51 protein-coding genes (1 of these 51 running past the window's edge) are annotated in these 56,933 nt (G+C 73.4%); 16 read left to right on the forward strand and 35 right to left on the reverse strand.

What is annotated here, in order from left to right:
* The first annotated feature begins 607 nt into the window (after positions 1–607).
* Positions 608–1,921: a GAF domain-containing protein gene (locus ABD345_RS16295; RefSeq protein ID WP_344552851.1), complete on the forward strand. Its 1,314-nt coding sequence runs from the start codon at positions 608–610 to the stop codon at positions 1,919–1,921.
* Here the strand turns inward: ABD345_RS16295 and ABD345_RS16300 are convergent.
* Positions 1,840–2,340, reverse strand: coding sequence for an SsgA family sporulation/cell division regulator (locus ABD345_RS16300; RefSeq protein ID WP_344552852.1), 501 nt, complete (start codon positions 2,338–2,340; stop codon positions 1,840–1,842). The genes ABD345_RS16295 and ABD345_RS16300 overlap by 82 nt on opposite strands.
* Before the next feature lie 304 nt (positions 2,341–2,644).
* On the opposite strand from ABD345_RS16300, the gene ABD345_RS16305 reads away from it, so the two are divergent.
* Entirely contained in the window at positions 2,645–3,676 is a 1,032-nt protein-coding gene (locus tag ABD345_RS16305) for a hypothetical protein (protein WP_344552853.1), read from the forward strand.
* A gap of 262 nt (positions 3,677–3,938) precedes the next feature.
* Here the strand turns inward: ABD345_RS16305 and pepN are convergent, their stop codons facing one another.
* Positions 3,939–6,431, reverse strand: a complete 2,493-nt coding sequence (gene pepN, locus ABD345_RS16310; RefSeq protein WP_344552855.1) for an aminopeptidase N — start codon at positions 6,429–6,431, stop codon at positions 3,939–3,941.
* Positions 6,432–6,569: 138 nt separating this feature from the next.
* Between pepN and ABD345_RS16315 the strand changes: the two genes are divergently transcribed.
* A complete protein-coding gene (locus ABD345_RS16315; protein ID WP_344552965.1) occupies positions 6,570–7,796 on the forward strand; it encodes a TerD family protein in 1,227 nt (408 codons plus the stop codon).
* A 1-nt stretch (position 7,797) separates the two neighbouring features.
* Positions 7,798–8,709, forward strand: a complete 912-nt coding sequence (locus ABD345_RS16320) for a barstar family protein (protein WP_344552856.1) — start codon at positions 7,798–7,800, stop codon at positions 8,707–8,709.
* Positions 8,710–8,894: 185 nt separating this feature from the next.
* Here the strand turns inward: ABD345_RS16320 and ABD345_RS16325 are convergent, their stop codons facing one another.
* Positions 8,895–9,482 (reverse strand): TetR/AcrR family transcriptional regulator, encoded by a 588-nt coding sequence (locus ABD345_RS16325; protein WP_344552857.1) that lies wholly within the window; start codon positions 9,480–9,482, stop codon positions 8,895–8,897.
* 106 nt (positions 9,483–9,588) lie between these two features.
* Here ABD345_RS16325 and ABD345_RS16330 point away from each other — a divergent pair, with 106 nt between their 5' ends.
* Positions 9,589–10,512, forward strand: coding sequence for an NmrA family NAD(P)-binding protein (locus ABD345_RS16330; protein WP_344552858.1), 924 nt, complete (start codon positions 9,589–9,591; stop codon positions 10,510–10,512).
* A gap of 70 nt (positions 10,513–10,582) precedes the next feature.
* On the opposite strand, the gene ABD345_RS16335 is transcribed toward ABD345_RS16330, so the two are convergent.
* Together ABD345_RS16335 and pruA are read right to left on the reverse strand one after the other, a co-directional pair.
* Positions 10,583–11,512: a proline dehydrogenase family protein gene (locus tag ABD345_RS16335; RefSeq protein ID WP_344552859.1), complete on the reverse strand. Its 930-nt coding sequence runs from the start codon at positions 11,510–11,512 to the stop codon at positions 10,583–10,585.
* A gap of 88 nt (positions 11,513–11,600) precedes the next feature.
* Positions 11,601–13,229 (reverse strand): L-glutamate gamma-semialdehyde dehydrogenase, encoded by a 1,629-nt coding sequence (gene pruA / locus ABD345_RS16340; protein WP_344552860.1) that lies wholly within the window; start codon positions 13,227–13,229, stop codon positions 11,601–11,603.
* A 240-nt stretch (positions 13,230–13,469) separates the two neighbouring features.
* On the opposite strand from pruA, the gene ABD345_RS16345 reads away from it, so the two are divergent.
* Entirely contained in the window at positions 13,470–15,080 is a 1,611-nt protein-coding gene (locus tag ABD345_RS16345; RefSeq protein ID WP_344552861.1) for a PucR family transcriptional regulator, read from the forward strand.
* Between the two features lie 76 nt (positions 15,081–15,156).
* Here ABD345_RS16345 and ABD345_RS16350 read toward each other — a convergent pair whose 3' ends face one another.
* The 3 genes from ABD345_RS16350 to ABD345_RS16360 all read right to left on the reverse strand — a co-directional run bounded on the left by ABD345_RS16350 (position 15,157) and on the right by ABD345_RS16360 (position 19,748).
* A complete protein-coding gene (locus tag ABD345_RS16350) occupies positions 15,157–16,626 on the reverse strand; it encodes an alkaline phosphatase PhoX (RefSeq protein WP_344552863.1) in 1,470 nt (489 codons plus the stop codon).
* 225 nt (positions 16,627–16,851) lie between these two features.
* A complete protein-coding gene (locus tag ABD345_RS16355; RefSeq protein ID WP_344552864.1) occupies positions 16,852–17,964 on the reverse strand; it encodes a hypothetical protein in 1,113 nt (370 codons plus the stop codon).
* Positions 17,965–18,155: 191 nt separating this feature from the next.
* A complete protein-coding gene (locus ABD345_RS16360; RefSeq protein WP_344552865.1) occupies positions 18,156–19,748 on the reverse strand; it encodes a hypothetical protein in 1,593 nt (530 codons plus the stop codon).
* A gap of 374 nt (positions 19,749–20,122) precedes the next feature.
* Here ABD345_RS16360 and ABD345_RS16365 point away from each other — a divergent pair, with 374 nt between their 5' ends.
* Positions 20,123–21,448, forward strand: coding sequence for an MFS transporter (locus tag ABD345_RS16365; protein WP_344552867.1), 1,326 nt, complete (start codon positions 20,123–20,125; stop codon positions 21,446–21,448).
* A gap of 347 nt (positions 21,449–21,795) precedes the next feature.
* Here ABD345_RS16365 and ABD345_RS16370 read toward each other — a convergent pair whose 3' ends face one another.
* The 10 genes from ABD345_RS16370 to ABD345_RS16415 all read right to left on the reverse strand — a co-directional run bounded on the left by ABD345_RS16370 (position 21,796) and on the right by ABD345_RS16415 (position 30,495).
* Positions 21,796–22,431: a hypothetical protein gene (locus tag ABD345_RS16370; protein ID WP_344552869.1), complete on the reverse strand. Its 636-nt coding sequence runs from the start codon at positions 22,429–22,431 to the stop codon at positions 21,796–21,798.
* Between the two features lie 241 nt (positions 22,432–22,672).
* A complete protein-coding gene (locus ABD345_RS16375; RefSeq protein ID WP_344552870.1) occupies positions 22,673–23,530 on the reverse strand; it encodes an RICIN domain-containing protein in 858 nt (285 codons plus the stop codon).
* A gap of 92 nt (positions 23,531–23,622) precedes the next feature.
* Positions 23,623–23,910, reverse strand: a complete 288-nt coding sequence (locus tag ABD345_RS16380; protein WP_051055973.1) for a metal-sulfur cluster assembly factor — start codon at positions 23,908–23,910, stop codon at positions 23,623–23,625.
* Positions 23,911–24,091: 181 nt separating this feature from the next.
* Positions 24,092–24,553: a Fe-S cluster assembly sulfur transfer protein SufU gene (gene sufU, locus ABD345_RS16385; RefSeq protein ID WP_344552872.1), complete on the reverse strand. Its 462-nt coding sequence runs from the start codon at positions 24,551–24,553 to the stop codon at positions 24,092–24,094.
* Positions 24,554–24,563: 10 nt separating this feature from the next.
* Positions 24,564–25,826, reverse strand: coding sequence for a cysteine desulfurase (locus ABD345_RS16390; RefSeq protein WP_344552873.1), 1,263 nt, complete (start codon positions 25,824–25,826; stop codon positions 24,564–24,566).
* On the reverse strand, positions 25,823–26,617 hold the full coding sequence (gene sufC / locus ABD345_RS16395; RefSeq protein ID WP_344552875.1) for a Fe-S cluster assembly ATPase SufC: 795 nt from the start codon (positions 26,615–26,617) through the stop codon (positions 25,823–25,825). The genes ABD345_RS16390 and sufC overlap by 4 nt, the downstream gene beginning before the upstream one ends.
* 7 nt (positions 26,618–26,624) lie before the next feature.
* The gene (locus ABD345_RS16400) at positions 26,625–26,942 is read right to left on the reverse strand and encodes a non-heme iron oxygenase ferredoxin subunit (protein ID WP_033252501.1); all 318 of its coding nucleotides are present in this window, start codon (positions 26,940–26,942) and stop codon (positions 26,625–26,627) included.
* Positions 26,939–28,171: a Fe-S cluster assembly protein SufD gene (gene sufD / locus ABD345_RS16405; protein ID WP_344552877.1), complete on the reverse strand. Its 1,233-nt coding sequence runs from the start codon at positions 28,169–28,171 to the stop codon at positions 26,939–26,941. Before sufD ends, ABD345_RS16400 begins: the two co-directional genes overlap by 4 nt.
* 57 nt (positions 28,172–28,228) lie before the next feature.
* Complete coding sequence (gene sufB / locus ABD345_RS16410) at positions 28,229–29,641, reverse strand: Fe-S cluster assembly protein SufB (protein WP_344552878.1); 1,413 nt, start codon at positions 29,639–29,641, stop codon at positions 28,229–28,231.
* Positions 29,638–30,495: a helix-turn-helix transcriptional regulator gene (locus tag ABD345_RS16415; protein ID WP_380274854.1), complete on the reverse strand. Its 858-nt coding sequence runs from the start codon at positions 30,493–30,495 to the stop codon at positions 29,638–29,640. The genes sufB and ABD345_RS16415 overlap by 4 nt, the downstream gene beginning before the upstream one ends.
* Before the next feature lie 124 nt (positions 30,496–30,619).
* Here ABD345_RS16415 and ABD345_RS16420 point away from each other — a divergent pair, with 124 nt between their 5' ends.
* Both ABD345_RS16420 and ABD345_RS16425 read left to right on the forward strand, forming a co-directional pair.
* The gene (locus ABD345_RS16420; protein WP_344552879.1) at positions 30,620–31,537 is read left to right on the forward strand and encodes an ABC transporter ATP-binding protein; all 918 of its coding nucleotides are present in this window, start codon (positions 30,620–30,622) and stop codon (positions 31,535–31,537) included.
* Entirely contained in the window at positions 31,534–32,304 is a 771-nt protein-coding gene (locus ABD345_RS16425; RefSeq protein WP_344552880.1) for an ABC transporter permease, read from the forward strand. The genes ABD345_RS16420 and ABD345_RS16425 overlap by 4 nt, the downstream gene beginning before the upstream one ends.
* 64 nt (positions 32,305–32,368) lie before the next feature.
* Here the strand turns inward: ABD345_RS16425 and ABD345_RS16430 are convergent, their stop codons facing one another.
* Complete coding sequence (locus ABD345_RS16430) at positions 32,369–33,700, reverse strand: choice-of-anchor A family protein (protein WP_344552882.1); 1,332 nt, start codon at positions 33,698–33,700, stop codon at positions 32,369–32,371.
* A 129-nt stretch (positions 33,701–33,829) separates the two neighbouring features.
* Between ABD345_RS16430 and ABD345_RS16435 the strand changes: the two genes are divergently transcribed.
* Positions 33,830–34,918: a COX15/CtaA family protein gene (locus ABD345_RS16435; protein WP_425556835.1), complete on the forward strand. Its 1,089-nt coding sequence runs from the start codon at positions 33,830–33,832 to the stop codon at positions 34,916–34,918.
* 70 nt (positions 34,919–34,988) lie between these two features.
* On the opposite strand, the gene ABD345_RS16440 is transcribed toward ABD345_RS16435, so the two are convergent.
* Positions 34,989–35,321, reverse strand: a complete 333-nt coding sequence (locus ABD345_RS16440) for a hypothetical protein (protein ID WP_344552884.1) — start codon at positions 35,319–35,321, stop codon at positions 34,989–34,991.
* Positions 35,322–35,330: 9 nt separating this feature from the next.
* Positions 35,331–36,569, reverse strand: coding sequence for an FAD-dependent monooxygenase (locus ABD345_RS16445; RefSeq protein WP_344552885.1), 1,239 nt, complete (start codon positions 36,567–36,569; stop codon positions 35,331–35,333).
* 93 nt (positions 36,570–36,662) lie between these two features.
* Here ABD345_RS16445 and ABD345_RS16450 point away from each other — a divergent pair, with 93 nt between their 5' ends.
* Entirely contained in the window at positions 36,663–37,307 is a 645-nt protein-coding gene (locus tag ABD345_RS16450) for a DUF2461 domain-containing protein (RefSeq protein WP_344552886.1), read from the forward strand.
* 28 nt (positions 37,308–37,335) lie between these two features.
* On the opposite strand, the gene ABD345_RS16455 is transcribed toward ABD345_RS16450, so the two are convergent.
* Positions 37,336–38,280, reverse strand: a complete 945-nt coding sequence (locus tag ABD345_RS16455) for a heme o synthase (RefSeq protein WP_344552887.1) — start codon at positions 38,278–38,280, stop codon at positions 37,336–37,338.
* Between the two features lie 402 nt (positions 38,281–38,682).
* On the opposite strand from ABD345_RS16455, the gene tkt reads away from it, so the two are divergent.
* The 5 genes from tkt to pgl all read left to right on the forward strand — a co-directional run bounded on the left by tkt (position 38,683) and on the right by pgl (position 45,513).
* Positions 38,683–40,779 carry a transketolase gene (gene tkt / locus ABD345_RS16460; protein WP_344552888.1) on the forward strand — a complete coding sequence of 699 codons (2,097 nt, stop codon included), beginning with the start codon at positions 38,683–38,685 and terminating at the stop codon, positions 40,777–40,779.
* Between the two features lie 97 nt (positions 40,780–40,876).
* Entirely contained in the window at positions 40,877–42,016 is a 1,140-nt protein-coding gene (tal, locus tag ABD345_RS16465) for a transaldolase (protein WP_344552889.1), read from the forward strand.
* 73 nt (positions 42,017–42,089) lie between these two features.
* The gene (zwf, locus tag ABD345_RS16470) at positions 42,090–43,646 is read left to right on the forward strand and encodes a glucose-6-phosphate dehydrogenase (protein WP_344552967.1); all 1,557 of its coding nucleotides are present in this window, start codon (positions 42,090–42,092) and stop codon (positions 43,644–43,646) included.
* Positions 43,643–44,776 (forward strand): glucose-6-phosphate dehydrogenase assembly protein OpcA, encoded by a 1,134-nt coding sequence (gene opcA / locus ABD345_RS16475; protein WP_344552890.1) that lies wholly within the window; start codon positions 43,643–43,645, stop codon positions 44,774–44,776. The genes zwf and opcA overlap by 4 nt, the downstream gene beginning before the upstream one ends.
* Complete coding sequence (gene pgl, locus ABD345_RS16480) at positions 44,773–45,513, forward strand: 6-phosphogluconolactonase (protein WP_344552891.1); 741 nt, start codon at positions 44,773–44,775, stop codon at positions 45,511–45,513. Before opcA ends, pgl begins: the two co-directional genes overlap by 4 nt.
* A 70-nt stretch (positions 45,514–45,583) precedes the next feature.
* Here the strand turns inward: pgl and ABD345_RS16485 are convergent, their stop codons facing one another.
* The 13 genes from ABD345_RS16485 to uvrA all read right to left on the reverse strand — a co-directional run.
* On the reverse strand, positions 45,584–45,871 hold the full coding sequence (locus ABD345_RS16485; RefSeq protein ID WP_014138616.1) for an RNA polymerase-binding protein RbpA: 288 nt from the start codon (positions 45,869–45,871) through the stop codon (positions 45,584–45,586).
* A gap of 162 nt (positions 45,872–46,033) precedes the next feature.
* Entirely contained in the window at positions 46,034–46,261 is a 228-nt protein-coding gene (gene secG, locus ABD345_RS16490; RefSeq protein ID WP_344552969.1) for a preprotein translocase subunit SecG, read from the reverse strand.
* 94 nt (positions 46,262–46,355) lie between these two features.
* Complete coding sequence (gene tpiA / locus ABD345_RS16495; RefSeq protein ID WP_344552892.1) at positions 46,356–47,141, reverse strand: triose-phosphate isomerase; 786 nt, start codon at positions 47,139–47,141, stop codon at positions 46,356–46,358.
* Between the two features lie 7 nt (positions 47,142–47,148).
* Complete coding sequence (locus ABD345_RS16500; RefSeq protein WP_344552893.1) at positions 47,149–48,354, reverse strand: phosphoglycerate kinase; 1,206 nt, start codon at positions 48,352–48,354, stop codon at positions 47,149–47,151.
* Between the two features lie 160 nt (positions 48,355–48,514).
* The gene (gene gap / locus ABD345_RS16505; RefSeq protein ID WP_014138612.1) at positions 48,515–49,522 is read right to left on the reverse strand and encodes a type I glyceraldehyde-3-phosphate dehydrogenase; all 1,008 of its coding nucleotides are present in this window, start codon (positions 49,520–49,522) and stop codon (positions 48,515–48,517) included.
* A 227-nt stretch (positions 49,523–49,749) separates the two neighbouring features.
* Positions 49,750–50,730: a DNA-binding protein WhiA gene (gene whiA, locus ABD345_RS16510; RefSeq protein ID WP_014138611.1), complete on the reverse strand. Its 981-nt coding sequence runs from the start codon at positions 50,728–50,730 to the stop codon at positions 49,750–49,752.
* Positions 50,721–51,776 carry a gluconeogenesis factor YvcK family protein gene (locus ABD345_RS16515; protein WP_344552894.1) on the reverse strand — a complete coding sequence of 352 codons (1,056 nt, stop codon included), beginning with the start codon at positions 51,774–51,776 and terminating at the stop codon, positions 50,721–50,723. The genes whiA and ABD345_RS16515 overlap by 10 nt, the downstream gene beginning before the upstream one ends.
* A 61-nt stretch (positions 51,777–51,837) precedes the next feature.
* Positions 51,838–52,716, reverse strand: a complete 879-nt coding sequence (gene rapZ, locus ABD345_RS16520; protein WP_344552970.1) for an RNase adapter RapZ — start codon at positions 52,714–52,716, stop codon at positions 51,838–51,840.
* Positions 52,717–52,718: 2 nt separating this feature from the next.
* Positions 52,719–54,722 carry an excinuclease ABC subunit UvrC gene (gene uvrC / locus ABD345_RS16525; RefSeq protein WP_344552895.1) on the reverse strand — a complete coding sequence of 668 codons (2,004 nt, stop codon included), beginning with the start codon at positions 54,720–54,722 and terminating at the stop codon, positions 52,719–52,721.
* 45 nt (positions 54,723–54,767) lie between these two features.
* Positions 54,768–54,944: a hypothetical protein gene (locus ABD345_RS16530; protein ID WP_344552896.1), complete on the reverse strand. Its 177-nt coding sequence runs from the start codon at positions 54,942–54,944 to the stop codon at positions 54,768–54,770.
* Between the two features lie 16 nt (positions 54,945–54,960).
* On the reverse strand, positions 54,961–55,755 hold the full coding sequence (locus ABD345_RS16535) for a hyaluronoglucosaminidase (RefSeq protein ID WP_344552898.1): 795 nt from the start codon (positions 55,753–55,755) through the stop codon (positions 54,961–54,963).
* A gap of 45 nt (positions 55,756–55,800) precedes the next feature.
* Positions 55,801–56,226, reverse strand: coding sequence for a Rieske (2Fe-2S) protein (locus ABD345_RS16540; RefSeq protein WP_344552899.1), 426 nt, complete (start codon positions 56,224–56,226; stop codon positions 55,801–55,803).
* 103 nt (positions 56,227–56,329) lie between these two features.
* On the reverse strand, positions 56,330–56,933 hold the 3' portion of the coding sequence (gene uvrA / locus ABD345_RS16545) for an excinuclease ABC subunit UvrA (protein WP_344552900.1). 2,273 nt of this gene lie beyond the right edge of the window; 604 of the gene's 2,877 nt are visible here — the last part of the coding sequence; its start codon lies off the right edge, out of view; it ends in the stop codon at positions 56,330–56,332.

Genomic DNA, 56,933 nt, shown 5'->3' on the forward strand with positions numbered 1-56,933 from the left:
CCGCGCCCTGCTCACCGCCCCCGCCCCCACCCGCCCGCACCGCGCCCTGCGCCGCCTCGCCGCCCTCGCCCTGGCCGGCTGCCTCACCGCCACCACCTGCGCCACCGCCGAAGCCGGCCACGACCTCCACCAGGCCGTCGAAACCGCCCAGGGCGACCCCACCCACTGAGAAAGAGCCCTTCAGCAGACGAGCACGCATTCAGGGGACCGGGGAACTGTCGGCAGACGAGCATGCACCACCAGGGGCCCGGGGAACGGCGGGTCGATGCTGCTGACGGCCGGAGCCCATCGAAGTGTCCGTGCTGCTGCGTGTAGTAACAGAACCCGAAGCTGATGCGCGCCACGGCAGTGCACCGTCAGCAGCCACGGCCTCGCCGTTCCCCGAGCCCCTGGGTGCGCCCTCTCGGGAAACAGGAAACCGACCAGTCTGCATCACGCCCCGGAACCCGGACCACTCTTTTTGCCACCCCGGCGTGTTCGCGTCGAACCCCCGTACGCTGGCAGCCTGACCGTGAGACGGGGGGATGGCATGCGGCGGATCGGGGGCGGCGGCCCGCCTCTCGCCCGACCGGCCGGTCGGTATGCTCCGGTCCGGTCGGCCGAGCCGGTGGGGCCGACCGGGCTCCGGCCGGAGATCGGGGACTCCTGGGCGCGGCTGCGCCGTCTCGGGCTGGACCCGGAGCGCGGCGCGGAGAGCCCCCGGCTGTCCCCGGGGGAGCTGGTGGAGGTGCGCCGGGCCACCGGCCTGGAGCAGGTGCTGCCGGCGCTGCGCTCCACCCTGTTCCCGCCCGGCGACACCTCCCCGGTGGTGCTCGCGATGGCCGACCCGAAGGCCCGGATCCTCTGGCGGGACGGCGAGCCCCGGCTGGTGCAGAACGCCGACCGGCTCGGCTTCGAACCGGGCGCGGTCTGGTCGGAGGACGAGGTGGGCACCAACGGCATCGGCCTGGCCGCCCGCACCGCCCGCCCCAGCACGGTGCACTCCGTCGAGCACTACCTGCGCAGCCACCGCACCTGGACCTGCGTGGCCGTCCCGATCCGCGACCCGCGCACCGGGCGGCTGGCGGGCGTGGTCAACCTGAGCAGCCCGGCCACCGACAGCCACCCGTACCTGCGGCAGCTCACCCTGACCGCCGCCCGGCTCGCCGAGACCGAGCTGCGGGCCGGCCACCTGGAGGCGCTGCACCGGCTGCGAACGGTCGCGGTGCCGCTGCTGGCCCGGTTCGGCGGCCCGGCGCTGGTGGTGGACGGCGCGGGCTGGACGGCCGCCGCGACGGGCCTGCCGGGGCCGCCCCGGCTCGCGCTGCCGGACGGCTGGAGCGCCGGCGGCGTGCACTGGGTGCCGACGCTGGGCGAGTGCGCGGTGGAGCCGCTGGCCGACGGCTGGCTGGTGCGTCCGGCCTCGCTGCGCCCGGCCGAGATCGCCGAACGGGCCGAGTCGGCCGTCCTGGAACTGGACCTGCGCCGACCGGACCGGCCCGAACTGCGGGTGCGCGGCAGCGCGGGCGCCTGGTCGCACTCGCCGAGCCCCCGGCACGCCGAACTGCTCCTGCTGCTGGCCCTGCACCGGGACGGCCTGAGCGCCGCCCGGCTCGCCGAGGCGCTGTTCGCCGACCCGGCCCGCACCGTCACCGTCCGGGCCGAGCTCTCCCGGCTGCGCAGGCACCTGGGCGCCCTGCTGGAGGCCCGGCCGTACCGGCTGGCGGCCTGCGCCGAGGTCACCGTGCTCGGCCCGGACGACCCGTACGACCTGCTGCCCGGCGCGGACTCGCCGACCGTGCGGCTGCTGCGGGCGGACCTGGCGCGCGGCCTGCTGCGCCTGCCGGGCCGGCCGGACGGTCAGCCCCCGGCCAGGAGTTCGGCCAACTCCTCGTCGCTGGGCAGCAGTTCGGCGGCGCTGCCGTCCGGCACCAGGGCGTAGGTGCGTTCCAGCCAGGCTTTCACCTGCGGCCGGGAGGCTTCCAGCAGGGCGCTGCCGTGCGGGGAGCCGAGCGCCAGGTGCAGGGTCGCGCCGTGGCAGGGGCAGTGGGCGGGCCACAGCTTGACGTCGCCCTGGCCGCTGAGCGACTCCAGGCCGTCCCGCAGCAGGTCGCGGGAGAAGACCCAGTCCGCTTCGTCGGGACGCCCCAGGTGGAAGGTCAGGCGCACCTCGTGCGGCGCGGCGGCCGCGTACCGGAAACGGGTGCGCACCTCACCGACCAGGTCCTGGTCCAGGGCGATCCGCAACGCCAGCACCTCCTCCACCACCGAGGGGCGCGCGGTGGCTCCGCTCCGCTCGCCGCCCGTGGGGGTGGCGGCGAGCGGCTGGTCGGAAGGGGCGGGCAGCGGGTCGCACGGCATGACGATCTCTCCGGAGCGGCTGGGTACCGCCCCAGCGTGCTCCGGCGCGCGGCGGCACGCAACGGTTGCAGGGGGTTGCACGGGGGCGCGGGGCGGCCGGTGCGGGCCGCCCCGGCCGCCACCGGCGCGCTCCAACTCGCGGGTGCCGCACGGGACTCGATTCCGCCGGTGGGTTTCGTCCGGGATCTGGCGGTCCGTCAGACCGCTGGTAGTCTCGTCCCTCCCGCCCCGTTCGTCCGGGCCCGCCCGGGCCGCGCACGGGGTGCGGCGTCGCGTGCGGTCCTGTACCAGGAAGGGGAGCCCGGTGGCGCTCCGCGAGCACTCCAGGCCCGTACCCGCGGGCCGGTCGGGACGGCACGGCCGCCCCAGGCCCTTCGGCGGGCGGCTGCGGCTGCCCACCATCCGGTTCTCCGGTGCGGCGATGGCGATGTCCACGGTGGTCGGGATCAGCCTGGCCACCACCTGGCTGCTCAACGAGCAGCAACAGCAAGTCGGCCGCCGGGCCGGCGTGACCGTCGGCGGGCCGCCCGCGCCCGGCTCCGACGCCACGCCCGGCGAGGCCGCGCCCACCACCGGACCCGCCCCGGCCACCACCGTGCAGGCCGCCCCGGCGACGGCCGGCGGCACCGGCGCCGGCGCCGCACCCACCCCGTCCGGGAGCCCGCACGGCCCCGACGCGCCCGGCGACGAGGCGCATCCGGCCGCGAGCAGCCCGTCCGCGCCGCCCGTCCGGCCCGCGGCGGCCACCTCGCCCGCCCCCGCCCTGTCCCCGTCCACGTCCCCGGCCGCCGCCGCGACCGCCCCGACGCCCCCGCCCTCCGCGACCGCATCGGCCGCCGCGTCCGCGTCCGCATCGGCCGGGGCGTCGCCGACCGCCGACCCGCACACCCGGCCGATGTCGCTGGCCGCGGCCTCCCCGGCCCCCGGCACCGCCTCCGCCTCCGCCTTCGTCGGTGCCTCCCTCCCGCGCACCCTGCGCGGCGCCGCCCGGACCGACCCGCTCGGCCCCACCGGCACCCGGCACACCCTGCGGCTCGACCTCGACGAGACGATGACGGCCCTCCAGGTCGAGCTCCGGCTCAACCGCCCCACCACCCTCCCCGGCACCGCCCCCGCCACCGACCTCCCCGGCGCGGTCGTCACCATCGCCCTGGAGCGCGACACCCTGGTCTACCGCTTCACCGCCCCGGCCGATCTCCCGCTGCCCCCCGGCAGCTACACCGTCTCCGTCACCGGCGCCCTCCCCCCCCCCCCCCCCGCCCCTCCCGAGACCTGGACCGCCTCCGCCTTCGCCCTCCCCACCACCCGCGCCCTCGCCGCCCGCGGCACCTTCTAGCGGCGGGAAGAGCACCACCAGGGGCTCGGAAGAGCACCACCAGGGGCTCGGAAGAGCACCACCAGGGGCTCGGGGAACGGCGAGCCCCGGTCTGCTGACGGTGCACTGCCGGAGCGCGCATCGGCTTCCGGTTCGGTTACTACACGCAGCAGCACGAACCTTCGACGGGCTCCGGCCGTCAGCAGCATCGACCCGCCGTTCCCCGGGCCCCTGATTTCGCCTCTCGCCGTTCCCCGGGCCCCTGAACGCCCTACCGCCCTTCTCAGCCGAAGGTTCCCTGGATCGCCCGCGTCCGCCGCAGGTCGTCCGTGGAGTCGGCCAGGTTCCGCCGCAGCGCGGGCGTCAGCACCGGGTCGGCGAGGACGGCCTCCGCCGCGGCCACCACCTCGGGGGTGGCCTGGGCGACCGGGAAGAGGACCTGGCCGAGCAGTCGGGTGACGGTGTCGCTGCGGTCGGCGGCCTCGGTGATCCGCTCGAAGAAGCGCAGCGCGTACGCGTTCTGCCGGTCGGGGTCGCCGGAGGCCCAGAAGCCGCGGGCGGTGGCCTCCAGGATCCGGTTGGAGGTCGCGTCGGGGGTGAACAGGAGGTCCCAGGCGCGGGCCTTGGCCGCTTCCCCGGGGCGGGCGGCCAGCGCCCGGGCCGCGCCGAACTCGGCTTCGCTGCCCGGCTCCCGGGCCTCTTCGGCCGCGATCCGGTCCGCGTCGATCTCGCCGAGCGCGGCCAGCCGGGTCAGCCCGGCCCAGCGCAGTTCCGGTCCGACGGTCAGCCCGTCCGGCACTCCCTCGCCCGTCAACCAGCCGCGCAGTTCGGCGAGTTGGTCCTCCCCGCCGCTGCTCTCGACCGCGGCCCGCAGCGCGACCAGCCGGATGCCGTCGCCGCCACCGCCGGCCAGCAGGGCGCGTGCGGTGCGGCTGACGGCGGCCAGGCCCTCCGCGCGGCGGGCGGCGGGCAGGTAGCGGCCGGCCACGTGGAGGCGGGCGAAGGTGAGGACGGTCTCGACGATGCTGTCGGAGGTCTCGGCGGGCAGGTGGCGTTCCATCAGGCCGAGGTACCCGGCGGGGTCGAGTTCGGCGTCCCGGACCAGGTCGCGGGCGTGCTCCCACAGGACGGCCCGGGTGACGTCGTCCGCGAGGGTGGACAGCGACTCGTCGACGATCCGCCAGGAGTCCGCGTCCAGCCGGATCTTGGCCCAGGTGAGGTCGCCGTCGTTGGGGACGACCAGGGTCGCGCCGGCCTCGACCAGGGCGGGGACGGCGACCCGGCGGCCGGGGCCGAGCTCGACGGGGACCCGGCCGACCGGGACGAGCCGGCCGTCCTCGACCCGGTAGCCGCCGACCTCGATCAGGTGCGGGCGGCTGCCCTCGTTGACGACGGTCAGCGCGGTCAGGGTGCCGTCGGCGGCGCGCTCGGTCTCGGCGCGCAGCGTGTCGACGCCGCTGGTGCGCAGCCAGGCGTCCGCCCAGCCGGGCACGTCGCGGCCGCTGCTGGCGCTCAACGCGGCCAGGAAGTCCGGGAGTTCGGCGTTGCCGTAGAGGTGGTCGGCGAAGTAGGCGTTGAGTCCGGCGAAGAAGGCTTCGTCGCCGAGCCAGGCGACGAGCTGGCGCAGCGCGGAGGCGCCCTTGGCGTAGGAGATGCCGTCGAAGTTGACCATCGCCTCGGCGACCGAGCGGGTGCCGTTGCCCGCCACGGGGTGGGTGGAGCCGCGCTGGTCGGCGTCGTAGCCCCAGCCCTTGCGCTGGACGGAGAAGCCGGTCCAGGTGCCGGTGAAGCGGGTGGCCTCGGCGGCGATCCGGTAGCCGAGCATCTCGGCGAACGACTCGTTCAGCCACAGGTCGTCCCACCAGCGCATGGTGACCAGGTCGCCGAACCACATGTGGGCCATCTCGTGGCAGACCACCATGGCGCGGCGCTCCCGCTCGGCGTCGGTGGCCGGGGAGCGGAACAGCATCTCGTCGCGGAAGACCACGCAGCCGGGGTTCTCCATCGCGCCCCAGTTGAACTCGGGGACGAACGCCTGGTGGTACTCGCCGAACGGGTAGCGCTCGTCGAAGAGTTGGTGCAGCCGGTCCAGCGAGGCGGCCGTCACCTCGAACAACTCGGCCGCCTCGCGGTCGAGTTCGGCGGCCAGCGAGCGGCGGGCGTGCAGGCCGAGCGGGATGCCGTCGTGCTCGCCGTGCACCGAGTGCAGCGGGCCGCCGACCACCGTGAACAGGTAGGTGGAGATCGGCTTGGTCGGGGCGAACTCCCAACTCCCGTCCTCGCCACGGACCTTGGCGCCGTTGCCGACCACGGTCCAGTCCGCGGGGGCGGTGACGGCCAGCGTGATCGGCGCCTTCAGGTCGGGCTGGTCGAAGCAGGCGAACACCTTGGCCGCCAGGTCGGGCCCGCAGGTGGCGTAGACGTACACGCCGCCGTCGGCCGGGTCGGTGTAGCGGTGCAGGCCCTCGCCGGTGCGCGAGTAGCGCATCTCGGCCTCGACCAGCAGTTCGTTCTCCGCGCGCAGGCCGGGCAGCGCGAGCCGGTTGCCGTCCAGGGCGGCGGGGTCCAGCGGCTTCCCGTTCAGGACGGCGCGCCGCAGGACGGCGGGGTCGACGTCGACGAAGCTGTCGGCGCCGGGTTCGCCGCACCGGAACCGGATCACGGTGGTGCTGACGAACCGGTCCGGGCCGACGGTGAGGTCGAGGTCGAGGCGGTAGCCGTCGACCTCCAGCAGGCGGGCACGGACAGTTGCTTCGGAGCGTTGTAGTGCTGGCATGTCCGCATGCTCGCCGAGGCCGCCCCGGCCGGGCAAGCGGACGGGCGTCCGATTCGCTCGCGGCGTACCCCGGCGGGCGGGGCGGTTTGGTTAGGCTGGTGGAGGCGGCGATTCGAGGAGGAACACGTGACGGCTGTTCTGGCGCAGGGCGGCAACGCCCCCCTGGGGTCGGCCCGGGTCGTGATCGAGGTCACCGCACCCAAGCGGCTGGACGTGTCGGGGCTGCTGCTGACCGCCGCCGGCAAGGTCCGTTCGGATGCCGACTTCGTCTTCTTCAACGCCCCGCAGGGCCCCGGCGTCACGCACCGCCCGGCGGGCGGCGGCTCCCCCGACGCGATCGCGGTGGACACCGCGGCCGTGCCCGGCGAGATCACCCGGATCGTGGTGACCGCCTCGCTCGACGACCAGCGGGCCACCTTCGCCGGCACCGAGCCCACCGCGACGCTCCGGGACGCCGACACCGGCCGCGAACTGTTCACCTTCACCCCGCCCCGGCTGTCCCGCGAGACCGCCCTGGTCGTCGTCGAGGTCTACCGGCGCGGCACCGAGTGGAAGGTCCGCGCCGTGGGCCAGGGGTACGCCGACGGGCTGGCCGGCATCGCCACCGACTTCGGCGTCTCGGTCGAGGAGCGCACCCCGGCGGCCGCCGCGGCCACCGCCCCGGAGGCCCCGCCCGTCCCGCCCGCCGCCCCGCAGGCCCCCGGCACCGCACCGCGCGGTGCCGCGACGCCGCCGCCCCAGGCGCCCGGCACCCCGCCCCCCATGCCGTCCGGCTCGCCCGCCGTCGGGAAGATCACCCTCGACAAGGGCCGGGTCAACCTGGTCAAGGGCGGCTCGGTCTCGCTGGAGAAGGGCGGGAAGCCGTTCCTCTCCTCGGTCCGGATGGGCCTGGGCTGGGAGCCCGCCGGCCACGGCCGCAGCATCGACCTCGACGCGTCCGTGATCGCCTTCGACGCCCAGCGCGAGAAGATCGACACCGCCTGGTTCATGAAGCTCTCCATCTTCAACGGCGCGATCGCCCACTCCGGCGACAACCTCACCGGCAAGGGCGGCGGCGACGACGAGGCGATCACCGTCCACCTGGCCGGCCTGCCCCCCGAGGTCTGCGGCCTGGTCTTCGTGGTGAACTCCTTCTCCGGGCAGAAGTTCACCGACATCAAGAACGCCTACTGCCGCCTGGTCGACACCGCCACCGACCAGGAACTCGTCCGCTTCGACCTGGCCCAGTCCGAGCCGCACACCGGCGTCGCCATGTGCAAGCTCGTCCGCCAGTTCTCCGGCGAGTGGGTGATGACCGCCCTCGGCGAGTACGTCAACGCCAAGACCGCCCGCAGCATGGTCAAGCCCGCTGCCGCGATGCTCTGACGTGCCCCCGGACGACCGCCACCGCTTCCACGTCCGCCTCCGGCCGCCCACCGCCCCGGCCGCGCCGGAGGCACTCGACCCGCTCGACGAACCGCCGTACGACTACCCCACCCTCGCGCTGATCGGCTGCGCCGACCTCGCCGCCACCGACGCGACCGCCGAGGCGGGCGGCTTCGGCGCGCCCTGGCACTTCGACGTCTCCTACGACCTCTCCGCGTTCCTGGAAGAGCTCGACCAGTTGCTGACCGCCTTCCACGACCGCACCCCGCACACCCTGGACCTCTACCCCCAGGGCCTGGAACGCACCCTGGCCTTCGCCTTCCCCACCCCCGACCTGGTCACCGTCCACTGCGCCTCCCGCACCGACTGGACGCCCTCCCCCAGCACCGAACACCACCCGTACGACCAGCTGCACACCCAACTGACCACCCTCGCCCACCAGTTCGCCACCGCCCTGGAAACCTCGGGCTCCCGCACCGCCCCCCACTCCACCTTCCCCGCCTGGCGCGCCGGACGCTTCGCCCCCACCCCCGTCACCTACGCGCCCCCGGACGACCTCCCCCGCCTCCTCGCCGCCCGCGCCCCCACCCGCCACCACCACGTCGACACCACCGCCGTCAGCTCCCTCGACGACCTCTACGACGCCATCAGCCGCACCCTCCCCCTCGATCCGCCGCTGCACGGCCACGTCCGGAGCTGGGACGCCCTGGACGACTCCCTCTCCGGCGGCCTGCACGAGGCCCCCGACCGCACCCCCCTGATCACCTTCACCGACCTGACCACCCTCACCACCGGCGAACTCCGCTTCCTCCACGACGAGTTCACCTCACTCGCCGAAACCCTCGCCGACCCCGCCCTCACCCAGAACCGCCCCACCCACGTCCAGTTCCTCATCGGCCGCACCGACACCTGAACAAGCACCATCAGGGGCCCGGGGAACGGCGGGGCCGAGCCGCCGAGGGCCGGAGCCCATCGAAGGTCCGTCCTGCTGCGCGCTTTTCCACCACAGCACCCCCCCACTTCCCGCTAGCGTTCCCCGTGCCCGCCACTGCGCCCCCATCGAGCAGCGAGCCGATCCGGAACGTCGGCCGCGCGGGCTCAGGCGCCGGTGGGGACGTCGACGCCGAAGCCCGCGACGGCGAGCCGGAAGGCGCGGTCCGCCTGCGGCGCCGGGTCGCTGTAGTGCTCGGTGGCCAGGGCGATTCCGACGATCAGGACGAGCAGGTCGTCGACGGTGAGGTCCGGCCGGACGGTCCGGTCGTCGACGGCCTTGCGCAGCAGCAGGGCACCGGCCGCGCCGATGGCCGGCGCGCAGGAGTCCTGGTCGGCCTCGTCCTGGAGCGACTGCTCCTGGAGGGGCTGGTAGGAGAGGACGTCCGCCAGGCCGCGGGCGGCGAGTGAGTAGGCGAGCAGTTCGCGCAGCCATTCCACCAGCGCGGCGCGGCTGTCGAGCTCGTCGCGGAGCGCGTGCGCGCGCTCGCACAGGTCGTGGACGCGCTGCTTGAAGACGGCTTCGAGCAGGGCCCGGCGGGTGGGAAAGTGGCGCCTCACGGTGGCCGATCCGACGCCCGCGACGCGGGCGATCCGTTCCAGGGACGCCTGGGCCCCCTGGGCCGCCACCTCGGCCTCGGCCACGGCCAGGATGTGCGCGCGGTTGCGGCGGGCGTCCGAGCGCTGGCCGGTCATGGTCTCTCCAACGTTGATTAGTGGCGGGCCCCGCCGTATCGTAGCGAACGCAAAACGGCGGGCCCCGCCGTTTTCAGTGTGCACGACTGGCCCAGGAGATGGACACATGACCACCGCCGCCATGCCGGTTCTCGTCACCGGCGCCACCGGCCGCCAGGGCGGCGCCGTCGCCCGCGCCCTGCTCGCACGGGGGATACCGGTGCGCGCCCTGGTGCGCGACCCGGACGCGCCGCGCGCACGGGCCGTCGAAGGGCTCGGCGCCGTCCTGTCCGTGGGCGATCTCACCGAACCCGCGACCCTCACCGCCGCGGTGGACGGCGTGCGGGCGGTCTTCTCCGTGCAGATGCCCGCGTACACCGGGCAGGGGTTCGACTTCGCCGGCGAGGTCGACCAGGCCGACAACCTGATGACGGCCGCGCGGGCCGCCGGCGTGGAGCAGTTCGTCCAGTCCTCCACCAGCGGCGTCGGACAGCACGTCGAGGCCCCGGGCTGGAGCGAAGGACGGTGGGCGGCGCTGGAGGCCCCGCTCGGCACGAAGGCCGCGATCCAGGACCGGCTGCGCGAACTCGACTTCCCCTACTGGACGTTGCTCAAGCCGTCGTTCTTCATGGAGAACTTCGAGCCGTCCATGCGGTTCTACTTCCCCCGCGGCGTCGAGGGGGGCCTGGTCACCGTCGTCAAACCGGGCACGCACCTCGCGCTCGTGGCGGCGCAGGACGTGGGCCGGGCCGTGGCGGCCGCCGTGTCCGCCCCCGCCGAGTTCCACCGGGTGGAGCTGGAACTCGCCGGCGACTACCTGACCATGACCGAGATCGCCGAGGTCCTCTCCCGCGCCACGGGCGTCCCGCTGACGGCCCCGGACATGACCGAGGAGCAGGCCCGCGCCGCCGGGATGGGCGACATGGGCGCCACCCACGCGTTCATGGAGGCGTTCGGCCAGCCGGCCCGCCCGCGGTTCGCCCGCGCGCTGGGCATCGACCTGACCGGCTTCGAGCAGTGGGCGCGCGAACACCTGCGGCCCGCCGCCTGAGCCGCGCCACGGTACGGCCGGGGGCCCGCGGCGCGAAGCCACGGGCCCTCGGGCGACAGCGGACGGCGGCTCAGCCCCGGGTGGCCATCGCGCGCAGGAAGAAGGTCAGGTTGGCGGGGCGCTCCGCGAGGCGGCGCATGAAGTAGCCGTACCACTCCTGGCCGTAGGGGAGGTAGACCCGCATGGTGTTGCCGGCCTCGGCGAGGCGGAGCTGCTCCTCGGGGCGGATGCCGTAGAGCATCTGGTACTCGAAGGAGGTGGCGTCGCGCTTGTTCCACTCGGCGAGCTGGCCGGCGATCTTGATCATGTTGGGGTCGTGCGAGGCCACCATGGGGTAGCCCTCGCCGGCCATCAGGACCTTGAGCGCGCGGACGTACGCGAGGTCGACGTCCCGCTTGCCCTGGAAGGCGACCGACTCGGGCTCCTTGTAGGCGCCCTTGCAGATGCGCACCCGGGAGCCCTCGTGGGCGAGGTCGCGGCAGTCGGCCTCGGTGCGGCGCAGGTACGCCTGGAGGACGACGCCGAGCCAGGGGAAGTCGGCGCGCAGTTCGCGGGCGATGGCCAGGGTGGAGTCGGTGGTGGTGTGGTCCTCCATGTCGAGGGTCACCGTGGTGCCGGCGGCGGCGGCCGCTTCGCAGATCCGGCGGGCGTTCTCCAGGGCGATCTTCTCGCCGTCCACCGGGAGGAACTGGCCGACCGCGGAGAGCTTGACGGAGACCTCGGCGTCGGCGGCGAGGCCGGTCTCCTCGAGCGCGGTGAGCAGGTGCTCGTAGGCGAGGGCGGTGCCGGCGGCCTGCTCGGCGTCCTTGGTGTCCTCGCCGAGGTGGTCGAGGGTGACCTTGCGGCTGCTGGCGACCAGCTTCTCGGTGGCGGCCACGCCCTGGTCGAGCCGGTCGCCGGCGACGAAGCGCTCGACGATCGCGTGGGTGGGCGGGAACTTCTCGACCATGGTGCGCACCTGCGGGGAGCGCGAGGCGGCGAGGAGGGCGGAACGGAGCATCGTGGACTCCCGGCGAAGCGGATCAGCTGGTGGAGAAGAGCGGGGGACGGCCGGCCGGGGGTGGTGGCCGGCCGTCGAGGGGGCCTGGTCAGCCCATGTGCGGGTAGCGGTAGTCCGTCGGCGGGACGAACGTCTCCTTGATGGAGCGGGTGGACGTCCAGCGCGTCAGGTTCTGCTTGGCGCCGGCCTTGTCGTTGGTGCCGGAGGCCCGGCCGCCGCCGAAGGGCTGCTGGCCGACGACGGCGCCGGTCGGCTTGTCGTTGATGTAGAAGTTGCCGGCCGCGTTGCGCAGGACGCGCATCGCGTGCTCGACGGCCTCGCGGTCCTGGGCGATGATCGAGCCGGTCAGGCCGTACGCGGAGACCGACTCCATCTGGGCGAGCATCGCGTCGTAGTCCTCGTCGGCGTAGACGTGCACGGCGAGGATCGGGCCGAAGTACTCGTCGCGGAAGTACTCGGCGGCCGGGTCCTGGCAGACCAGCACGGTCGGGCGGACGAAGTAGCCGACCGAGTCGTCGTACGTGCCGCCGGCCAGCACCTCGACCTGCGGGTCGGCCTTGGCGCGGTCGATCGCGGCCTTGTTCTTGGCGAAGGAGCGCTCGTCGATGACGGCGCCCATGAAGTTGGCGAGGTCGCTGACGTCGCCCATGGTGAGCCACTCGACCTCGTCGCGGAAGTCGTCCTTGATCTCGGCCCAGAGCGAGGCCGGGACGTAGGCGCGGGACAGCGCCGAGCACTTCTGGCCCTGGAACTCGAAGGCGCCGCGGGTCATCGCGGTCTTCAGCACGGCCGGGTCGGCGGACGGGTGGGCGACCAGGAAGTCCTTGCCGCCGGTCTCGCCGACGATCCGCGGGTAGGTGCGGTAGCCGGCGATGTTCTCGCCGACGGTGCGCCACAGGTGCTGGAAGGTGGCGGTGGAGCCGGTGAAGTGGATGCCGGCCAGCGCGGGGTGCTTGAGCGCGACCTCGGAGACGGCCAGGCCGTCACCGGTGACCATGTTGATGACGCCCTTGGGCAGGCCGGCGGCCTCCAGCAGCTGCATCAGGTAGTGCGCGGCGAACTGCTGGGTGGGGGACGGCTTCCAGATCACCACGTTGCCCATCAGCGCGGGCGCGGTCGGCAGGTTGCCGGCGATCGCGGTGAAGTTGAACGGGGTGATCGCGTAGACGAAGCCCTCCAGCGGGCGGTGGTCGGTGCGGTTCCACACGCCGTCCGAGGAGACCGGCTGCTCGGCGAGGATCTGCCGGGCGAAGTGCACGTTGAAGCGCAGGAAGTCGACCAGCTCGCAGGGGGTGTCGATCTCCGCCTGCTGGGCGGTCTTCGACTGGCCGAGCATGGTGGCCGCGGCGAGGGTCTCCCGCCACGGCCCGGCCAGCAGGTCCGCGGCGCGCAGGAAGATCGCGGCGCGGGAGTCGAAGGAGAGCGCCTGCCAGGCCGGCGCGGCGGCCAGCGCGGTGTCGATGGCTTCGCGCGCGTCGTCCTGGGTCGCGTTGCGCAGCGTGCCGAGTCGGGCAGCGTGGTTGTGCGGCTGCACGACGTGGATCTCGGAGCCACCGCCGAGACGGTGCTCCCCGTTGATCGTCATGGTGAGCTGGATCGGCCCCTGGCCGCCCAGCTCCTTCAGCTTGTCCTCCAGCCGGGCCCGTTCGGGGCTGCCGGGGGCGTAGCTGTGGACCGGCTCGTTCACCGGCGCGGGGACCTGGGTCACAGCATCCATGGCGCGCACGCTCTCCTTCTCGTCATGGGGGCCGGTGGGGGTCGCACACCGGCCATGAAGAAACGCTATTCCCCGCTCCTGCCCACTTGTGTTGGCCGCACCGCCAAATTCCCCCGCTCGCCGTTGTCCGCCCGGACGAACAGCGTCACGCCCCGGTCACGGCGACCGTTTCCTGTCCGGCTGGCTAAACTCGGCTCCCAGATCTTGTCCGTCCGCACGAACGCCCCACGGAGGGCCCCGATGACCGGCCTCCCGCTGCGCCAACTGCTGATGTCGCTCGGCGAACCCCTGGTGGAGCTCCAGGCCGCGCCCGCCGGGCTGGACGTCCCGGTGCGGCACGTGTCGATCCTCGACCCGGAGGACCCGCCGACCGCCGCGCCGGGCGAACTCGTGCTGGCCATCGGCGCCCGCGGCCGGGCCGCGCTGCCCGCGCTGCGCGCCGCCGGACGGGCCCGGGCCGCCGCCGTCGCGGTGAAGCTGGACGGCCCGGGGCAGGCGGACGCGCTGCGCGAGGCCGCCACCGAGGCGGGCGTGGCGCTGCTGTCGGTGCGCCGGGAGACCCGCTGGGAACACCTCGACTCGCTGGCCCGCACCCTGCTGTCCGGCGCGGAGGACCCCGACGGCGCCGACGGCCCCGGGCCCGGCGGGCCCGCCAGCGGCGACCTGTTCTCGCTGGCCCAGACGGTGGCCGTGCTCACCGGCGGCATCGTCTCGATCGAGGACACCTCCAGCCGGGTGCTGGCCTACTCGCGCACCTCGGAGACCGACGAGGTGGACGACCTGCGCCGGCTGTCCATCCTGGGCCGGCAGGGCCCGGAGCCGTACCTGGCCAAGCTCCGCGAGTGGGGCGTCTTCTCGCACCTGCGCGGCTCGGAGGGGGCGATCGAGATCGCCGCCCACCCGGAGCTGGGGATCCGCCGCCGGCTGGCCATCGCTATCCGCTCCGGCGCGCAGCCGCTCGGGACGATCTGGGTGCAGGAGGGTTCGCGTCCGCTGGCCGGGACGGCCGAACAGGCGCTGGTCGGCGCCGCCCGGGTCGCGGCCGCTCAACTGGTGCGCCGGAGAAGGGAGTTGTCGGCCGACACCCGGCTCACCCAGACCCTGCTGACCGGCCTGCTGGAGGGCTCCACCGGCCCGCAGTCACTGGCCACCCACCTCGGCCTGGACCTGCGCCGCCCGGCCACCGTGCTGGCCTACGCCCCGGCCGCCACCGACGGCCGGGACGCCGAGCTCTCCCGGGACGAGGTGACCGGCCTGATCTCGGTGCACACCGCCGCCCGGCACCGCGGCGCCCTGCTCGCCCCGGTCGACTCCCGGGTCTACGTCCTGCTCCCCGAACTGCCGCCGAACCTGCCGCCCGGCACCCTGCGCGACTGGACGCAGGAGACCGTGGACGCGGCCCGCGACCACCTCTCCATCCCGCTGCGGGCCGCGATCGGCCCGACCGTCCCCGGCCTGGCGGACGTCCCCGCCTCCCGCGCCCAGGCCGACCGGATCCTCGACGCGATGGGCCGCGGCGGGGTCGTCCCGGACGTCGCCGCGCTCCAGGACGTGCAGGCCGAGGTGCTGGTCTCCGAGGTGCTCGCCCTGCTCCAGGACCGCCCCGAGCTCCGCGACCCCCGGCTCACCGCCCTCACCGCCTACGACGCCCGCCACCACACCCGCCTCGCCGAGTCCGTCCTGGCCTACCTGGACGCCCTCGGCGAGGTCCGCACCGCCGCGGACGCCCTGCACATCCACCCCAACACCCTGCGCTACCGCGTCCGGAGGGCGGAGCAACTCACCGGCCTCGACCTGGCCCAGCCCCGGCAACGCCTGCTGGCCATGCTCCAACTCAGGCTCCCCGACTGAGCCCCGCTCCCCGACGGCAAGGTCCGCCCACGGGGAGCAGGACCCTCCCCGGGCGGACCGTCCGTTCAACGCGGCGTCACATCCGGTGCCAGGGACCCGTGATCGCCAGCATGATGCCCGGCTCCTGGATGTTCGCGAACAGCGTCCGCCCGTCGTGCGAGAAGGTCACGCCGGTGAACTCGCTGTACTCCGGCGCCTCGGCGGTCCCGTTGTTGAGCTCGTTGCGCGCCAGCGCGTACGTCCGGCCGTCGGTGGTGGTGCCGAACAGGTGCTGCAGGCCGTTGCCGTCCTCGGCGATGATCAGGCCGCCGTGGGGCGAGACGGTGATGTTGTCGGGGCCGTCGAAGTTGCCCTGGTCGGCCCAGACGTCGTTGTTGACGCCGAGGATGACCTTCAGGGTCAGCGTGCGCCGGACGGGGTTGTAGAACCAGACCTGGCCGTCGTGCTGCAGCGGCGACTCCTCGCGGGCGAACGAGGAGACGAAGTAGATGCCGTTGTCGCCCCACCACATGCCTTCGAGCTTGCGGGCCCGGGTGATCTCGCCGTCCTTGAACTGCTTGCGGATCGAGGTGGTGCGGGCGTCGCGGTCCTGGACCTTGACCCAGTCGGCGCCGTACGTGGTGCCGGGCTTGGTGGCCCGGGACAGGTCGTCGACCAGCTTGCCCTGGGAGTCGAACGCCTTCAGCGCCTCGAAGCCGCCCGCGTCGGCGGCCAGGGTGCGCAGCCTGCCCTTGCCGTGCTTGAAGCCGGCCGGCGGGGTCCAGCGGTAGAGCAGGCCGTTGGGCTTGGACGCGTCCTCGGTCAGGTAGGCGTGGCCGCGCTTCTCGTCGATGACGACGGCCTCGTGCGCGAACCGGCCGAACGCCTTGATCGGCTGCGGGTTCCGGTTGGCGTCCTGGTCGTGCGGGTCGACCTCGAAGACGTAGCCGTGGTCCTTGGTGAAGCCGTTGGTGCCGGCCTTGTCCTCGGTCTCCTCGCAGGTCAGCCAGGTGCCCCACGGGGTGGCGCCACCGGCGCAGTTGGTGGCGGTGCCGGCGATGCCGACCCACTCGCGGACCTGGCGCCCGCCGTGCCCGTGGCCCTTGCCGTTGCCGTGGCCGGAGACCTCGACGACGGTGCAGCCGCCGGCCGCGGCCGGGTCGTAGACGTGGCCCTCCAGCAGCGGCACCGGGTGCGCCCAGTTGGCCCGCGGTCCGGCCAGCTCGTGGTTGTTGACCAGCAGGGTCGCGCCGTGGCGGCCCTCGAACGCGGCGGTGCCGTCGTGGTTGCTGGGGGTGGTCTCGCCGGTGACCAGGGTGGTCTTGCCGGAGTGCGTGACGACCTCGTACGAGAAGCCCTTCGGCAGTGCCAGCAGGCCCTTCGGGTCGGAGACCAGCTCGCCGTAGCCGACCGCGGTGTGGCCGCCCTTGGCGACGGCGGCGTCACCGCCCGCGGGGGCGGCGATCGCGCCCGGCGCGGTGGCCAGCACCTCGGCACTGCCGGCGATCAGGACACCCGCCCCGAGCACGGTCGAACGGTTCACGAAGTCCCGGCGGGACAGCGACATGGTGGTCACTCCTGGAGGAGAGGGTGAGCTTCGGTGACCGACAGATTCCGGGCCGCACGTGAACCGCGCGTGAATCCGATGCAGCGTCAGCGTGCCGATTTACCGACCATAGGAACTCCGATGACCGCACCTTTACCGAAACGCCGAGCCCACCGCCCCCGTCCCACCGCCCCGGCCCCGCCGGCGCGACCCCGCCGCCCGCCCTACCGGCGCGGCCGGTGCGCCCTACCGGCGCAGTCGGTGCTCGGTCCGCTCGACCCGCCACTGCTCCCAGGCGGTCAGCCAGGCGTCCTCGGTCCCCGAGGGCAGTTCGGGCGTGCCGCCCGCCCACAGCCGCTCCCACGCCCGCTGCGCGGGCAGGCTCGGCACCTCGCTGGCGAACGCCGTGAACCGGACGACCTCCTCCACCGCCGCCGCGCCCTCCGCGGTGCCGCTCACCCAGTCCGCGTGGTGGGCCAGCCGGCTCAGGTGGTTGACCATCGAGGTGACCGCCTCGTCCGCCTCCTCGCGGGTCTCCGAGGCCAGCCGCATCTGCTGCCGCACCACCGTCTCCCAGCGCACCTGCCGGTCCTCGCCGCGCAGGTGGCGCGGCAGCCGGGCCGAGCGCCCGGCCCGCAGCCGGGCGACCACCGCCACCGAGCGGGCGATGGCCTGCGCCACCAGTTCGTGGTGGGCGCGCAGGCCCAGTTCGGCGGGTTCCGGCTCCGGTTCGGCGCCCCGGCGGCCCGCCTGCAGCGCGGCGACCTGCCGCAGCATCGCGGTCCGGCCGACGACGTACCGCTCGAAGTCGGAGATCCGGCGCAGTTCCACCGACCCCGGCAGGACGCCGCGCCCGGTGACCGTCACCGTCGTCCCGGCCACCCGGAACCGGCCCGCCCACACCGTGCCGTGGCCGGTGCCCGCCCGCGAGTCCTCGTGGACCTGCACCGCGTGCGGCTCGCCGTCCACGGTGATCCACTCGCGCAGCGCCCGGACCCGGCCGGCGGCGTCGCCCTCGTCCACGCCCAGGTGCTCGTAGACCCGGTCGCGCTCCTCCTCCACCACGTCCTCCAGGTCGGGCAGCGGACCGGAGAACTCGGCCCCGGCCCGGTGCGTGCGCACCGTGACGTACGGGCCCTGCGACGAGCTCCAGTCACCCGACCGGGTCTCCACCGACTCCAGTTCGCCGTCGCGGACCTCGTACGAGGCGAGCACGTCCCACCCGGGCACCCCGCCCGCCGCGTGCACCCACCCGAAGACCGGGAACCCCGCGCCCGCCAGCACCTCCCGGCCGGACGCCTCCTGGTCCGAGTACACCGTTTCGAGGTCCCGGGCCCCGTCCGTGCGCTGCCACTTCATCCCTCGCCGCACCCCCGGCCGCTCGCCACTCCAACGCCGCCTTACCTTACGGCCCAACGAACCTGTCGAGCCATCAGGTGAACGGGGAGGGGTTGCGAAGACCCCGGGGTCCCGCCGGGGTCGCGCCCCCGCGGCGCACCGCCCGCCCGCCGCGCCCCGCGCGCCCGCACGGCCCGCGGGCCCACCGCCCGCTAGGCGCTCTGTGCGCGCAGCGACCGCGCCTTGACCGCCGCCCGGCGGGCCTCCTTGGCCACCTTGCGGTCCAGGTGCAGTTCGCCGACGGCCTCCAGCACCTCCACCGTCATGGGGTGCGGCACCCGCCAGACCTCGCCGAAGTAGCTGGCCGGGTTGTCGGTCACCGGCAGGTCGGCGACGAGCGCCTGCAGCCGGCCGCCCTCGCCCGCGGTGATCAGCATGACGGCGGCCATCGAGTCGATCACCCGCCAGAGCGCGACCTCCCGCTCGGCGGCCGCGACGTCCGCGCCGCGGGCCCGCAGCCACTCGCGGGCCAGCCCGCCCAGCTCGGGGTCGTCGACGACCTCGGTGACCGCCGGCGCGGCGTCCTGGCCGATCTCGCCGAGGCCGAGCGCGCAGTAGTAGCGGCGGACGGGCGACTGCACGTCCCGCCCGCGGGCGCCGGCCAGCAGTTCGCGGGCGGCGTCCAGCGGGGCGCGGGCGGCCACCCAGTTCTTGAGCTCGGGTTCGGCGAACAGCTGCCCGTTCTCGGCGAGGGCGCGCAGCAGCCCGGGCCCGTCCTGGTCGGCGAGGTCGCCGATCAGCGGGGCGTCGTAGCCGTCGGCGAGCAGCCACTCGCGCACCGCGTACTGGCCGAGCGGGGTGAGCCGGACGGTGCCGAAGCGGGCGGCGTCCTCCTCGGTGAGCGGCCGGTCGGTGTCCACCGGCTCGGCGGCCTCCCCGTCCTCGGTCCCCTCCTCGAACAGGTCGGGGTCGATCGGCCGGTGCTCGACCAGGCCGAGTTCGGCGAGGTCGCCGAGCATCGGGTCGAGGACGACCATCAGGTCGGTGATCTCGCCGAGCATCTCCTCGTCCGGCTCCTGCCCGTCCGGGACGACCAGCAGCGCGGCCAGCACGCCCAGCGGGACGGTCTCGGCGCCGGGCTCGGCGAACGCGGTGGTCTCGTACAGCACGTGCAGCGCCTCGTCGAGGATCTCGGCGGCCTGCTCACGGGCGTCCTCGACCTCCGCCAGGCCGTCGGAGTCGTCGCTCTCGCTGCCCTCGACCACCTCGGGGTCGACCGACTCGGCCTCGGCGGCCAGCTCGCGCACCAGCTCGGCGGCCTCGAACCACAGCCCCAGGACGGCGGCGGGCTCGCCCGCCTCGACGGCCGCCAGGTCGGGGCCGGGGATGGCGACGTGCGCCCCCTCGTCGGTGGTGCCGGTCTCGACCAGGTCGAGGTCGCAGGCCAGCGCCCAGGCCCGCATCGCCTCGACCACCTCGTCCTCGTCCGGGTCCTCGGCGCCGAGCATCCGGGCCGCCCGGACCCGGTCCTCCTCGCCGAGGTCGCCGTGCTCGTCGACGGGCCGGTGCGGGGCGACCCAGCGGGCCAGCGCGACCACCCGGGCGATCAGCGGGACGGCGAGCGCGGCGGCCGCCAGCTCGGCGTCCGACGGGAGGTCGATCGGCGGGATCAGGACGGCCGTGTCGTCGGGGTCCTCGTCGCCGCTCTGCGCGCCGTACAGGTCGGCGAGGTCGTAGTCGGCGGGCAGCAGACCTTCGGCCTCGGAGGGCTGCTGGTCAGGGGTGTTACGGCTACGTCCGGCCATCGCGCGCGCTCTCCCGGGTGGGTCGCAGGGCACCGCCGTCCGGTGGGCGGCCCGCCCGGGGGCGGCGGACGCGGGGAGCGGCGGAGCGGGCCGGTGCGTGTCGGCCCGTCAACCCAGCGTATCGGCCGCCCGGACCGAACGCCTGAGCTGCGGTGCCGTCCGCCCGAACGAGTGGGGCGGTGCGTCCGAACGAGTGCCCGCGGACCCGTATCCTTCGGTGGGCGACGCGCACCACCCCCGCGCGCACGCCCCCGGAACCGGAGCGACGGCGCTCCGGCTCCACGTACCACGTGCACACCCGCACCGTCCGGGCCGCGCCGCCACACCCTGGCCCGGCGATGCCCCGCGGCGCCTCGCCACAGGAGACCCCTGCCGTGACGGACCTCTCCTCCGCCGGCCCCGGCCTGAGCACCGCTCAGTACGCCGGCCGCCGACTGTCGGAGGCCCTGCTCCCACTGGAACTCGCGCCCCGCAAGCAGCTCCAGCTCGCCGCGATCAGCCGCTGGAACGCGCTGCGCGGCATCCGGGTCGGCCTGGTGGCCGCCGCCCTGCTGCTGATGCTGATCGGCGCGAACCTCGCCACCCCGCTCTACCCGGTGCTCCAGCAGCGCCTCGGCCTGAGCCCGCTGGACACCACGGTCCTGTTCACCGTCTACGTGTTCGCGCTCGTCCCGGTGCTCGCCGCGGTCGGCCACTGGTCCGACCACCTCGGGCGGCGCGCCCTGATCCTGCCCGCGGTCGCCCTGGCCGCCGCCGGGGACGCGGTGTTCGCCACCGCCGGGTCGTTCTGGCAGCTGGCCGCCGGCCGGGCCGTCCAGGGCGTCGCGGTCGGCCTCTCCACCGGCGCGGCCGGCGCCGCCCTCGGCGACCTGCTGCCGGACCGCCCCACCCTGGCCGCCAAACTCACCCTGGCCTGCTCGGCGGGCGGCGTCGCGCTCGGCCCGCTGGTCGGCGCCGCGCTCACCGACGACGCGAAGCCGCTGCTCGGCCCGTTCCTACCGCACGCCGTCGCCCTGCTCGCGCTCTGCGTGCCGCTCGCCCTGCTGCACCCCCGGATGCCCGGCCCGCACCGGCCCCCGGCCTCCCCGCCGCGCGTCACCACCCCCACCCACCTGCGGCCCAAGCGGCTGCGGCTGCCCCGCACCGGCCGCCGCGAGTTCCTGCTCGCCGCCGGCGCCGGCTTCCTCTCGTACGCGGTCTTCGGCGTCTACCTGGCGCTCGCCCCCGCGTTCTCCGCCACCCTGCTGCACACCCGCTCCCCGATGGCCGGCGCGGCCGTCGCCGCCCTGCTGCTCGGCTCCTCCGCCGCCGTCCAGCTCCTCGTCCCGCCGACCTCCGACCGGGTGGTGGTCGCCGCCGGCCTCACCGGCCTGGCCGCCGGCCTCGGCCTGCTCACCCTGGCCGCCGCCACCGGCACCCCCGCCCTGCTCTTCGTCGGCAGCGTGCTGGCCGGCGCCTGCCAGGGCATCGCCTTCCGCTCCCTGTTCACCACCGCCGTCGCCGCCCTCGACCCGGCCCGCCGCGGCAGCGAACTCTCCGCCCTCTGGGTGATCGTCTACCTGGGCTCCTCCGCCCCGATCATCGCCGTCGGCGCCCTGGTCCGCGCCTACGGCCTCCTCCCCGCCGTCACCGCCTTCGCCCTCACCGCCGCCACCGCCGCCCTCGCCCTGGCCGCCACCGTGCTGCGCCGCCCCCACTGACCCGACCCGACGGGCCCGGCCCCCACCGGGGCGCTCCGCCCGTTCACCCGTCAGTGGCGGAATCCGCGTTGACGCCCTTCCGGGCCGCGGCCGTCGGCGACGGGACCGCAGGACGCCCGGGCACCGGCTCTCCCGGCCGCCCCAGCCCCAGCGCGCCCCCACCGCGTGCTGGGGCACCAGGAGCAGGCCCAGCACGGAGTCGGCGACCTCCAGCGCCTCGCCACCGCCCACGCCCGGGACGCCACCGGGCGGATCGGCCACCGGAGCCGCACCCGCCGCCCCGGCGGGCGTGCCGGCAGGCGCAACGGGACGGGACCGCGGGCGCCGGGGGCACCGGGCACCTGCCGCTACCGGTCTCCCGGCTCTCCCCGTTGTCCCAGCCCCAGCACGCCACCCACCGCGTGCTGGGGCGCCAAGAGCAGGCCCAGCACGGAGTCGGCGACCTCCAGCGCCTCACCACCGTCCACGTCCGGGACACCACCGGGCGGATCAGCCACCGGAGCCGCACCCGCCACCCCGGCGGGCGCACTGACCGGCGGACGGACGGGCGTGCGGGCAGGCGCAGCGGGCCGGGGCCGCGTCCCCGCCGGAGCCGGAATCGGCCCCGGAGCCGACGCCGGAGCCGACGGGGAGGCGGCCCCGGAACTGGGCGCCACGACCGGGGTCGAGCCCGCGGCCCCGGGGTCGGCCGACACCTCCGGCGCGGCGGAGCCAGCGGCCACCGGAGCCCCGGTCGCGGCGACCGTCACCGGCGGGCCGCCCGTCGCGCCGCCCTGCGCCGCCCCCGGCGGCCCGCCGCCCGCGTGGCCGATCACGGCCGGGCCGCCCCCGCCGAGCAGGACGGCCGCCCCGGCCACCGCCCCGGCGATCCGCAGCCGCCCGCGCCGCCGCTCCGCGCGCTCGTACCGCTCGGCCAGCGCGGCCCAGTCCGGCCGCCCGTCCGACGGTCCGCCCGCCGACCCGCCGCCTGCCCCGAATTCCATGGCCCCGCAGTCTAGTTCGGCCCGGAGCCGCGGAATTCCCGGCGGCGGAACGCCCGAAGGACCGGGAACCGTACGGTGCCCGCCACCCCGCCCCGGGCGCCTGCCTCCGCTCCCGGGCCCGCACCCCTGCGGGTGACGGCCACCGACCCGGCGGGCCCGGTCTCGGCGGAGACGCTCCGGCCGGTCAACCACCTTTAGCGGGCGGCCTGCTGACGTCCCGTCGTACGGTCGTGGCGGGGGGTCAGATCCGCCAGGCCATGTTGGCCATGGTCGGGTGGCAGGTCCACTGCTGGACGGTGGCGCCGTCGTCCGTCCCGGAGTTCTCGACCTCCAGGCACTTGCCGCTGTTGTGGTTGACGAGCATCCGGCCGCCGGTGCCGGCCCGCAGGTCCCAGTGCTGGGTGGGGGTGCCGTCGCAGGTGCGCTGGAGGGCGTCGGTGCCGTCGGCGGTGGAGGCGCCGGGGATCTCCAGGCACTTGCCGCTGTTGAGGTTGCGCAGCTCCCAGCTGTCGCCGACCCAGTGCATGGTCCACTGCATGGTGGAGATGCCGTTGTAGGTCCACTGCTGGGCGCGGCCGCCGTCGGCGGTGACGGACTTCTCGATCTCCAGGGCCTTGCCGCTGTTGGCGTTGAGGACGGGCCCGCGGACGTCGGCGGGCCCGCTCGACGCGGGGGCGGCGGGCGCGGTGGCGGTGACCGTGACGGTCGCGGCCGGGCTGGGGTGCTGCCCGGCCGAGGCCCGGGCGGAGGCGGAAGCGGAGGCCGAGAGCGAGGGCGAGGGCGATGCGGAGGCCGAAGGGGAGCCGGAGGCCGAGGCCGAGGGAGAGGGAGAGGCGGAGTCCGCCGGAGCGGAGAGCACCTCGGGCGCGGCGGCGCCGGTGGCACCGGTGGCGGGGGCGGCCGCCGGGGTGCCGGGCGGCGCTCCGCCGTCCCCGCCGCCCGTGAGGCCGACCACGGCCGCGCTGCCGCCGCCGATCAGCAGGACCGCCCCGGCGGCCGCCCCGGCGATCCGGAGCCGCTTGCGCCGCCGGTCCTCGTGTTCGTGCTGTTCGGCCATCGCGGCCCAGTCCGGCTGTCCGCCGTCCACCCCGAAACTCATGGATCCGCAGTCTAGTTCGGGCTCGGAACGCCGGAACGACCAGGGACGGGAACCCGGAGGTTCCCGTCCCTGGTACCGCTGCGGTCGACCGCTCAGACGTTGAAGCCGAGCGCGCGGAGCTGGTCGCGGCCCTCGTCGGTGATCTTGTCGGGGCCCCACGGCGGCATCCAGACCCAGTTGATCCGCAGGTCCTTGACCAGGCCGTCGGTGGCGGTGCGGGCCTGGTCCTCGATGACGTCGGTGAGCGGGCAGGCCGCCGAGGTCAGCGTCATGTCGACGGTGGCGGTGTCGTCCTCGTCGATGTGCAGGCCGTAGATCAGGCCGAGGTTGACGACGTCGATGCCCAGTTCGGGGTCGACGACGTCCATCAGGGCCTCCATGAGGTCCTCGGTGGAGACCGTCCCGGCGCTGGTGAACGCGCCGGGGCTGTCGGGGGTCTCGGCGGAGGAGGTCTCGGCGGCGGAGGTCTCCGCGGCGGGGGCCTCGACGGCCTCGGCCGCCGGAGCCTCGGCCGCCACGGCCGTCTCGTTCTCGCTCATGAATCCAGTGTCCTAACGGGCGTCAGTCGGTGGTCTCGGTGATCGCGGGCTGGCCGCCGAGCGCCTTGGCGGTGGCGTCCTTCCAGGCCATCCAGCTGAGCAGGGCGCACTTGACCCGGGCCGGGTACTTGGAGACCCCGGCGAAGGCCACGGCGTCCTCCAGCACTTCCTCGTCGCCCTCGGACTGGCCCTTGCTCTGCATCAGTTCGAGGAAGGCTTCCTGGATCTGCTGGGCCTCGCCGACCGACTTGCCGACCACCAGGTCGTTGAGCACGGAGGCGGAGGCCTGGCTGATCGAGCAGCCCTGCGAGTCGTAGGAGACGTCGGCGACGGTCGCGCCGTCGAGCCGCACCCGCAGGGTGATCTCGTCGCCGCAGGTCGGGTTGACGTGGTGCACCTCGGCGTCGCCGTCCCGCAGCCCCTTGCCGTGGGGGTTGCGGTAGTGGTCCAGGATGATCTCCTGGTACATCGAGTCGAGTTTCATGGCAGCCACCTCAGCCGAAGAAGTTGCGGACGTGGTGGAGGCCGTCGATCAGCGCGTCCACCTCGCCGGGCGTGGAGTACAGGTAGAACGACGCCCTGGTGGTCGCCGGAATTCCGTACCGCAGGCAGACCGGCCGCGCGCAGTGGTGGCCGACCCGGACCGCGATGCCCTGTTCGTCGAGCACCTGGCCGACGTCGTGCGGGTGGATGTCGCCGAGCGTGAAGGAGATCGCCGCGCCGCGGTCGACGGCCGTGCGCGGGCCGATGATCCGCAGGTCGGGCACCTCGCCCAGGCGCTCGATGGCGTACGCGGTGATCGCGTGCTCGTGCGCGGCGATCTTGTCCATGCCGATCCCGGACAGGTAGTCGATGGCCGCGCCGAGCCCGACCGCCTGGGCGATCGGCGGGGTGCCGGCCTCGAACTTGTGCGGCGCGGGGGCGTAGGTGGACGAGCCCATGGTGACGGTCTCGATCATCTCGCCGCCGCCGAGGAACGGCGGGAGGTCCTCCAGCAGCTCCTGGCGGCCCCAGAGCACGCCGATGCCGGTGGGGGCGAGCATCTTGTGGCCGGTGAAGGCGACGAAGTCGGCCTCCAGCGCCTGCACGTCGAGCACGGCGTGCGGGGCGGCCTGCGAGGCGTCGATGCAGACCAGCGCGCCGACCGACTGCGCCTTGCGGACGATGGCGTCCACCGGGTTGACGGTGCCCAGCAGGTTGGAGACCAGCGTCACCGAGACGATCTTCGTCTTCTCGGTGATCAGCTCGTCGATGTTCGACAGGTCCAGCCGGCCCTCGTCGGTGAGCGAGAACCACTTCAGCTTCGCGCCGGTGCGCTGCGCGAGCAGCTGCCACGGCACGATGTTGGAGTGGTGCTCCATCTCGGTGATCACGATCTCCGAGTCGGCGTCGACCTTGTACGGCTCCTCGGCCCAGCCCAGCATGTTGGCGACCAGGTTGAGCGACTCGGAGGCGTTCTTGGTGAAGATCACCTCGTTGCGGCTGGGCGCGTTGACGAAGGCCGCGACCTTGTCCCGGGCGCCCTCGTACAGCGCGGTGGCCTCCTCGGCCAGCACGTGCACGCCGCGGTGGACGTTGGCGTTGTGCTGCTCGTAGTAGGCGTTCAGCGCGTCGAGCACCTGGCGCGGCTTCTGCGAGGTCGCCGCGTTGTCCAGGTACACCAGGGGCTTGCCGTCGTGCAGCTGCCGCGACAGGACGGGGAAGTCCTTGCGGATGGCGTCGGTGTCGAGGAGTCCGGTCAGATGGGAATGGGTCACGCTGCACCGCCAATTGTGTTGGTCGCTCCGCTCACGGAGCCGCCCTTCACGTAGCTCTCGTAGCCCTCTTCCTCCAGCTTGTCGGCGAGTTCGGCACCGCCGGACTCGACGATCTTGCCGCCCGCGAAGACGTGCACGTGGTCGGGCTTGATGTAGCGCAGGATGCGGGTGTAGTGGGTGACCAGCAGGGTGCCGACCTCGCCGGTCGAGCGGACCCGGTTGATGCCCTCGGAGACGATCCGCAGCGCGTCGACGTCGAGGCCGGAGTCGGTCTCGTCGAGGATCGCGATCTTCGGCTTGAGCAGTTCGAGCTGGAGGATCTCGTGGCGCTTCTTCTCGCCGCCGGAGAAGCCCTCGTTGACGTTGCGCTCGGCGAACGCCGGGTCCATCGAGAGGGCGGCCATCGCCTCCTTGACCTCCTTGACCCACAGCCGCAGCTTGGGGGCCTCGCCGCGGACGGCGGTGGCGGCGGTGCGCAGGAAGTTGGAGACCGAGACGCCGGGCACCTCGACCGGGTACTGCATGGCCAGGAAGAGGCCGGCCCGGGCGCGCTCGTCGACGGACATCTCCAGCACGTCCTCGCCGTCCAGCAGCACCTGGCCGCCGGTGACGGTGTACTTGGGGTGGCCGGCCAGCGAGTAGGCCAGGGTGGACTTGCCGGAGCCGTTCGGACCCATGATCGCGTGGGTCTCGCCCTGCTTGACGGTCAGGTCGACGCCCTTGAGGATCTCGCGCGGGCCGCCCTCGGCGTTGACGGAGACGTGCAGGTCGCGGATTTCAAGCGTTGCCATGGGGTACTCAGTTCTCCTGGTTGACGGAGACGAGCACATCGTCCCCTTCGATCTTTACGGGGTAGACGGCGACCGGCCTGGTCGCGGGCAGCCCGGACGGCTTGCCGGTGCGCAGGTCGAAGCTGGAGCCGTGCAGCCAGCACTCGATCATGCAGTCCTCGACCTCGCCCTCGGACAGCGAGACGTTGGCGTGCGAGCAGGTGTCGTTGATGGCGAACACGCCCTCGTCGGTCCGGACGATCGCCACCGGGACGCCGTTCAGCTCGACCTTCTTGGGCACGTCCTCCTGCAGGACGCTCAGCGCGCAGGCCCGGACGTAGCTCATGCCACGGTCTCTTCCAGCTCGGCCTCGATCTTCTCCAGCAGCCGGTCCTGGATCTCGGCGACGCCGATCTGCTGGACCAGCTCGGCGAAGAAGCCGCGCACCACCAGGCGGCGGGCCTCGTCGGCCGGGATGCCGCGGGACTGCAGGTAGAACAGCTGCTCGTCGTCGAAGCGGCCGGTCGCCGAGGCGTGGCCGGCGCCGACGATCTCGCCGGTCTCGATCTCCAGGTTGGGGACCGAGTCGACCCGGGCGCCGTCGGTGAGCACCAGGTTGCGGTTGAGCTCGTAGGTGTCGGTGCCGAGCGCGGCGGCCCGGATCAGCACGTCGCCGATCCACACCGCGTGCGCGTCCTGGCCCTGCAGCGCGCCCTTGTAGGCGACGTTGGAGCGGCAGTGCGGGGTGTCGTGGTCGATCACCAGGCGGTGCTCCAGGTGCTGCCCGGCGTCAGCGAAGTACAGGCCGAACAGCTCGGCCTCGCCGCCGGGGGCCGCGTAGTTGACCCGGGGGTGCAGGCGCACCACGTCGCCGCCGAAGGTGACGACCACCGACTTGAACGAGGCGTCCCGGCCGACCAGCGCGTTGTGCTGGGCGACGTGCACCGCGTCCCGGTCCCAGTCCTGGACGGTGACGAAGGTGAGCTTGGCGCCGTCGCCGACCAGCAGGTCGACGTTGGCGGCCCGGGTGCCGGTGCCGGTGTGGTTGAGCACCACGACGGCCTCGGCGAACGGCTTGACCTCGATCACCAGGTGGGCGAAGGCGGTGCCGCCCTCGCCGTGCACGTCGATCCGGACCGGCTCGGTGAGCGCCGTCTCCTTGGGGACGGTCACCACCAGGGCCTGCTCGAAGGCGCTGAACGCCTGCGCGGCGACCCGGTCCACCGGGGTGCCGGCCTTGCCGACCCGGGCGTCGTCGCGGCCGACCAGCTCGGAGGTGACGCCCTCCGGCAGGCCCAGCTCGATCTTGTCGGTGCCCCTGGGGGCCTCGGCGGCCTTGCCGTCGTGCAGCCCGCCGAGGCGGTGCAGCGGGGTGAACCGCCAGTCCTCCTCGCGGCCGGTGGGCACCGGGAAGTCGTTGACGTCGAAGGACGGCTTGACCGCGACCCGGGCGTCGATCGGCTGCCGGACGCTCTCGCGCCCGGTGCCCGGGCCGGCGAGCTGCGCGCCGGCGCCGGCGGTGCCGACCTCGATCGAGCCGGCGGTGGTGGAGCCGGGGGTGTTCTGCTCAGCCATGGCTGTTCGTGTTGCTCTCTTTCGGGAATCGTCGAGGGGGGCGGGGGCGGCGGCGCGTCAGCCGACCGCGCCCTCCATCTGCAGCTCGATCAGCCGGTTCAGCTCCAGCGCGTACTCCATCGGCAGCTCGCGGGCGATCGGCTCGACGAAGCCGCGGACGATCATCGCCATCGCCTCGGTCTCGCTCAGGCCGCGGCTCATCAGGTAGAACAGCTGGTCCTCGGAGACCTTGGAGACGGTCGCCTCGTGGCCCATCGACACGTCGTCCTCGCGGACGTCGACGTACGGGTAGGTGTCCGAGCGGGAGATGGTGTCCACCAGCAGCGCGTCGCACAGCACGTTCGACTTGGCGCCGTGCGAGCCCTCGCCGATCTCGATCAGGCCGCGGTAGGAGGTGCGGCCGCCGCCGCGCGCCACCGACTTGGAGACGATGTGCGAGGAGGTGTTCGGCGCCATGTGGACCATCTTCGCGCCGGCGTCCTGGTGCTGGCCCTCGCCCGCGAAGGCGATCGAGAGGGTCTCGCCCTTGGCGTGCTCGCCCATCAGGTAGACGGCCGGGTACTTCATGGTGACCTTGGAGCCGATGTTGCCGTCGATCCACTCCATGGTCGCGCCCTCGTACGCCACGGCGCGCTTGGTGACCAGGTTGTAGACGTTGTTCGACCAGTTCTGGATGGTCGTGTAGCGGCAGCGGCCGCCCTTCTTGACGATGATCTCGACCACCGCGGAGTGCAGCGAGTCCGAGGAGTAGACCGGCGCGGTGCAGCCCTCGACGTAGTGGACGTAGGCGTCCTCGTCGACGATGATCAGCGTCCGCTCGAACTGGCCCATGTTCTCGGTGTTGATCCGGAAGTAGGCCTGCAGCGGGATGTCCACCTGCACGCCCTTCGGCACGTAGATGAACGAGCCGCCGGACCACACCGCGGTGTTCAGCGCGGCGAACTTGTTGTCGCCGGCCGGGATGACGGTGCCGAAGTACTCCTTGAAGAGCTCCGGGTGCTCCTTGAGCGCGGTGTCGGTGTCCAGGAAGATGACGCCCTGCTCCTCCAGGTCCTCGCGGATCTGGTGGTAGACGACCTCGGACTCGTACTGGGCGGCGACGCCGGCCACCAGGCGCTGCTTCTCCGCCTCCGGGATGCCGAGCTTGTCGTAGGTCGCCTTGATGTCGGCGGGCAGGTCCTCCCAGGACTCCGCCTGCTTCTCGGTCGAGCGCACGAAGTACTTGATGTTGTCGAAGTCGATGCCCGACAGGTCGGAGCCCCAGGTCGGCATGGGCTTCTTGCCGAACAGCTTGAGGCCCTTGAGGCGGAGGTCGAGCATCCACTCGGTCTCGTTCTTCTTCGCCGAGATGTCGCGGACGACCGCCTCGCTCAGGCCGCGCTTGGCGGCGGCGCCGGCGGTGTCCGAGTCGGCCCAGCCGTACTCGTACTTGCCGAGGCCTTCGAGCTCGGGGTGTGCGATGTCAGTCATGCGAGGTTCCTCCGCGCGGACGGGCCGTTTTCGATGGGGGACGTACCGGCAGTCGGCACTGCACCGGGCGCCCGCTCGGGCGACGGTGCGGCACCGGATGCCGGCACATACGTGGTGCAGACCCCGTCGCCGTGGGCGATGGTGGCCAGCCGTTGCACATGGGTGCCGAGGAGCTGCGAGAAGACCTCGGTCTCCGCCTCGCAGAGCTGCGGGAACTGCTCGGCGATGTGCGCGACCGGGCAGTGGTGCTGGCAGAGCTGCGCGCCGGCCGGTGCGGCGGGCGCGGCGGCGGCGGACGGGACGCGCCGCACCGTGGCAGCGTACCCGTCGGCGCTCAGCGCCCGGGCGAGCGCCTCGGCGCGCTGCCCGGTGCCGGCCGCCTCCAGGGCGTCCTGGTAGCGCTCGCCCTGCTTGGCGAGCCGGGCCCGGGCGAAGGCGGCGACCGCCTCCTCGCCCGCGCTGCCGCCGCCGGCCGCCTCCGAGATCCAGCGCAGCGCGTCGGCGGCGAGCTGGTCGTACGCCTGGTAGAAGGCGCTGCGGCCGCTGTCGGTGAGGGCGAACACCTTGGCCGGGCGGCCGCGGCCGCGGCTGCCGAAGACCCGCTGCTCGCGGGCGTCCACCAGCCCGGCGGCGGCCAGGCCGTCCAGGTGGCGGCGGACCGCGGCGGGGGTCAGGCCGAGGCGGTTGGCCAGGTCGGCGGCCGAGGACGGGCCGTGGTCCAGGATCGAACGGGCGACCCGGTCCCGGGTCGCCGGGTGGCTCTCGGCGAGGGCCTCCGCCGCCGTCGCGGGCACCGCGCAGTCGGGAGCGTCGGGCTCCCGGTGCTGGGCTGCGTGCTCGCGGATGTTTTTCACAACACGATTGTTGCGTAATTCGCCGGGCGGAGACAAGCCGTGACCCACGCCTCACCGGTGTCGTCCATCACGAAAGGCAAGCCTTACCTGAAAGGGGCCGTGAGCAGCTCCTAGACTCGCCGCTATGCATGCAGACCCCGCCGTCGAGGTGACCGCACTGGTCAAGCGGTACGGCGACAAGACCGCCGTGGACGGGCTGAGCCTGACCATCGCCCGGGGCACCGTCACCGCGGTGCTTGGCCCCAACGGCGCGGGCAAGACCACCACGATCGAGACCTGCGAGGGCTACCGCCGCCCGGACGGGGGCACCGTCCGGGTGCTCGGCCTGGACCCGGTCGCCCAGGCCGCGCGGTTGCGGCCGCGGATCGGCGTGATGCTCCAGTCCGGGGGCGTGTACGCCGGAGCGCGCGCCCTCGAAATGCTCCGCCACACCGCCAAGCTGTACGCCGACCCGCTGCCGGTCGGCCCGCTCGCCGAGCGCCTCGGCCTGGACTCCTGCGGCCGCACCCCCTACCGCCGGCTCTCCGGCGGCCAGCAGCAGCGCCTCGCCCTGGCGATGGCCGTGGTCGGCCGCCCCGAACTGGTCTTCCTGGACGAGCCGACCGCCGGCCTCGACCCGCAGGCCCGCCGCGCCACCTGGGAGCTGGTCACCGAGCTGCGCGCGGCCGGCGTCACCGTCGTCCTCAGCACCCACCAGATGGACGAGGCCGAGCAGCTCGCCGACGACGTCGCGGTCGTCGACCGCGGCCGGGTGATCGCCCAGGGCTCGCCGGACGAGCTGCGCGGCACCGAGGCGCAGCTGCGCTTCGACGGCCCGCCCGGCCTCGACCTGGCCGGCCTGCGCAAGGTGCTGCCCGACCGGGCCGCCGTCTCCGAGCCCTCGCCCGGCTCCTACCGGGTCGAGGCCGAGCTCGACGCCGCCCTGCTGGCCGCCGTCACCGGCTGGTGCGCCGAGGCCGGGGTGATGCCCGACCGGCTCGCCGTGCAGCGCCGCAGCCTCGAAGACGTCTTCCTCGACCTGACCGGACGGGAACTGCGATGACCGCCACCGACCTCACCCCCCGCCCCGGCGCCGCGCCGGTCGGCCGGATGCTGCTCGCGCAGACCGCCCTGGAGACCAGGATGCTGCTGCGCAACGGCGAGCAGCTGCTGCTCACCGTGGTCATCCCGACCGTGCTGCTGGTGCTGTTCTCCGCGGTCGACGTGGTCGACGTGGACGGCCCGGGCAAGCGGGTCGACTTCCTGGCCCCCGGCCTGCTGGCGCTGGCGGTGATGTCCACCGCGTTCACCGGGCAGGCGATCGCCACCGGCTTCGAGCGCCGCTACGGCGTGCTCAAGCGCCTGGGCGCCACCCCGCTGCCGCGCTGGGCGCTGCTGTCCGCGAAGACCGGCTGCGTGCTGGTCACCGAGCTGCTGCAGGTGCTGCTGCTGTCCGGCATCGCGCTGGCGCTGGGCTGGTCGCCGCACGGCAGCCCGCCGGCGGTGCTGCTCCTGCTGGTGCTGGGCACGGCCGCGTTCTCGGGCCTGGGCCTGCTGATGGCGGGCACCCTGCGGGCGGAGGCCACGCTGGCCGGCGCCAACCTGGTGTTCGTCCTGCTGCTGCTGGCCGGCGGCGTGGTCGTCCCGCTGTCGAAGTTCCCGGACGCGGTGCGCCCGGTGCTGGAGCTGCTGCCGATCTCGGCGCTCTCCGACGGCCTGCGCTCGGTGCTCCAGCTCGGCGGCGGCGTGCCCTGGGCCGACCTCGGCGTCCTCGCCGTCTGGTCGGTGCTGGGCCTGGCCGCCGCGTCCCGGTTCTTCCGCTGGGAGTGAGCCCACGGCACGGGAACGGCCCCGGGAGCGGTGCTCCCGGGGCCGTCGCCTTCCGCCGCCCGGATCAGGAGGCGTCGTTGGCCTTCTTGCGGCGCGCCGCGTAGACGATGCCGCCGCCCGCGCCGAGGATCACGAGGCCGCCGATGGTCAGCGGCAGGATGCCGTCCGCGCCGGTGAACGCCAGGCCGCCGCCGCTGTTGCCGTTCGAGCCGCCGCCGGTCGAGCCGGTGTGGCTCGCGGACGGGGACGGGGTCGCGCCGGCCGAGCCGCCCGGCTTCGGGCTCTCCGAGCCACCGGGGGTCGACGACTCGCCGCCGCCGGGGGCGGTGGCGCTGCCCGAGGGCGCGGGGCTCTCGGTGCCGCCGGGGGTGGTGGCGCTCTCCGAGGGCTTGGGGCTCTCGGACGGCGTGGTGGTGCCGGGCAGGCAGCCGGTGAACGGGAAGTGGTGGGTCTCGGCGCCACCGCTGCCGGTCAGCGACTTCGCCCACACCGAGCCGTTGACCGGGCCGCCGGTGCCCAGGTCGAACGCGGCGTTCGGGGCGAGGACGCTGCCGGGCCAGGCGTTGCCGCTGCGCTTGGTGACCGAGGTCGCGGTCGGGAAGTTCCACAGCAGCTTGGCGCGCTCGGCGCCACCGTCCGCGGACTGCAGCTTGTCGTCGAGGACGTACGCCTTCTTGGCGTGGTCCCAGATCATGAAGCCGGTGGTGGGGTTCTTGTTCTGGTCGTAGCTGCCACCGGTGACGTTGATGATGGTGGTCGAGCCGACCGGGACGTTGATCCGGATCTCGCGGTACCCCTGCAGGACGGCCGCGTCCACCGTGAAGACGTTCTGGTCGGCGTCAGTGCCGACGAAGTCCAGCTGGGCGCCGTCCTCCTTGTTCGGAACCGGCGCGCTGCCGGTGGTCTTCGCCAGCGCGGCGGAGACGTTCCGCAGGTTGGCGAACTCCTTGGCGAAGTCGATCGGCGAGGCGCCCTTGGAGACACCCTCCAGATTGCCCTCGCCGATCTTGCTACCGGCGTAGACGCCGGTGCCCTTCATCGTCTTGGTGAGGCCCTTGACAAGCTTGCCGTCAACGATCTTGCTAGTGATCAGGTCACCACCCACCACCAGCGAGCGACCGCCCGGCAGAGCCGCGACCTCAGCCGAGGCGAGCTCGTTGCCGACTGTGAAACCGCCGCTGAAGTCGGCGTCGCCGCCGACCGCCACGGCGCCCTCGGCGTCCGGGCTGTGGGTGTCGTTCCCCTCGATGAACTCGCCGTACTTCCCGGCGACGCCGAGGTCGAAGCAGGTGCTGCCCGTGGTGGGGGCGGCCGTCGCGGCGGTCGGGACGACCAGGGCCGCGAGGGCGAGTGAGCCGCCGAGCGCCACGGCGGCAGCGGATATGGACTTGCGCATGTGCAGGACTCCGCGTGTGGGTGCGGGCAGGAGTGTGAGATGAGCCCTAACCGGAAAAAGGTATAGACCAACCCGCACTCTTTCGGCCACGCGTGCGGCCGGTCAAGGCCGTTGACCGACACGCTCGAAATGATCCTTTTTGTCACCCGGTCGAATCGGAACCTCTCGCCGCCCGCCGGGAGTTCGGGCCCCCGGCCCGCCCGCCCGCCGCCCGGGGCCGGAGCACGGCGTAAGCCCGCCTACGATGGTCCGGTGACCAACCCGCTCTCCCTCCTCGCCGCCCGCTGGCACCCGACCCCGCAGCACGTCCGCCGGGCGGCGCTGGCCGCGCTGGTGATGAGCGTGGTGATCGTGGTGACCGGCGGCGCCGTCCGGCTGACCGCCTCCGGCCTGGGCTGCACCACCTGGCCGCGCTGCACCGCCGACAGCCTGACGCCGACGCCGGCGATGGGCGTCAACGGCGTCATCGAGTTCGCCAACCGGATGCTGACCTACGTGCTGTGCGCGGCGGTCGGCTGGTTCATCCTGGCCGCCCGCAGCGCCAAGCCGTGGCGGCGCCCGCTGACCAGGCTCGGCTGGGCCCAGTTCTGGATGGTGATGAGCAACTCGGTGCTGGGCGGCATCACCGTGCTGACCGGCCTGAACCCGTACATCGTGGCCGCGCACATGGTCGCCGCGATGGGTCTGCTGTGGATCGCGGTGGTGTCCTGGGAGCGCGCCGCGGAGGGCGACGGCGAGCCGCGCGCCCTGGTCGCCGAGCCGATCCGGCGGCTGGCGCAGGTGCTGGTCGGGGTGATCGGCCTGCTGGTGCTGGCGGGCACCCTGGTGACCGGCGCGGGCCACCACCCGGGCGCCTCCTCGAAGGACGGCAAGCCGGTGTACCGGATCCCGGTCGACTACGACCGCCTGGTGCAGGCCCACGCCGACCTGGTGTTCCTCTCGGTCGGCCTGACGCTGGCCGCGCTGCTGGTGTTCGCCGCGGTCAAGGCCCCGCCGGCCGCCCGGGCCCGGGTGCGGGAGCTGTTCGTCCTGCTGCTGCTGCAGGGCGTGCTCGGCTTCGTCCAGTACTTCACGGACGCGCCGGAGCTGATGGTCGGCCTGCACATGCTGGGCGCCGCGCTGATCTGGGGCGCCGCGCTGCGCGTCCCGCTGGCGCTGCGGACCCGGGCCGGCGTCCCGGCCCGGTCCGCCGCCCCGGCCGCCGAACTGGTCGCCTGAGCGGCGCCGCGCCCCGGAACGCACGGCGGCCCGCCGGTCATCCCGGCGGGCCGTCCTCGTGCGCGGCGGGTCAGATCTGGATGCCCGCCATCCGCTTCCACTCGTACGGGCCGGTCTTCACCTTCAGCCCCAGCTCGCCCTCGAAGCTGTCGTGCAGGGTCAGTCCGGCGAGCTCGGCGGCCCGGCGGCCGATCGCGTAGCTCGGCGCGACCTGGTCGCCCCAGCTGCCGTCGGCCCCGACCAGGACGATCCGGGTGCCGATGGTGCCGACGTACTCCACGACGCCGTCGGCGCTGCCGCCGTGCTGCGCGGCGAAGCTGCTCAGGTGCTTGGCAATGCGCTTGGCGCGGCGCTCGGCGCGGGCGTCCGGCGCGGTGGTGGTGGCGGTCTCCGCGTTGGTCATGCCCGCATGCTACCGATCGGTAGTGCCGCTGGCGACGGCAGTGCGCTGTGCCGGAGCCCACACCCGCGCGGCCGGCAGCTCGCCGGCCCCGGCGTAGGCCCGGGCGAAGGCGGCGCCCTCCGGGCCGGGGCGGGCGATCCGGTGGATCCGCTCCAGCCGCAGCCGCAGCGCGAACTCGCGCTGCTCCGGCGGCAGCCCGGCGGGCAGGTGGAGCAGGTCGAGCAGGCGGTCCGAGAACTCCTGGGTGCGCCAGGCGGCCTCCAGCCGGCGCCGCTGGTAGCCGTCCAGCGCGCCGCCGTCGCCGTCCAGCTCCGCCAGCAGCGCGCCGGCCAGGTCCGCGGCGTCGGCGACGGCCGAGTTGAGGCCCTTGGCGCCGGACGGGGTGACGGTGTGCGCGGCGTCCCCCGCCAGCAGCAGCCGGCCGTGCCGGATCCGGCGGGCGACCCGGCCGCGCATCCGCAGCACGCCGGTCTCCAGCAGTTCCCCGGGCGCCGGATCGGCGCCGCCCAGCTCCAGCCGCCGCGCCAGTTCGCCGCGGATCCGCTCCGGCGCCCACTCCTCGATCCGCTCCCCGGCGGGCACCTCCAGGTAGAACCGGCCGACGTCGGCGGTGCGCGGCATCATCCCGGCGAACCCGTCGGCGTGCACCGCGTAGCGCACCGCCGCCACCGGCCGGTCGATCCGGGCCAGCACGGTCAGCCAGTCGTACGGGTAGCGGCGGGCGGGCCCCTCGGCGCCGTCCGGGAAGGCGGCGGCGACCGGGCCGCCCGCGCCCTCGCAGCCGACCGCCCAGCCGGCGCGCAGCTCCCCGTCGGCGGTGCGCAGCACGGGCCGCCCCGCAGCGTCCGGCGCCACCGCCCCGACCGGCGAGGAGAACGCGATCGTCCCGCCGTCCGCCCGGTAGGCGGCGATCAGGTCGCGCACCAGTTCCTGCTGCGGGTACGCCCAGTGCCGGGCGCCGCCGGAGAGCTCCCCGTAGTCGACGGTGACCTTCTCACCGAGGCAGGTGATCTCGCACCGCCCGTGCCGCTGCCCCTCGGCGGTCAGCCGGTCGGCCAGGCCCAGCCCGCGCAGGTACTCCACCACCCGGTGCTCCAGCACCCCGGCCCGGGCGGTCCGCTCCAGCTCGTCCCGGGAGCGCCGCTCGTGCACGGCGACGTCGACGCCCGCCCGGTGCAGCAGGTGCGCGAGCACCAGCCCGGCGGGCCCGGCGCCGACGATCGCGACGGTGGTGCTGCGGGTGGTCATCGGCGCTCCCGGTGCTCTCGGCGGACGTCCGCAACCTAGCACCTGACGGGACGTCAGCCGTCCGCCGCCGGGCCCGGCGTGAATACTGTCCCGGTGAACGATTTCCGTGGCTGGCCGGCCGAGGCGCTGGAGTTCTACGAGCACCTGGAGGCCGACAACTCGAAGACCTTCTGGGCCGCGCACCGCGCGGTGTACGACGAGGCGGTGCGGGCGCCGATGGAGGCCCTGCTGGCCCGGCTGGAGCCGGAGTTCGGGCCGGGGAAGATCTTCCGGCCGAACCGGGACGTCCGGTTCTCCGCCGACAAGTCCCCGTACAAGACGCACGTCGGCGGCTACCTGGAGTCCGGCGGCTACGTGCAGCTGTCCGCCGACGGGCTGGCCTGCGGGCTGGGCTACTACCGCCTGGAGAGCGACCAACTGGCGCGCTACCGCGCCGCGGTGGCCGAGGACGTGCCGGGCGCCGAACTGGAGCGGGTGGTGGCGGCCGTCCGCGCGGCCGGTCCGCAGGTGGTGGGGCGGGACAGCCTGAGGACGGCGCCGCGCGGCGTCCCCAGGGACCACCCGCGGATCGAGCTGCTGCGCCACAAGGGCCTGATCGCCTGGCAGGAGTGGGAGCCCGCGGCCTGGCTGGGCACCGCGGCGGCGTACGGCCGGATCACCGGGTTCCTGCACGCGGCGGAGCCGCTGCACGAGTGGCTGGAGAACCACGTCGGCCCCAGCGAGCTTCCGCCGCGCTGAGGCCGAGGGGTCCTGCGAAAGGGGGGCGTCAGCCCACGAAGGGGTCGATCGCCACGACCAGGAACAGCAGGGTCAGGTAGGTGATCGACCAGTGGAACAGCCGCATCTCCTTGAGCTTGGCGCCCACGATGCCGGCCTTGGCGCGCGACTGGAGGGCGTACGCCTCCTTCATCCACAGCGCGCCGAGCACGGCGGCGACCGCCGGGTACAGCCAGCTGGTGTGCGCGGCGGGCCACAGCAGCAGCGAGGTCGCCACCATCACCCAGGAGTAGGCGACGACCTGCTTGGCCACGCCGATGTTGCCGCGGATCACCGGCAGCATCGGCACGCCGGCCTTGGCGTAGTCGTCGCGGACCTTCATCATCAGCACCCAGGTGTGCGGCGGCGTCCAGAAGAACACCACCAGGAACAGCACCACGGCCGCCCAGGACAGCGAGTTCGTCACCGAGGACCAGCCGACCAGCACCGGCATGCAGCCGGCGATGCCGCCCCAGACCACGTTCTGCGAGGTGCGCCGCTTGAGGCCCAGGGTGTAGACGAAGACGTAGAACAGCAGGGCGCCCAGCGCGAGCGCCGAGGACAGCCAGTTGACCAGGACGCCGAGCCAGAGGGTGGAGACCACCGCGAGGGTGACGCCGAAGATCAGCGCCTCGCGCGGGGAGACCATGCCGGTGACGATCGGGCGCCGCTCGGTGCGGGACATCACCGCGTCGATGTCCCGGTCGATGTACATGTTGAGCGCGTTGGCGCCGCCCGCCGACAGGTAGCCGCCGACCACCACCGCGAGGACCCGCCACAGGTTCGGCACGCCGCCCTGGGCCAGGAACATCACCGGCACCGTGGAGATCAGCAGCAGTTCGATGATCCGGGGTTTGGTGAGGGCCACGAAGGCCCCGACGCGGGCCCCGAACGGCCGGGGCGCGGTCCTCGTCCCTACCACCACCCCTGCGGGGCGGGATTCGACGGCGGTCACGGACACCTCAACAGTCGATGAACTTCCACAGGCGTCCCCGAGAACCCGCAGGGTGCCCGCCGTCCGCTCTGCGCGTACCACGCAACCATAGACGTTCCATATCTCCCGATCCGCCCCGGGGTCCCCGGCGAGCCGCGCCCGTCCGCGTCTTGCCCTTCGGAACGGGCAAACCCTCCCCGTAAGGGTGAAGGTAGGACAGAGCGATTGACGCGCCGGCGGTGGAATGCGGCGCCGCGGTCTCACGTTGCCCCGGCACAGAGGGTGAGGTGCGCCGCAAACGGTAGGCTCGCACAGAGAAGCGGGATCAACCCTCCGTGATCGGTACCAGCCACAGCGGCGTGGCCGACGGGTCCTCTTCACGGGGTCACACTTCACAGAATCCGGAAGGAGCCCTGAGTCAGGGTGAGCACCACGCCGAACGTCTTTGAGTGGAGCGAGGCGGACCAGCGGGCCGTCGACACGGCCCGGGTCCTGGCCATGGACGCCGTGCAGAAGGTGGGTAACGGGCACCCCGGAACCGCCATGTCGCTGGCTCCCGCCGCGTACTTGATCTTCCAGCGCTTCCTGCGCCACGACCCGACCGACCCGACCTGGGTCGGCCGGGACCGCTTCGTGCTCTCCCCGGGGCACACCTCCCTCACGCTGTACACCCAGCTGTTCCTGTCCGGCTACGGACTGTCGCTGGACGACCTGAAGGCCTTCCGGGTCGCGGGCAGCCGCACCCCCGGCCACCCCGAGCACGGCCACACCGCCGGCGTCGAGACCACCACCGGCCCGCTCGGCCAGGGCATCGGCAACGCGGTCGGCATGGCGATGGCCGCCCGCTACGAGCGCGGCCTGTTCGACCCGGACGCGGCGCCCGGCACCTCGCCGTTCGACCACACCGTCTGGGCGATCGTCTCCGACGGCGACCTGGAGGAGGGCATCTCGGCCGAGGCGTCCTCGCTGGCCGGCCACCAGAAGCTCGGCAACCTGGTCGCGGTGTACGACGACAACCACATCTCGATCGAGGGCGACACCGCCACCGCCTTCTCCGAGGACGTGCTGGCCCGCTACGAGGCGTACGGCTGGCACGTCCAGCGGGTCGCCCCGAAGGCCGACGGCGACATCGACGTGGCCGCGCTGGCCGCCGCGCTGGAGGCCGCCCGGGCCGAGACCGGCAAGCCGTCGATCATCGCGATGCGCACCATCATCGCCTGGCCCGCGCCCAACGCCCAGGACACCGCCAAGGCGCACGGCTCGGCCCTCGGCGACGCCGAGATCGCCGCCACCAAGAAGGTGCTCGGCTTCGACCCGGCCAAGACCTTCGAGGTCTCCGACGAGGTCGTCGCGCACGCCCGCCTCGTGGTGCAACGCGGCCAGGCCGCCCGCGCCGCCTGGGACGGCGAGCTCGCCGACTGGCGCGCCGCCAACCCGCAGCGCGCCGCCGAGTTCGACCGGATCCAGATCGGCGAGCTGCCCGACGGCTGGGAGAAGGCGGTCCCGTCCTTCCCGGCCGGCAAGGACGTCGCCACCCGCAAGGCGTCCGGCGACACCCTGAAGGCCCTCGGCAAGCTCGTCCCCGAGCTCTGGGGCGGCTCCGCGGACCTCGCCGAGTCCAACCTCACCACGATCGACGAGGAGTCCTCCTTCCTCCCGGAGGGCAACCCGCTCAAGAGCGCCTCGCCGTACGGCCGGACCATCCACTTCGGCATCCGCGAGCACGCCATGGGCTCGATCATGAACGGCATCGCGCTGCACGGCCGCACCCGCGTCTACGGCGGCACCTTCCTGGTGTTCTCCGACTACATGCGCCCCGCGGTCCGGCTCGCCGCGCTGATGAAGCTGCCGGTCACCTACGTCTGGACGCACGACTCGATCGGCCTCGGCGAGGACGGCCCGACCCACCAGCCCGTCGAGCACCTGGCCGCGCTGCGCGCCATCCCCGGCCTCGCGGTCGTCCGCCCGGCGGACGCCAACGAGACCGCCGTGGTGTGGCGCACCGTGCTGGAGCGGCAGACCAGCCACCCCGGCCCGGTCGGCCTGGCGCTGACCCGCCAGGGCGTGCCGACCTACGACCGCGAGGTCTTCGGCTCCGCCGAGGGCGCGGCCAAGGGCGGCTACGTGCTGGCCGAGGCCGAGGGCGGCGAGCCCAAGGTGATCCTGATCGGCACCGGCTCCGAGGTGCAGCTCGCCGTGCAGGCCCGCGAGGCGCTGCAGGCCGAGGGCGTCCCGACCCGGGTGGTCTCGCTCCCGTCCGTGGAGTGGTTCAACGAGCAGGACCAGGCGTACCGCGACAGCGTGCTGCCGCCGAACGTCCGGGCCCGGGTCTCGGTCGAGGCGGGCATCGCCCAGGGCTGGCGCGAGCTGGTCGGCGACGCCGGCCGGATCATCAGCCTGGACCACTTCGGCGCCTCCGCCGACTACCAGGTGCTGTACCAGGAGTTCGGCATCACCGCCGACGCGGTCGCCAACGCCGCCCGCGCCTCGCTGCGCACGGTCGAGGCCGTCTCCCGCTGACGCGCTGAACCACCCGGCCCGGGGTATCCGCACTACCCCGGGCCGGCTCCCCGGACTCCCCACAGACGTACGAAAAGAAGAAGAGGGACTGAGCACCATGACCGACGCTTTGAACCGCCTCAGCGAAGAAGGCGTGGCGATCTGGCTCGACGACCTGAGCCGGGAGCGCCTGAACTCCGGCAACCTGGCCGAGCTGGTGCAGGAGAAGCACGTCGTCGGCGTCACCACCAACCCGACCATCTTCCAGAAGGCCATCGGCAGCGGCAGCGCCGCCTACGACGGCCAGCTGACCGACCTCGCGGTGCGCGGGGTCACCACCGAGGAGGCGATCCGCATGATCACCACCTCCGACGTGCGCGACGCCGCCGACGTGCTGCGCCCCGTCTACGACGCCTCCAACGGCCGCGACGGCCGGGTCTCCATCGAGGTCGACCCGCGCCTGGCCCACCGCACCGACGCCACCGTCGCCGAGGCCAAGCAGCTGTGGTGGCTGGTCGACCGCCCGAACGTGCTGATCAAGATCCCCGCCACCATGGGCGGCCTGCCCGCGATCAGCCAGGTGCTGGCCCGGGGCATCAGCGTCAACGTCACGCTGATCTTCTCGCTTGAGCGCTACAAGGCCGTCATCGACGCCCACCTGAGCGGCCTGGAGCAGGCCAAGGCCGCCGGCCTCGACCTCTCGCAGATCGAGTCGGTCGCCTCGTTCTTCGTCTCCCGGGTGGACACCGAGATCGACAAGCGCCTGGAGGCGGTCGGCACCCCCGAGGCCAAGGAGCTGCGCTCCAAGGCCGCGCTGGCCAACGCCCGCCTCGCCTACCAGGCGTACGAGGAGGTCTACGGCTCGGTGGACGGCGCCAAGCCCGCCTCGGCGCGCTGGGCGGCCCTGGAGGCGGCCGGCGCCAAGCCGCAGCGCCCGCTGTGGGCCTCCACCGGCGTCAAGGACCCGAACCTGCCGGACACCCTCTACGTGACCGAGCTGGTCGCCCCGGGCACCGTCAACACCATGCCCGAGGCCACCCTGGACGCCACCGACGACCACGGCCAGGTCACCGGCGACACCATCACCCCGAACTACGCCGACGCCAAGGCCGTGCTCGACGCGGTCGCCGCCGCGGGCGTGGACTACGACGACGTGGTCCAGGTCCTGGAGGACGAGGGCGTGAGCAAGTTCGAGGCCTCCTGGACCGAGCTGCTCGACACCGTCACCGCGGCGCTCGAAGCGCACGCCAAGCACTGACTCCTGCTCACGAACTGACGCAACGAAAGCGGAGCACACCACAGTGAGCAACACCCAGCCCTACCCGGATGTGGTGGGTCCGGAGCCGTCCGAGGGCGACACCCCCGAGCGGCCCGCCAACCCGCTGCGCGACCCCGCCGACCGGCGGCTCCCGAGGATCGCCGGCCCGTCCGGTCTGGTGATCTTCGGCGTCACCGGCGACCTGTCGCGCAAGAAGCTGATGCCGGCCGTCTACGACCTCGCCAACCGCGGCCTGCTGCCGCCGGGCTTCTCGCTGGTGGGCTTCGCCCGCCGCGAGTGGGAGGACGAGGACTTCGCCAACGAGGTGCACGACGCCGTCAAGGAGCACGCCCGCACGCCCTTCCGGGAGGAGGTCTGGGAGCAGCTCGCCAAGGGCATGCGCTTCGTCCAGGGCGACTTCGGCGACGACGAGGCGTTCGACACCCTGCGCCGCACCATCGAGGACCTCGACCGGGCGCAGGGCACCAGCGGCAACTTCGCGTTCTACCTCTCGGTGCCGCCGAAGTTCTTCCCGACCGTGGTCCAGCAGTTGAAGAAGCACGGTCTGACCGACCCGGCGCCGGGCTCCTGGCGCCGGGCCGTGATCGAGAAGCCGTTCGGCCACGACCTGGCCAGCGCCCAGGAGTTGAACCGGATCGTCCACGAGGTCTTCCCCCGGGACGAGGTCTTCCGGATCGACCACTACCTGGGCAAGGAGACCGTCCAGAACATCCTGGCGCTGCGCTTCGCCAACCAGATGTTCGAGCCGATCTGGAACCGGTCGTACGTCGACCACGTGCAGATCACCATGGCCGAGGACATCGGCATCGGCGGCCGGGCGGGCTACTACGACGGCATCGGCTCCGCCCGTGACGTCATCCAGAACCACCTGCTGCAGCTGATGGCGCTGACCGCCATCGAGGAGCCAGCGTCCTTCCACCCGAAGGCGCTGGTCGCCGAGAAGCTGAAGGTGCTCAGCGCCGTCAAGCTGCCCGCCGACCTGGGCGCGCACACCGTGCGCGGCCAGTACGCGGCGGGCTGGCAGGGCGGCGAGGAGGTGCTCGGGTACCTGGACGAGGACGGCATCAACCCCGAGTCCAAGACCGACACCTACGCCGCCATCAAGCTGGAGATCAACAACCGGCGCTGGGCGGGCGTCCCGTTCTACCTGCGCACCGGCAAGCGGCTGGGCCGGCGGGTCACCGAGATCGCGGTGGTCTTCCAGCGCGCCCCGTACCTGCCCTTCGACTCCTACGCCACCGAGGAGCTCGGCCAGAACGCCCTGGTGATCCGCGTCCAGCCGGACGAGGGCGTCACCGTGCGGTTCGGTTCGAAGGTCCCCGGCACCGCGCTGGAGGTCCGCGACGTCACGATGGACTTCGCCTACGGCGAGTCCTTCACCGAGTCCAGCCCCGAGGCGTACGAGCGCCTCATCCTGGACGTCCTGCTCGGCGACGCGAACCTCTTCCCGCGGCACCAGGAGGTCGAGCTGTCCTGGCAGATCCTCGACCCGATCGAGCAGTACTGGGACGCCAACGGGAAGCCCGCGCAGTACCCGGCCGGCACCTGGGGCCCGGTCGAGGCGGACGAGATGCTCGCACGAGACGGCAGGAGCTGGCGCCGCCCATGAAGATCGACCTGACGGACACCACGTCCAGCAAGATCAACGCGACCATGATGGACGCCCGCCGGGCCAGCGGCTCGACCGCCGCCGGCATGGTGCTGACCCTGGTCATCGTGACCGACGAGGGCAGCGCCTACGACGCCCTCAAGGCCGCCAACGACGCCTCCCGCGAGCACCCCTCGCGCATCCTGGCCGTCATCAAGCGGGCCGGCCGCTCCCCCCGCGCCCGGGCCGAGACCCGGCTCGACGCGGAGATCCTGGTCGGCACCGAAGCGGGCAGCGGCGAGACGGTCGTCCTGCGGATGCACGGCGAACTCGCCGCGCACGCCCAGTCCGTGGTGCTGCCGCTGCTGCTGCCGGACGCCCCCGTGGTGGTCTGGTGGCCGGACAACGCGCCGCTCAACCCCGCCCAGGACCCGCTGGGCGCGCTCGCCCAGCGGCGCATCACCGACGCGGTGACCGCCGAGTCCCCGGTCGGCCAGCTCGCCCAGCGGGCGGCCGGCTACACCCCCGGCGACACCGACCTCGCCTGGACCAGGATCACCGGCTGGCGCTCCATGCTGGCCGCCGCCCTGGACCAGCGCGAGGTCACCATCACCGGCGCCGTGGTCGAGGGCGAGTCGTACAACCCCAGCGTCGAACTGCTCGGCCTGTGGCTGCACAACCGCCTGCGCGTCCCGGTCGAACGGGTCGTCACCGGCGGCCCCGGCATCACCGCCGTCCGGCTGCGCACCGCGGACGGCGACATCACCCTCGACCGTCCCGACGGCCTGCTCGGCACGCTCTGCATGCCCGGCGCGCCCGACCGGATGGTCGCGCTCAAGCGCCGCGACACCGCCGAGCTGATCGCCGAGGAGCTGCGCCGCCTCGACCCCGACGACATCTACGCCACCGCCGTCCGCACCCCGGTCGACCGGCTGCGCGAGCGGATCGCCGGAGTCGAGCACGCGGGCCCCGGCGGCACGGTGGAGGCCGAGGCCCCCGCGGCGGTGGATCCGGAGGAGGCCGAGGTCGAGGCCGTGGCCGAGGCCGCCGACCCGGCCGCCGCGAAGGCCGCCGCCAAGAAGCCCGCCGCGGCCGCCGGGAAGGCGCCCGCCGCCAAGAAGCCCGCCCCGCGCAAGCGGAGCGGGCAGTGAGCGGCGACCTCGTCCTGGTCCACCGGGACGCGGCACTGCTCGCCCAGGCGGCGGCCGCCCGGCTGCTGACCGTGCTGGCCGACGCCCAGGCCGCCCGCGGCACCGCACACCTGGTGCTCACCGGCGGCCGCAACGGCAACGCCCTGCTGGCCGCGCTCGCCGCCCATCCGGCGCGCGACGCGGTCGACTGGGCGCACGTCGACCTGTGGTGGGGCGACGAGCGCTACCTGCCGGCCGGCGACCCGGAGCGCAACGCGGTGCAGGCCGCCGCGTTCCTGGACGCCGTCCGGCCGCTCGGCGCCCGGGTGCACGAGATGCCCCCGGCCGACGGCGGCACCCCGGCCGAGGACGCCGCCGAGCGGTACGCCGCCGACCTGGCCGCGGCCGCCGACCCCGGCGAACGCCTCCCGGTCTTCGACGTGCTGCTGCTCGGCGTCGGCCCCGACGCGCACGTCGCCTCGCTCTTCCCCGGCCACCCCGGGGTCGAGCGGACCGACGGCACCGTCATCGCCGTGCACGACTCCCCCAAGCCGCCGCCCACCCGCCTCTCGCTGACCCTGCCCGCCCTGCACCACGCCCGCCAGGTGTGGCTGCTGGCGGCCGGCGCGGACAAGGCGGACGCGGTGGCCCTGGCCCGCACCGCCCCCGGAGCCGCCACGGCCCCGGCCGGCGCGGTCACCGGCACCGAGCGGACGCTCTGGCTGCTGGACGGGGCGGCGGCGGGCGAGCCCGCCTGAGTCGGTTCCCGACCACGACGACGCGAAGGGCGCCACCGGTGACCGGTGGCGCCCTTCGTGCGTGCCGTGCTCAGATCTCGCCGCGCAGCTTGGCCAGCGCCTCGGCGAGGATCGCCTCGCCGTCCGCGTCGGTGCGGCGCTCGCGGACGTAGGCGAGGTGGGTCTTGTAGGGCTCGTTGCGGGCCGGGGCGGGCGGGTTGTGCTCGTCCTGGCCGGCCGGGAACCCGCAGCGCGGGCAGTCCCAGGTGTCGGGGATGGCCGCCTCGGCGGCGAAACTCGGGCGCGTCTCGTGCTTGTTGGCGCACCAGAACGAGATGCGGTTGCGGGGGGCGGACTCGCCGCGCTCCGCTTCGCCCATCGGGCCGGCGCCGACTCTGCTGCCTCGGATCGCGTTGCCACTTGCCACGGTCTGACTCCCTGCGTGCTGGTGCCGTCCGGCCGCGGCTGGGCGGACGGTGGCGAAGTCGTCCTAGTGTAAGCGGGAGTTAAGCCATCGCCACCATCGCCCGCCGAGATGGTGTCAGTTGGACTTGAGCAGCAGCCCGAGGACCACGATGCACGCGAACCAGGCGAGGCCGACGATCACGGTGATCCGGTCGAGGTTGCGCTCGGCCACCGCGGACCCGCCGCCGGTCGAGGACGCACCGCCGCCGAACATGTCGGACAGGCCGCCACCCTTGCCCTTGTGGAGCAGCACCAACAGGATCATGATCAAGCTCAGGGCGATCAGAGCACACTCGAACCCGATAACTACCACGGGACCAACTCTCTCAATTCTTCGGCGAAGGGGCCGGGCCCGCTCCGCGCGGTCCGGCCCCAAAGCCTACGTGGTGGCAGGGGCGTTAGCCTACTGCCTGCTCGCGGTAACGCACGATCTTGACGAACTCGTCGGCGTCCAGCGAGGCGCCGCCGATCAGGCCGCCGTCCACGTCGGGCTTGGCCATCAGGCCGGCCGCCGAGGAGGACTTCACCGAACCGCCGTACAGCACGCGGACCTTGTCGGCCAGCTCGGCGCCGTACAGCTCGGCGAGCCGGGCCCGGATCGCGCCGCAGACCTCCTGCGCGTCCTCGGGGGTGGCGACCTCGCCGGTGCCGATCGCCCAGACCGGCTCGTACGCGACGACGACGCTCTCGGCGTCGGACGCCGGGACGCCGTCCAGGGCGCCGTCGAGCTGGGCCAGGGTGTACTCGACGTGGGTGCCGGCCTTGCGGACCTCCAGCGGCTCGCCGATGCACAGGATCGGGGTGATCCCGTTGCGGTAGGCGGCCTTCACCTTGGCGTTGACGATCTCCTCGTTCTCGCCGTGGTACTGGCGGCGCTCGGAGTGGCCGATCACCGCGTAGGCGACCTTCAGCTTCGCCAGCATCGGGCCGGACACCTCGCCGGTGTAGGCCCCGCCGTCGTGCTGGGAGATGTCCTGCGAGCCGTACTTGAGCTTCAGCTTGTCGCCGTCGACCAGGGTCTGCACGGAGCGCAGGTCGGTGAACGGGACCAGGACGGCGACCTCGACGGCCTCGTAGTCCTTGTCGGCCAGCGAGAACGCCAGCTTCTGGGTGTGCTGGATGGCCTCGAGGTGGTCGAGGTTCATCTTCCAGTTGCCCGCCATCAGCGGGAGACGCTCAGTCATGTCTTTCTCAGTCCTCCAGGGCGGCGAGACCGGGAAGGGTCTTGCCCTCCAGGTACTCGAGGCTCGCGCCACCGCCGGTCGAGATGTGTCCGAACTTCGTCTCGTCGAAGCCCAGGGTGCGGACCGCCGCCGCCGAGTCGCCGCCGCCGACCACGGTGAACGCGTCGGAGTCGAGCAGCGCCTGGGCGACCGCCCGGGTGCCGTCCGCGAAGGCGGGGTGCTCGAAGACGCCCATCGGGCCGTTCCAGAACACGGTCTTCGCGTCGGCGATCTTCTCCGCGAACAGCTGCGCGGTCTTCGGGCCGATGTCCAGGCCGAGCGCGCCGTCCGGGATCGCGTCCACGTCGACGACCGCGTAGTCCTCGACCGGGGCGCCGGTCTTGACGTCCGGGAAGCTGCCCGACACCGCGGTGTCCAGCGGGATCACGAACTCCACGCCCTGCTCGGCGCCGCGCTTCAGGTAGTCCTGGACGACCGGGATCTGGTCCTCCTGGAGCAGCGAGGCACCCACGCCGTGGCCCTGGGCCGCGATGAAGGTGTACATCATGCCGCCGCCGATCAGGATCCGGTCGGCCTTGCCGAGCAGGTTCTCGATCACGCCGACCTTGTCGGAGACCTTCGAGCCGCCGAGCACCACCACGTACGGGCGGGCCACGTCCTCGGTGAGGCGCTTGAGGACGCCCACCTCGGTGGCGATCAGGTCGCCGACCGCGTGCGGCAGCCGGGCCGGGAGGTCGTAGACGGAGGCGTGCTTGCGGTGCACCGCGCCGAAGCCGTCGCCGACGTACAGGTCCGCGAGGGCGGCCAGGGCGTCGGCGAACGCGCCGCGCTCGGCGTCGTCCTTGGAGGTCTCGCCAGCGTTGAAGCGCAGGTTCTCCAGCAGCGTGACCTCGCCGTCGCCGAGGGCGGCGACGGTGGCCTTCGCGCTGTCCCCGACGGTGTCGGTGGCGAACGCCACCGGGCGGCCGAGGATCTCGCCGAGGCGGACGGCCACCGGCGCGAGGGAGAACTTCGGGTCCGGCTCGCCCTTGGGGCGGCCCAGGTGGGAGGCGACGACGACGCGCGCGCCGCGCTCGACGAGCTTGGCGATGGTCGGCGCGACGGCGCGGATCCGGCCGTCGTCGGTGATGGTGTCACCGGACAGCGGCACGTTGAGGTCGGCGCGGACGAACACCCGCTTGCCGGAGACCTCCAGGTCTTCGAGCGTCTTCACGGTCTTGCTCCTCAAGGGATGAAAACGGCAGACGGCGACACGGCGGCGGGTCACCGGAGGGGTAGGACGGACGAGGGGGGCGGGCGCAGCGGGCAGGGCCCGGTCGGCGAACACAGCCGTCCGGGCCCTGCCCCTTACCTCACGTCAGCTACCGCTGCGATCAGAGCTGGTCGCCGACGAGGGAGACCAGGTTGACGAGGCGGTTGGAGTAGCCGAACTCGTTGTCGTACCAGCCGAGCACCTTGACCTGGTTGCCCTGGACCATCGTCAGCTGCGAGTCGAAGATGCAGGAGTGCGGGTCGTTGACGATGTCCGAGGAGACGATCGGGTCCTCGGTGTACGCCAGGTAGCCCTTGAGCGGGCCCTCCTGCGCGGCCTTCTGGAAGGCAGCGTTGACCTCGTCCTTGGTGACCTCTCGCTCCAGGGTGACCACCAGGTCGGTGATGGAGCCGGTCGGGACCGGGACGCGCAGCGAGGTGCCGTCCAGCTTGCCCTTGAGCTCCGGCAGGACCAGCGCGGTGGCCTTGGCGGCACCGGTCGAGGTCGGGATGATGTTCTGCGAGGCGGCGCGGGCGCGACGCAGGTCCTTGTGCGGGAAGTCCAGGGTGACCTGGTCGTTGGTGAAGGCGTGCACGGTGGTCATCAGGCCCTTGACGATGCCGAAGTTCTCGTGCAGGACCTTCGCCATCGGCGCCACGCAGTTGGTGGTGCAGGAGGCGTTCGAGATGATGTCGTGCGCCGCCGCGTCGTACTTGTCCTCGTTGACGCCCAGGACGATGGTGATGTCCTCGTCGCTGGCGGGAGCCGAGATGATGACCTTCTTGGCACCGGCGGTGATGTGCTTCTTCGCAGCATCGGCCTTGGTGAAGATGCCGGTGGACTCGACGACGATGTCGGCGCCCAGGGCGGCCCAGGGAAGGTTGGCGGGGTCGCGCTCGGCGGTGACCTTGAAGGTGTGACCGTCGACGGTGATGCTGTCCTCGGTGTGCGAGACCTCGCCGGGGAAGGTACCGAGAGTGGTGTCGTACTTGAGCAGGTGAGCCAGCGTCTTGGTGTCGGTCAGGTCGTTGACACCGACGATCTCGATGTCAGCGCCCTGGGACTTGACCGCACGGAAGAAGTTGCGGCCGATGCGGCCGAACCCGTTGATGCCTACCCGGATCGTCACGAACCGATCTCCTCTTAGGTACGTCGGGCCGGAGCCCGACGGGGGTGAAATTTGGGTTGTCCCCGACCACTGCTGACCCTACCTCCCCCAAGTGTCGCAAGGCACATCGCCTCACCGGTTGGGACGCGGCGGTCCGGGTGCGCGGAAGGGGCGTGCGGAGCAGGTCGCGGCTGCCGCGACCTGCTCCGCACGCCCCTCGGGTGCGCCGTCGGACGGTTGACCGTCCGTCAGTTCAGGGCCATCTCCTCGGTCAGGTTGGCCTCGGTGTTCGGCAGGCCGAGTTCGGCGGCCCGCTTGTCGGCCATCGCCAGCAGCCGGCGGATCCGGCCGGCCACCGCGTCCTTGGTCAGCGGCGGGTCGGCGAGCGCGCCCAGCTCCTCCAGCGAGGCCTGCTTGTGCTGCATGCGCAGCGCGCCGGCCGCGGCCAGGTGCTCGGGCACCTCCTCGCCGAGGATCTCCAGGGCGCGCTGCACCCGGGCCCCGGCGGCGACCGCGGCGCGGGCCGAGCGGCGCAGGTTGGCGTCGTCGAAGTTGGCCAGCCGGTTGGCGGTGGCCCGCACCTCGCGGCGCATCCGGCGCTCCTCCCAGGCGAGCACCGACTCGTGCGCGCCGAGGCGGGTGAGCAGCGCGCCGATCGCGTCGCCGTCGCGGATCACCACCCGGTCGACGCCGCGCACCTCGCGGGCCTTGGCCGGGATGCCGAGCCGGCGGGCCGCGCCGACCAGGGCGAGCGCCGCCTCCGAGCCCGGGCAGGTGATCTCCAGGGAGGAGGAGCGCCCGGGTTCGGTCAGCGAGCCGTGCGCGAGGAAGGCGCCGCGCCAGGCCGCCTCCGCGTCGCAGGTCGCCCCGGAGACCACCGCCGGGGGCAGGCCCCGGATCGGCCGTCCGCGTCCGTCCACCAGCCCGGTCTGCCGGGCCAGCAGTTCGCCGTCCTTCACCACCCGCACCACGTACCGGCTGCCGCGCCGCAGCCCGCCGGGGGCCATCACCACCAGATCCGAGGAGTGTCCGAAGATCTCCAGGAGGTCCTTGCGCAGCCGCCGTGCCGCAATGCCGGTGTCCAGCTCCGCCTCGATCACGATGCGGCCGCTCACAATGTGCAGTCCGCCCGCAAAACGCAGGATCGCCGAGACCTCCGCCTTGCGGCAGCAGGCACGGGTGACGGGAAGCCGGGAGATCTCGTCTTTCACCGCTGCCGTCATCGCCATGGGCTGATCCTTCCATGAGTCCGGAAAATCCGGTCGTACGCGGCGGCCAAGAGCTCCGCGTCGTGTCGCGGGGTGCCGTCGTCGCGGGCCACCGAGTCGAGCACCAGGGCGGCGCCCATCCGCTCGGCGGCCTGTTGCAGGCCGGCCAGGTCGGCGACGCCGAAGGCGCCGCCGCTGACCGCGCGCTCGTCCACCAGGATCGCGTCCACCGCCAGACCGGGGGCGTGGTCGGCGATCACCTCCAGGTGGCGCTGCGGGGTGAAGCCCTCGGTCTCGCCGGGCTGCGGGGCCAGGTTGAGGGTGAGCAGGCGGCGGGCCCGGGTCTCGGTGAGCGCCTTGGCCAGCTCGGGGACCAGCAGGTGCGGCAGCACGCTGGTGAACCAGGAGCCGGGGCCGAGCACCACCCAGTCCGCCTCCAGGACGGCCTGCACGGCCTCCGGGACGGCCGGCGGCCCGTCCGGCAGCAGCCGGATCGACTGCACGGTGCCGGGCGTGACCGCCACCGCGGCCTGGCCGCGCACCGCGGACACCTCGCCGGGGCGCAGCGGGTCGTGGCCGCGCACCTGGGCCTCGATGTCCAGCGGGACGGCCGACATCGGCAGCACCCGGCCCTGCACGTTGAGCAGGCGGCCCACCCAGTTCAGTGCCTCGACCGGGTCGCCGAGCTTCTCCCACAGCGCCACGATCAGCAGGTTGCCCACCGCGTGGCCGCCGAGCTCGCCGCTGCCGGCGAAGCGCTGCTGGATCACCTCGGACCAGGTGCGGCCCCAGTCGTCGTCGCCGCACAGCGCGGCCAGCGCCTTGCGCAGGTCGCCGGGCGGCAGCACGCCGAGCTCGGCGCGCAGCCGCCCGCTGGAGCCGCCGTCGTCGGCGACGGTGACCACCGCGGTCAGTTCGGTGGTCAGCCGGCGCAGCGCGGACAGCGAGGCGGACAGGCCCTGGCCGCCGCCCAGGGCGGCGATGCGGGGCGCGCCGGGGCGCGGCTGGGCGGCCCGCTCGGCGGGTCTGGTCCGGAGCTGCTGCCGTGCTGGCACGTATCCCGTCACGCCGACACCGTGTTCCTGTCTCGTGCTCGGCCGGGGCGGCGGTGCGGGTGGTTCCCGGCCGCTACTCCCGGCCCATGTCCCGGTGGACCAGCACCGTCTCGACCCCGTCCGCGATCAGACGCTTCGTCAGCTGTTCGGACATCGCCACGCTGCGGTGCTTGCCTCCGGTGCAGCCTACGGCAAGCGTCATGTAACGCTTCCCTTCCCTCCGGTAGCCCTCGGTGATGATCCGCAGCAGGTCGGTGTAGCCGTCCAGGAACTGCTGGGCGCCGGGCTGCTGGAACACGTACTCGGCGACGTCCGGGTCGGTGCCGGTGCGGGCCCGCAGCTCGGGGACCCAGTGCGGGTTGGGCAGGAAGCGGCAGTCGACCACCAGGTCGGCGTCGACCGGCAGGCCGTACTTGAAGCCGAAGGACATCACGGTGGCGCGCAGCTCGGGCTCGTCCTGGCCGGCGAACTGGGCGTCCATCTTGGCGCGCAGCTGGTGCACGTTGAGGTTGGAGGTGTCGACCACCAGGTCGGCCTCGCCGCGCAGTTCGCGCAGCAGCTCGCGCTCCCGGGCGATGCCGTCGACGATCCGGCCGTCGGCCTGCAGCGGGTGCGGGCGGCGGACCGACTCGAAGCGGCGGACCAGGGCGTCGTCGGAGGAGTCGAGGAAGAGCACCCGCAGCCGGACGCCGCGCTTCTCCAGCTCCTCCAGCGAGGTCAGCAGGTCGTCGAAGAAGGTGCGGCCGCGCACGTCGACCACGACGCCGATCCGCGGCACCGCGCCCTGCGAGCGGGCCCCCAGGTCGACCATGGTGGGGATCAGCGCGGGCGGCAGGTTGTCGACCACGAACCAGCCGAGGTCCTCCAGGCACTTGGCGGCGGTGGAACGGCCCGCCCCGGACATGCCGGAGATGATCACCAGCTCGGGGGTGGTCTCTCCCCCGTTGGACACTGTCACGTCTCTTCCCCGCTTCTCGGTACTGCTGTGGCCGTGCTGTCTTCGATGATCTCGCCGGTCGCGGTGTTGACCGCGAATGCGGCGGGTGTACGGGAGGCCAAGGCCGCGACAACGGTCTCGGCGGTGCGGCGCCCGATCCCGGGGACCGCGCAGATGTCGTCGACGGTCGCCGCCCGCAGCTTCTTCAGCGAACCGAAGTGCTTGAGCAGGGCCCGGCGGCGAGTCTCGCCCAGGCCGGGGACGGAGTCCAGCTCCCCCGCCGTGAGCCGTTTGGCCCGCTTGGCCCGCTGGTAGGTGATGGCGAAGCGGTGCGCCTCGTCGCGCACCCGCTGCAGCAGGTAGAGGCCCTCGCTGGAGCGCGGCAGCACCACCGGGTCGTCCTGGCCGGGCAGCCAGACCTCCTCCAGCCGCTTGGCCAGCCCGCACACCGCGACGTCGTCGATGCCCAGTTCCTCCAGCGCCCGGACGGCGGCGGCGACCTGCGGCTGCCCGCCGTCGACCACCAGCAGCTGCGGCGGGTAGGCGAAGCGCTTGGGGCGGCCGTTCTCGTCGAGCAGCGAGCCGTCCTCCTCCGGGGCCTGCTCGGGGACGGCCCACTCGCCGGTCTGCTCGCGCTCCTGGAGGTAGCGGCGGAAGCGGCGGGTGATCACCTCGTGCATCGAGCGGACGTCGTCCTGGCCCTCGAACGACCTGATCTGGAAGCGGCGGTACTCGCTCTTGCGGGCCAGGCCGTCCTCGAAGACCACCATCGAGGCCACCACGTCCTCGCCCTGGAGGTGCGAGATGTCGAAGCACTCGATGCGCAGCGGGACGGAGTCCAGTTCCAGCGCGTCGGCGATCTCCTGCAGGGCGCGGCTGCGGGTGGTCAGGTCGGAGGCGCGCTTGGTCTTGTGCAGCGCCAGCGCCTGCTGGGCGTTGCGCTGCACCGTCTCCATCAGGTCCTTCTTGTCGCCGCGCTGCGGGACCCGCAGGTCGACCTGGGCGCCGCGCAGGGCGGTCAGCCACTCGTGCACGGCCGCGTCGGGCAGCGCGGGGACGAGCACCTCGCGCGGGACCTGCTCGTTGCCCTCGCCGTAGAGCTGCTGGAGCGCGTGCTCGACCAGGCCCGCGGTGTCCACGTCCTCGACCTTGTCGGTGACCCAGCCGCGCTGGCCGCGGACCCGGCCGCCGCGGACGTGGAAGATCTGCACGGCGGCTTCGAGTTCGTCCTCGGCCAGGGCCAGCAGGTCGGCGTCGGTGCCGTCGCCGAGGACGACCGCGTTCTTCTCCATCGCGCGCTGCAGGGCGCCGAGGTCGTCGCGCAGCCGGGCCGCCTTCTCGTACTCCATCTCGGCGGCGGCCTGCTGCATCTCCTGCTCCACCCGGCGCAGGTGGCCGCCCGTCCGGCCGGCCATGAAGTCGCAGAACTCCTCGGCGAGTTCGCGGTGCTCGGCGGCGCTCACCCGGCCCACGCAGGGGGCCGCGCACTTGCCGATGTAGCCGAGCAGGCAGGGGCGGCCGACCTGCCGGGCGCGCTTGAAGACGCCGTTGGAGCACGTCCGCACCGGGAAGACCCGCAGCAGCAGGTCGACCGTCTCGCGGATCGCCCAGGCGTGCCCGTAGGGGCCGAAGTAGCGCACGCCCTTCTTGTGCGCGCCGCGCATCACCTGGACCCGGGGGTACTCCTCGTTCAGGGTGACGGCGAGCTCCGGGTAGCTCTTGTCGTCCCGGTACTTGACGTTGAACCGCGGGTCGAACTCCTTGATCCAGGAGTACTCCAGCTGCAGCGCCTCGACCTCGGTGGAGACCACCGTCCACTCCACGGAGGCGGCGGTGGTGACCATCGTCGCGGTGCGCGGGTGCAGGTTCGCCACGTCCTGGAAGTACGAGGAGAGGCGCTGGCGCAGGCTCTTCGCCTTCCCCACGTAGATGACCCGGCCGTGCGCGTCACGGAACTTGTACACCCCGGGAGAGAGCGGGATCGCCCCCGGCGCCGGTCGGTAGGTGGACGGGTCTGCCATGCCCCTACCGTACCGACTGCCGGTGACACTCCGGCGCGGGCGCCGTCAGCCGGACGCCTCCGGCTGACCGGCGTCCTGGGCGCCGGTCTGGAGGGCCGCGGCCAGGTGCGCCCTGAGTTCGGCGTTCTCCGCCTCCAGCAGGGAGATCCGCTTGCGCGCGAAGTAGAGCTCCAGGACGGCGTCCTGGAACTCCCGCACCAGTTCCTCCGGGGTCAGCCGCACGGTCCGTCCTCCCCGCTCAGGCCGAGGCGATCTTGGTGACGGTGCCCGCGGAGCCGCGCCAGTACAGCGCGCCGCCCTGGGCGTACAGCGTGCCGCCGCCGGCCTTGCCGTCCACCCCGGTCGGGACGGCGGCGGCGTTGCCGATCCGCACGGTGCCCTCGACCAGCAGGCCGGCCGCGTCGTTCTCGCCCTCCTTGGCGCTGCCGGTCTTCTGCACGACGTGCACCTTGGCGCGCGGGTTGTCGCCCCGGACGGTGCCGATGCCGACCAGGCCGGTGCCCTTGACCACGAAGTCGTCCAGGCCGGTGTTGTTGCGCAGCGCGATCAGGTTGCCCTGGGTGGCGCCGTCGGTCGCGGTCAGGTAGATACCCTGGGCGGCGGTGCCGGCGACCTTCAGGTCGATGGAGAGGGCGGCGGCGTTCTTGTCGGAGCCGTCGTCGTAGCCGGTGTGCGTGATCTTGAGGGTGCCGCGGCCCTTCTCGACGCCGGACAGGTACATCGCGGAGCTGTCCGGGTTCGTGGAGACCGCGTTGATCGCGGCGCCGTTGTTGATCAGCTGGGTGCCGTCGGGCTTGAGGCCGCCGCTGGCGCCGGTCTGGAGCGCCACCAGGGCGTGCGCGTAGCTGTTCGCGTCCGAGGCGGTGGTGAAGCAGGCGGCCTGGCCGCCCAGGCCGTCCGCGTAGAAGCTCTGCGCGCTGACCCGGCCGTTGAAGACGGTGACCTGGTCGGCCGCGCTCGCGCTGTCGGCGCTCCCCACCGCGACCGTGACCGCGCCCGCCGTGAACGCCCCCATGAACAGTCGGCGATCCATCCCGTCGTTCCCCCCTGGTTGTTCTTCTCCCGGACCGACGGGCCGTCAGCCCTTGGTGACCTGCAGGTTCCCGTTCTGCACCGCGACCTGGTAGGCGGGCAGCGGCTTCGGCGCGGGACCGTCCTGGACGGCGCCGTCGGCGATCCCGAACCGGCTGCCGTGGCACAGGCACTGGATCTGGTCCTTGACCACCCCGTTGACCAGGCACCCGGCGTGCGTGCACTTCGCGCTGAACGCCTTGTACTCCCCCGCGGCGGGCTGCGTCACCACGACGGCCTGCTCCCGGTAGACCTTGCCGCCGCCCACCGGCACGTCCGCGGCCGGGCCGAGGTCGATCGGACCGGAGGACTTCGCCTCCTCCTTGCCGCCGGAGGAGGACGAGGACGAGGAGCAGCCGGCGGCCGTGGCCCCCGCGAGCGCGACGGCCGCGCAGCACAGCACGGTACGGCGGGAGGCGGTGGGCTCGGTCATCGGGGCTCCTCGGTACGGGTTTTGGCGCCAGAAACCTAGCACGCGCGGCCGGGTCCGCCCGGAGGGCGCGTGCCCTCCGGGCGGACCCGGCCGCGCGCGGCGGCTACTTCTTCCTGCGCTTCGCGGGCGCCGCGTCCGAGACGCCCGGGAGGATGTCCCGCAGGAACTTGCCGGTGTGGCTGGCGGTGCTGGCCGCGACCTCCTCCGGGGTGCCCTCGACGACCACGCCGCCGCCGCCGGAGCCGCCCTCGGGGCCCATGTCGACCAGCCAGTCGGCGGTCTTGATGACGTCGAGGTTGTGCTCGATGACGATGACGGTGTTGCCCTTGTCGACCAGGCCCTCCAGGACCTTGATCAGCTTGCTGATGTCCTCGAAGTGCAGGCCGGTGGTGGGCTCGTCCAGGACGTAGACCGTCCGTCCGGTGGAGCGCTTCTGCAGCTCGGCGGAGAGCTTGACCCGCTGGGCCTCGCCGCCGGAGAGGGTGGTGGCGGGCTGGCCGAGCCGGACGTAGCCGAGGCCGACCTCCTTGAGCGTCCTCAGGTGCCGGGCGATCGCGGGGACGGCCTCGAAGAAGTCGAGCGCCTCCTCGATCGGCATGTTCAGCACCTCGGCGATGGACTTGCCCTTGTAGTGGACCTCCAGCGTCTCCCGGTTGTAGCGGTCGCCGTGGCAGACCTCGCAGGGGACGTAGACGTCCGGCAGGAAG

The sequence above is a fragment of the Kitasatospora saccharophila genome (assembly GCF_039529925.1).
GTDB classification, from domain to species: Bacteria; Actinomycetota; Actinomycetes; order Streptomycetales; family Streptomycetaceae; genus Kitasatospora; species Kitasatospora saccharophila.

Excerpts from the sequence above, each read along its gene's own strand:
- ABD345_RS16300 (WP_344552852.1), bottom strand. The coding sequence starts at position 2,340 with ATGCCGTGCGACCCGCTGCCCGCCCCTTCCGACCAGCCGCTCGCCGCC.
- pepN (WP_344552855.1), bottom strand. The coding sequence starts at position 6,431 with ATGCCAGCACTACAACGCTCCGAAGCAACTGTCCGTGCCCGCCTGCTG.
- ABD345_RS16325 (WP_344552857.1), bottom strand. The coding sequence starts at position 9,482 with ATGACCGGCCAGCGCTCGGACGCCCGCCGCAACCGCGCGCACATCCTG.
- ABD345_RS16330 (WP_344552858.1), top strand. The coding sequence starts at position 9,589 with ATGACCACCGCCGCCATGCCGGTTCTCGTCACCGGCGCCACCGGCCGC.
- ABD345_RS16335 (WP_344552859.1), bottom strand. The coding sequence starts at position 11,512 with ATGCTCCGTTCCGCCCTCCTCGCCGCCTCGCGCTCCCCGCAGGTGCGC.
- pruA (WP_344552860.1), bottom strand. The coding sequence starts at position 13,229 with ATGGATGCTGTGACCCAGGTCCCCGCGCCGGTGAACGAGCCGGTCCAC.
- ABD345_RS16345 (WP_344552861.1), top strand. The coding sequence starts at position 13,470 with ATGACCGGCCTCCCGCTGCGCCAACTGCTGATGTCGCTCGGCGAACCC.
- ABD345_RS16350 (WP_344552863.1), bottom strand. The coding sequence starts at position 16,626 with ATGTCGCTGTCCCGCCGGGACTTCGTGAACCGTTCGACCGTGCTCGGG.
- ABD345_RS16355 (WP_344552864.1), bottom strand. The coding sequence starts at position 17,964 with ATGAAGTGGCAGCGCACGGACGGGGCCCGGGACCTCGAAACGGTGTAC.
- ABD345_RS16360 (WP_344552865.1), bottom strand. The coding sequence starts at position 19,748 with ATGGCCGGACGTAGCCGTAACACCCCTGACCAGCAGCCCTCCGAGGCC.
- ABD345_RS16370 (WP_344552869.1), bottom strand. The coding sequence starts at position 22,431 with ATGGAATTCGGGGCAGGCGGCGGGTCGGCGGGCGGACCGTCGGACGGG.
- ABD345_RS16375 (WP_344552870.1), bottom strand. The coding sequence starts at position 23,530 with ATGAGTTTCGGGGTGGACGGCGGACAGCCGGACTGGGCCGCGATGGCC.
- ABD345_RS16380 (WP_051055973.1), bottom strand. The coding sequence starts at position 23,910 with ATGGAGGCCCTGATGGACGTCGTCGACCCCGAACTGGGCATCGACGTC.
- sufU (WP_344552872.1), bottom strand. The coding sequence starts at position 24,553 with ATGAAACTCGACTCGATGTACCAGGAGATCATCCTGGACCACTACCGC.
- sufC (WP_344552875.1), bottom strand. The coding sequence starts at position 26,617 with ATGGCAACGCTTGAAATCCGCGACCTGCACGTCTCCGTCAACGCCGAG.
- ABD345_RS16400 (WP_033252501.1), bottom strand. The coding sequence starts at position 26,942 with ATGAGCTACGTCCGGGCCTGCGCGCTGAGCGTCCTGCAGGAGGACGTG.
- sufD (WP_344552877.1), bottom strand. The coding sequence starts at position 28,171 with ATGGCTGAGCAGAACACCCCCGGCTCCACCACCGCCGGCTCGATCGAG.
- sufB (WP_344552878.1), bottom strand. The coding sequence starts at position 29,641 with ATGACTGACATCGCACACCCCGAGCTCGAAGGCCTCGGCAAGTACGAG.
- ABD345_RS16420 (WP_344552879.1), top strand. The coding sequence starts at position 30,620 with ATGCATGCAGACCCCGCCGTCGAGGTGACCGCACTGGTCAAGCGGTAC.
- ABD345_RS16425 (WP_344552880.1), top strand. The coding sequence starts at position 31,534 with ATGACCGCCACCGACCTCACCCCCCGCCCCGGCGCCGCGCCGGTCGGC.
- ABD345_RS16430 (WP_344552882.1), bottom strand. The coding sequence starts at position 33,700 with ATGCGCAAGTCCATATCCGCTGCCGCCGTGGCGCTCGGCGGCTCACTC.
- ABD345_RS16435 (WP_425556835.1), top strand. The coding sequence starts at position 33,830 with ATGATCCTTTTTGTCACCCGGTCGAATCGGAACCTCTCGCCGCCCGCC.
- ABD345_RS16440 (WP_344552884.1), bottom strand. The coding sequence starts at position 35,321 with ATGACCAACGCGGAGACCGCCACCACCACCGCGCCGGACGCCCGCGCC.
- ABD345_RS16445 (WP_344552885.1), bottom strand. The coding sequence starts at position 36,569 with ATGACCACCCGCAGCACCACCGTCGCGATCGTCGGCGCCGGGCCCGCC.
- tal (WP_344552889.1), top strand. The coding sequence starts at position 40,877 with ATGACCGACGCTTTGAACCGCCTCAGCGAAGAAGGCGTGGCGATCTGG.
- opcA (WP_344552890.1), top strand. The coding sequence starts at position 43,643 with ATGAAGATCGACCTGACGGACACCACGTCCAGCAAGATCAACGCGACC.
- ABD345_RS16485 (WP_014138616.1), bottom strand. The coding sequence starts at position 45,871 with ATGGGCGAAGCGGAGCGCGGCGAGTCCGCCCCCCGCAACCGCATCTCG.
- tpiA (WP_344552892.1), bottom strand. The coding sequence starts at position 47,141 with ATGACTGAGCGTCTCCCGCTGATGGCGGGCAACTGGAAGATGAACCTC.
- whiA (WP_014138611.1), bottom strand. The coding sequence starts at position 50,730 with ATGGCGATGACGGCAGCGGTGAAAGACGAGATCTCCCGGCTTCCCGTC.
- uvrC (WP_344552895.1), bottom strand. The coding sequence starts at position 54,722 with ATGGCAGACCCGTCCACCTACCGACCGGCGCCGGGGGCGATCCCGCTC.
- ABD345_RS16535 (WP_344552898.1), bottom strand. The coding sequence starts at position 55,755 with ATGGATCGCCGACTGTTCATGGGGGCGTTCACGGCGGGCGCGGTCACG.
- ABD345_RS16540 (WP_344552899.1), bottom strand. The coding sequence starts at position 56,226 with ATGACCGAGCCCACCGCCTCCCGCCGTACCGTGCTGTGCTGCGCGGCC.